Below are 40,972 nucleotides of genomic sequence, written 5' to 3'. Positions count from 1 at the left end.
CGCCCCGGCAGAAAATGATTTGACTTTATTTGCCGACTATCGTCGGCAAACTCTGCGAGGCTTTTTTGACAGACTGAGCGTCCCCGATTTTTCGGGGACGCTGATTTTTTGCCGCTTTCCTTTTCCGGCAGGATGTGCTATTCTAAGAAAAAACACAAAGGAGCATTCTTTATGGAATACCGCGTAGAACACGACTCTATGGGTGAGGTCCGGGTGCCTGCGGACAAGTACTGGGGGGCGCAGACCGAGCGGAGCCGGAACAACTTTCCCATCGGCGTGGGGCTGGAGACCATGCCCCGAGAGATTATCCATGCCTTCGGCATTCTGAAGAAAGCGGCGGCCATGGCGAACCATGCCCTGAAGCCGGAAAAAATGACGGAGGAAAAGCTGACCGTCATTTCTCAGGCGGCGGACGAGGTGATTTCCGGGGCGCTGGCGGACAATTTCCCTCTGGTCGTCTGGCAGACCGGCTCCGGCACCCAATCCAATATGAACGCCAACGAGGTCATTGCAGGCCGGGGCAACGCCCTGGCGGGGAAACGCCTGCTGCATCCCAATGACGACATCAATATGTCCCAGTCCTCCAACGATACCTTCCCCACGGCCATGCACATCGCGGCGGTGCTGGCTCTGGAAGATAAGCTGCTGCCCGCTCTGGATACGCTGATCGGCACCTTCCGGGGGCTGGAAGCGAAAAACGAGGGCATTGTCAAGTCCGGCCGGACCCATTTGCAGGACGCCACGCCCATTACCTTCTCTCAGGAGATCTCCGGCTGGCGGACCAGTCTGGAGCGGGACCGGCAGCTGATTTGCGCTTCCCTGCCCTATCTGAAGGAGCTGGCTCTGGGGGGCACCGCCGTGGGCACGGGACTGAACGCCCCCAGAGGCTTTGATACCGCCGTGGCGGCAGCCGTCTCGGAGCTGACCGGGAAGGATTTTGTTACCGCACCTAACAAGTTCCATGCCCTGACCTCCAGGGATGAGCTGGTATTTGCCCACGGGGCGCTGAAAGCCCTGGCCGCGGACATGATGAAGATCGCCAACGACGTGCGCTGGCTGGCCTCCGGCCCCCGGGACGGCCTGGGGGAGATCCGCATACCCGAAAACGAGCCCGGTTCCTCCATCATGCCCGGCAAGGTGAACCCCACCCAGTGCGAGCAGGTGACCATGGTGGCGGTGCAGGTCATGGGCAATGACACGGCGGTGGGACTGGCCGCCAGTCAGGGCAATTTTGAGCTGAATGTGTTCATGCCCGTGCTGGCCTATAACTTCCTCCAGTCCGCCCGGCTGCTGGCCGACTCCATCCGCTCCTTCAACGACCACTGCGCCGTGGGCATCACCGCCGACCGGGAGAAGATGCGCCACAACTTACACAACTCCCTCATGCTGGTAACGGCCCTGAATCCCTACATCGGCTATGAAAACGCGGCAAAAACCGCCAAGACCGCCTTTGTCGAGAACATCTCCCTGAGGGAGGCCTGCGTAAAGCTGGGCTTTCTGACGGCGGAACGCTTCGATGAGGTGTTCCATCCGGAAGAAATGGTATAAACCCATTGCAATTTTCCACCGATTGTATTATGATTGGGAACAGTTCGAGAATTCGGAGGAAAAATATCTTGAAGCGCAGGAAAAGTAACAAATTGATCACGGTTCTGGTGATCCTTGCCGTGCTGTCCGTGGCGGCGGCCGGGGGCATGCTGGCCTATATCTATTACCAGAACACCCATATTTTTGTGGAGGGCCAGGCCTATCCGCTGGACGCCACTTATCTGGATCTGCGGGAGGAGGATATCTCCTTCGCCCACTTTGATGCCGTCCAGTCACAGCTGCCGGACTGCACCGTAGTCTGGAATGTGCCCTTCCAGGGCAAGAAGGTCTCCAGCGATTCTGCGGAGATCACCATTTCCAACCCCAGCAGCGAGGATATCCGCATTTTGGGACAGTATTTCCCCAAGCTGCGGACGATCAACGCCGGGGGCTGCGACAATTATGAGACTCTGGAGCAGCTGCAGGCCGCACTGCCTCAGGTGAAAGTCGCCTATCAGGTAGCGCTGGGCGGGTCCTTTGTGGATCCCACCGTCACGGAACTGGATCTGGAGCCGGGAGACTATGATCTGGACACTCTGAAAGAGGCGCTGCTGTACCTCCATCAGGTGACGGATGTGACCATCCACAAGCTGGACCTGACACTGGAGCAGTTCCAGACTTTGCGGGAGGCATTCCCGGAAATTACCTTCCACTATACGGTCTACCTGCTGGATCAGGAGCAGAGCAGCGATGTGACCGCGCTGGATCTTTCCCGGATGCAGGAAACCGATCTGGACCAGGTGGCCCGGAAGCTGTCCCTGCTGCCGGACCTGGAGACCGTGGAGCTCTGCGGCAGCGACGGTACTTCCAAGCTCACCGAACAGGAGGCCAAGACCCTGATCGCCGCGGCGCCGGATGCCGTCTTCCACTATGCCTTTGATTTCTACGGCCAGACCCTGTCTACGGACATGGAGGAGGTCAAGCTCAAGGGCCTGAAGATCAGCGACGATGAGGAGCAGACCGTCCGGGACGCGCTGGATCTGCTGTCCAACTGCAAGCGCTTTGTTCTGGAGGACTGCGGGCTTTCCAATGAGACACTGGCAAAGCTCCGGGACGACTACCGCGACCGGACGAAGATCGTCTGGCGGGTCTATTTCGGCAAGGGCAGCAGCCTGACGGACGCTCAGGTCATCCGCTGCGTCTATGATCTGAAAGACAGCAACTGCTCCGCCCTGCGCTACTGCGAGGACGCGGTCTACGCCGACTTCGGCCACGATGAATACCTGAACGATTCCAGCTTCCTGGAGGGTATGACCAGTCTGGAGGTCGTGATCCTCTCCGGCTCCCCCATCAAGGATCTGACGCCTCTGGCCAACTGCAAGAATCTGCGGATTCTGGAAATCGCCAACTGCGGCTATGTAACGGACCTGAGCCCCCTGGCCGCCTGCGAGAAGCTGGAGATGCTGAACATCAGCTACACCAAGGCGGAGGATCTGGCGCCTCTGGAAAACCTGCCGCTGACCCATCTGGTAGCCGTCGGCGGCACCGGCACCCGTCTGGGCCAGGAGCAGCAGGAGGCATTTGAGACGGCCCACCCCGACTGCCAGAACCTCTGGCGGGGCACCCAGGAGTACGGCGTAGGCTGGCGCTATGTGGACAAGGAGACCGAAATGGACTGGTACGCCCAGGCTGCCGTCGCCTTTAAGTACCCCCACGCGCCCAACAATGTCGGCTGGTATCTGACAAACGATTGAGCAAATAACCGAAAAACCACAGCCCGCCTTGACGTTAAGACGGGCTGTGGTATAATAAGCACAGAAAGAGGGCGCTGCCGATAGACGGTTTGCTCCCCCTGCTAACTGGAAAAAGTAACCGTTAAGTTTGGGGAAACTATGCGGCGGTTACTTTTTCTTGTTTATTTCAATGATTTGGATCACCAAATTGACAAGACCAATAAGTACAAGACAAAACTCGTAGAGTTCTGAAATTGTTATGCCGGCCACCCCCTTTCCATAGAAGGACAGGGGGTGTAAAAGTATGTGCGTACCCCTTGGCTCTCCCTGTGGGAGAGCTGTCACGGCGGAAACGCCGTGACTGAGAGGGCTGCGATAGCTGTGACTTTCATGCGGCCCCCGCCGCTGGTACCCTCTCAGTCGTGCTGCGCACGCCAGCTCCCCCAGAGGGGGAGCCAGGGGACATTCCGACAAACCCCGATTTGCCTGCGACAATCCTTAAAGCTTTCTTTAATATTTCACCGGAATTCTTGACATTTTCCGGAAACAATGGTATGCTGAAACTACTTCTGAGGAAAGGATGCGAGTTTATGAAGAAAATTGCCGCGCTTTTGTGCGCGCTTACACTTGCGCTCTCTCTGGCGGCCTGCTCCAAGACGGAGGAGCCTGTGGCCACAACGGAGAGCCAGCCTGTGGAAACGACCCAGGAGACCACCGTCCCGGAGACCACAGAGGCCCCGGTGGTCACGGCAAAGCCGCTGTACAGCGAAATCCTGGACAGCTACTTTGACGCCCTGCTTCAGGGCCTGGAGCCCAACGACTATATGGATCGGGGGCTGAACTACCTGCCCGGCATTGCCAAGGACATCAATGAGGTTGGCTATTGTCTGGAGGATCTGGACGGAGACGGCACCTCTGAGCTGCTGATCGGCTCCGTCAGCGAAAACCTGATCTATGCCATGTACACCGTAAAGAACGACGAGGAGATCCGGCTCATCGATGCCGGCGAGCGGAACACCTTCCAGCTGACCTCCGACGGCCTGTTCCTGAACCGGGGCAGCAACGGCGCGGCCAGCTTCGGCTATAATCTGTACGCGTTCCAGGACGGGGAACTGAAATTCCAGGATGCTCTGGTCTTTGACGCGGGCCGTGACGAGCAGAACCCCTGGTTCTACGCCACCACCGAGACCTGGGACACCGACTCCATGACCCCGCTGGAAACCGCCAACGCGGAGGCACTGGAGGAGGACCTGAATTCCAGCGTGGTCCCCATCGCCTTCGTCCCCTTCGCGGAGTATACGACCTGAAGCGGCTCCCACATATAAAAAGAAATATCCCGGCGATTGCCTCCCATTGTGTTACAATACATTCAGTAACACAATGGGAGGTTTTTCTATGGCAGCGGAACAGCCGAATAGAATAAAAACCCCTGCACGGTGCAAGCCTATTTGTCTGCACAAACGATACTGCGATGATTTTACAGGATTAGTTTTTCAGCGCTGTGATTGGCACAACAAATACGCCATCCGGCCGCTGATATGCCGCACTTGCCATACCGCACAGGACGCATAGGACGGCAGGCGGTTTTCCCTTTGGGTCTTCCGACATTTGTTTTTTCATTTTAAGAAGATTTGCGGCTGCGGCATCAATTTGGTTTGCCCCCAGCTTGATTTCAAAGGCACACCATTGTCCATCCGCCAATTCAATGACCGCATCAATTTCATGCCCGCTATAGTCCTGATAATGGTAGAGGTTTGCGCCAAAGGACTCTGCGTAAATGCGCAGGTCCCGTTCGCACAGCGCTTCAAACAGAAATCCCAGCGTTTCCAAATCTCCCAGCAGCCCGGAGGGCGTTGCTTTCATCTCAGCCTGTTTTTTCAATCGCATTCAGTCAGATTTTGCAATTTCATTCAGTCATTTTCAAGTCTGCACATTACCATCATAAAACCTATCGACTACAGCCCCCTTTCGTGCTATAATCAGGGAAATAGCAGGAAAGGGGGATCTTTATGCCCGAAAACCATCCAAACATCAAAAATCCCCTGAGCATTGGGCTTTTGGCCCATGTGTGAGCCAATAGAGGAGTACCACATTTAAGCAGCCCTGAGAAGTTGGATTTTCTCAGAGCTTTCTTGCTTTTTTGGGATATATTGACTTCAATTTATACTTTGCGGCACAATCGACATTTCAATCATTCTCCGATACAATGGCAGTACCAAAGTAAAGGAGGACTGAGCATGAACATCAACTATATCCGTGTGGGTGATTATTTTATCCCAGACCTGACGCTGCCGGAGGAAACCCGCCCCATCGGCAGGTGGGGGCGGATGCACCGGGAGTATCTGAAAGAGCACAGGCCGATTCAATACAACTGCCTGCTCCTGTCCGGCAAGCTGTGGACTTATCTGGCAGACCTGAATGAGCAGGCACAGGATAGACTGGAGCGGATAATCGAGCAGATGAAAGCCGCCGAAGGAGCGACAGAAAAATTGAAAGCTGCTGATCCAATGGCTTGGGTTGGTACCATGAACAATATCCGGAACAGAGCAGAGGAAATCATACTCCAGGAGCTAATCTACGGGGAGGATGCAAAATGAGAATTCTTGAAGAATTTTGGTACGGCAATATCGAACCAACGGAATATGACACATTACCCTGTGCAGAATACAAGGAAGCCCTTCAGTTGATTAGCCGAAACGAAGAAAAGCTCCAGGCCACCATGACGGATACCCAGAAGGAGTTGTTCTCCCGGTATGCGGACAGTGTACGGGAGTTCCAAGATATGGCAGAGTGTCTGCTGTTTCAGAACAGCTTCCGCCTGGGTGCCAGGATGATGCTGGAGGTGATGGAGGAAAGATAATCGGATATGGCGTTTTACGTATATTTTGAAAATCCACATTTTTCAACTTGGTGCGCGCCTAAAAACAGGGATCTCCGATAATGAAAATCCTACTACCACATTTTTATGTAATTCTCTGTGAAAGATACGGAGATAATCCGAATACGCTGGAACACTGACTGATGGATTAACAGAATAAACACAGCACAGCCCACCGATCATTCGATCGGTGGGCTGTGTATACCTGGAATGATACCATCAAACTATTTTGTCTTGCTATCTTCGATGATTTTTTCTGCAAAGTCCTTTGCACCCGAGAGGAGTTTTCTGCGCAATGCTTTTCCGTTATCAGGCGCCTTCTCAGAGGTGAACATGCTCTTATTCCTCCTAAATACTCCGTTTACCATGTCCGCATTCGCTGGCACTTCAAAAACATTGATCAGCAAATGAATGATCTCATCTACAGTAAGCCATTCACCTTTTCCTTCGTTAGTAACTATATACATTGCCATGATTACCTGCTCTTTTAGAGCCAGAAAGGGATTTTACTGATGGATAATTCATAGGGCAACACCGTATAAACACCAAAAATCGCATTATACAATAGGTGCCCAATAAAAACTGTGGATAACCTCCGAATTTTTGTCCGCAAAGGCGCACTGACTCAAGCCGCCAGACAGGGTCTGTCAGCCAGAATCAGATTTGCCAGCGCAAACATGATATTGAATTTGGCTTGCTGCTTTTCAAGCCCTCGGTATCGTGTTTTTCGGAAACGCAGCTGCTTTTTAACAACACCGAATACATGCTCTACTTTTGCTCGGACTGAGGATTTCGTGCGTTCTGCTTTCTTGGCGGCGTACTGTCCGCTTTTGCTCAGCTTCTTCATCTGAGAAGGACGACGATTGATCTTATACTTGATTTTCCTGCCTGATTTATTACGGACTACGGCATCTTCACGTTTACCTGCGCCGAGATAACCGCTGTCGCCGTAGACAGTCTCTTCTTCTCCCGTCAGCAATTTCGGCACTTCCGTAACGTCGTGGACATTTGCCGCTGTGGCTTCCACTGTATGAACCAGTCCACTGTCCTTGTCTACGCCGATATGTGCCTTATATCCAAAGTGCCAAGTGTTCCCCTTTTTGACCTGATGGGCATCCGGATCTCGCTTTTTCTCCTTGTTCTTAGTGGAAGATGGGGCAGAAATGATGGTGGAATCCACAATGGTACCCTTCTTCAGAATGAGGCCACGCCCCATGAGCGCTGCTACCACCTGAGCGAACAGCTTTTCCTGCAGTCCGTCCTTGATCAGCAAGTTCCGGAATCGGCCGAGAGTATCCCCGTCCGGAACCTGATTGCTGGAATCCACGCCGCAGAACTCCGAAAATGCGCGGCTGTCGATTGCCTCTGCCACTGTTGCCTCGTCACTCAGGTCATAGAGGTTTTGCAGCAGATACAGTCGGAGCATGATCTCCAGCGGATAGGGTTTGTTGCCGCGCTCTCCTTTATAGTAGCACGGCCGAATCATGGCAAGCCATTCTCCCCACGGGACGATCCGTTCGATCTGTGCGAGAAATTCTTTTTTCTTCGTCCGCACCTGTGCCAGTTCGTCACTGAATGCGGAAATCGTCATTTGTTTATCCATGGCTTTATTACACTTGGCGGTATCTGGCACTTTTTTCTGTGCGGTATTGCCTTAGAAGTGATTCCTGTGTCAATTCCCATAAAATACGTCTGTGGCATTTTCCACGTCTCATAATATAAAACGTTCGATGATTTCCGCAGCCGCGTCGTGGTCGGAGTCCCGTTCAGTCACATAGTCCGCCGCGGCCTTTACCTCCGGCAGGGCGTTGGCAACTGCTACACCGATGCCCGCCCCCTGAATCATGGGCAGATCATTGGTGTAATCCCCCGCCGCGACGACCTGATCCGCAGAAATGCCCAGCAGCGCCATCAGCCGCTGCAAACCGTTCCACTTGCTGATATTCTGGGCCATAATATCGGTACACATGTCCTCGGAGGGTGTGAAACTCAGCGGAAGTGCCTGCTGCGTAATCCATTTGCAAATCGGCGTCCGATCCGCCGTGGCCATGAAGCCCTCCACGGACTGCCAAGGCGTCTGCGTCAGCCGGTGATAGCACACCGGCCTAGTACCTAAATAATCGATGTAATCCTGTAGGCCGTCATTCCACTTATTGACGCCCCAGTAGTCGCCGCTGATAACGTGCAGCTGCCAGTTCTCTTCCAGACAGCGCTGAATCAGCGCCCTGGCAGTTTCCGGGAGAATGGTCTGGTTGAACAGTACGGCGTTGTCTGCTGTGCAAATCAGCTTTCCGCCGTTGTTCAGCAGCAGATAATCCGCATACCTGCTCTCAGGCCAGAAGGAGAACATATCGATGTCCCGCCGTCCGGTGGCAAATACCACCCGGTGTCCTTGGCTCCTGGCCTTTGCAAGAGCCATTTTGGTTTTTTCGCCCAGATGTCCCTGCCGGTTCACGGTGGTACCATCCAGATCCATGGCCAGCAGCTTCATTTCTCGTATTCCTCCAGCTTTGCCTGCTTCACGCTGGCGATCAGAACATCATCCATGTTCTGGCCGACGGCGTTGACACTGATGAACAGATCATCCAGATGAGCCTTGAAGGTGGTGGAATGGGCAATCTCGGACAGAGGCCTTGCGTCCAGAGTTCTGCCTGACTTTGAGTTGATGAAGTGGAGTGTTTTCAAGGCATCCAGATGCAACATGGTATTAATGGGCTTTTTGACATGATATAGTTTTTCGGTCCGAATCATACACATTCTCCTTTGCAAAAAAGCTCCCAGACACAGCCGGGAGCTGACAGCTCCTCACGCCTCCCGCGTTGGGGGCGAAGCCCCCAACGCAGGGAGTAAGGAGAGGAGGATATCAATAATCGAACTGCCGGTAGTAACGGCGGATGGACAGGGGATGGCGCAGGAACAGCTCCATGTAAGCATCCACACGGTTGTTTACGGCGTGCATCATCAGATGGGACAGGGAGCCACGGAATTCGGGGCTGATACCCTCCATGGGCAGCTCCTTCGTATCGATGATGGTATAGTTGCCGCAGACCTTGGGCAGGAACCGGGCTACCCGCTCTGCCAGAGGACGCTGCTCATCCTCACCCATGAACAGGGTGACGGGGGTGTCTGCCACCAGGATTTCCTGCATACCGTGGAAGAACTCGGGGCAGCTAATGGACTTGGTGCGAATCCACATCTGCTCTTCCCAGTAGCACATGGCATAGGAGTAGGTAGCGCCCCACTGGTTGCCGGCGCCCACAAAGTAGTGGGGAAGATCGGGATGCTCCTTCAGGAAGGCAACCTTCTTTTCCGCGTAGTCGTAGGCCCATGCGTCGGAAATTTTTTCAATATTCACCAGATCCAGCGCCAGGTGGGCTTCCATCTCCTGATTGTAGCGGTCATAGTCGGGGAACTCACCGTTCTTGTACATCAGGTAGTTGGCGACCATGAAGAATTTCAGCTGCTCGTTCTTGGGGTAGAGCACCAGATAATCCCACTTGCCTTCCTGAGTCAGCAGGGAGCCGGGGGTGTCAATGAAGGCGAATACCCGAACGCCCTTTGCCTTCACGGTGTCGATAAGCTGCACCATTTCCTTGGTGTTGCCGGAGACGGTGGAGTAGATGACCACAGAGCGGTCAGTCAGCCGCTTGTTGCCGGTGGTCAGGTATTCTGCGGCATTTTCTACATAGACCGGCAGAGAAGACTTACCCCGCATATAGACCTCAACCTGCATCGCGGAAGCGTAGGTGCCGCCGATGCCGATGAAATAGATGTTGTCAAAGCCTTCCTCCCAGATCTGATCCACAATCTTCTCAATCTGGGGACGCAGAGCCAGCGCACCATTGACGCTGTCGATGTCGCCCTGCTCGTTGAAGTTGCGCAGGCAGGCACCCTTGGCCTCAGCCCAAGCTTTCGGTTCGTAATTCATACTATTCTCGATCCTTTCTTAACAAAAAACAACTAGTTAATAGATTGGTGTGGTTTTCATATCCATATTCCGGAAAAATTGGAATGCGTACTGAATCGCTTTGTCCCAGTAAGGCCATTCGTGATCCCCCGGTGCTTCCAGATACATATGTCCATAGCCGGCTTTTTCCGCCGCACGGCGGAAGGTCTGATTATCCTCATAGAGAAAATCAGAGGTACCGCACAGCTGGATAAGCCTTGGACGCTGGGGATTGCCCGCCTGACGGCAGACCAGAGAAATCACATCATCTTCTTCGGAAGGCAGACCCGTGGCCCCGTGCAGAGCCCGCAGCTCCTGAGGCAGCAGATCGGGCCACTGCCCATTCATCACCCGCCGCGCAATCCCGGGATAGTTCAGAACCCCAGACAGGGAGGCGATTCCGGAAAACCGTTCCGGATGGCGCAGGCCAACCTTCACAGCGCCGTAGCCACCCATGCTCTCACCGGCAATGAAGGTGTTTTCCCGGCTGCTGCCAAAGCAGAACCATTGTTCGCAGATCCTCGGAAGCTCCTCCGCAACATAGGTAAAATATCGTGGCCCGGAGACACTGTCACAATAGAAGCTGCGCTGAACCTCCGGCATGACGATGATAAAATTGTACTTCTTGGCATAGTATTCAATCTTGGAAAACCGGGTCCACTCTCCGCTGTTGGCGGACAGTCCGTGCAGCAGATACAGCACCATGGGTTCTCCGTCGAATACCGGTGTCACATCACACGACAGTTCCGGAAAGATCACCCGCAGTTGGGTGGTCATTGCCAGACTCTGGGAGTAAAAATCCCCCGTAAACAGTCCCATTGTTTTCCTCCTTGCGCGTTATCGCCGGAAGCGTACGGTAAACCGGCCCTTGTCTCCCCGGGTATAGTTGCGGCTCTGCTCGATGATGTGCCCCTGCTCATCATAGCTGGTACATTCAAACAAAAGCACCGGTGTCTGGGTGGTAATACCCAGCAGATTGGCGTCATTGGGCTCCAGATGCACCATATCCAACGTCTGTCTTGCCCGTTCCAGCTTGATTCCGTACAGCTCGTAAATTTCATACAGGGAGAACACAGAAAGATCAATTCCCTGAATCTTGGGCACCAGATTCCGGGGAACAAAAATCTCCTCCAGAGAAACCGGCTCGCCATTGCCATAGCACATCCGCTTGATATAGAAGATTTCATCTTCCGGACGGATCCCAAACATCATGGCGTATTTCGCCCCGGCGGGACGGATCATTTTCTTGAGAACCTTGATGGAGGGTGTCACATTTCGCTCCAGCATGGTCTGGGTAAAGCCTTTCAGCACTTCCAGATCCCGTTCGATATGGGTTCTCAGGACAAAGACCCCTTTTCCCGCCACACGCCGCAGCAGGCCCTCATTCACCAGCGTTTCAATGGCATTGCGAACAGTCTGCCGGGTTACGGCATACTCATCCGCCAACTCATTTTCGGAGGGCAGCGCCGTACAGGGCGCGAATTCCCCGGTCTCGATTTTATAGCGAATGATCTCGCGAAGCTGCATATACAGGGGCGTCAATCCGCTTGCTTTATCCATAGGGATCCCTCCGAAATTGCTTTTTCTTACCAGGCGCCGAAATACTTCAGCGTCTCGGTGGCGTTGGCTGCCCCCTTCTGCATGGCCTCATCGATGGTCATACCCTCCACAATGCCGTACAGGAAGCCGGCGATATAGCTGTCGCCCGCGCCCATGCTGTCCACAACGTTTTCACAGGGTACAATGCCGAATTTGTGGAACTCGGTTCCATCATAGCACAGACTGCCATGCTCGCCCAGCATGGCAATGACCAGCTTGGGACCCCGGGAGTGGTAGCCCTTCATCTGATCCCGCAGGACAGGTGTGTCGCCGTCATCACTGGAGAAGAAGAGGTAGTCTGCATAGGGCATGGCAATCTGGCTGGCCTCGTCCTCGGGACGGGTGGCGCAGTCAAAGGCAGTGGGGATGCCCCGGGCCTTCAGCGCCTGGAACTGTCCCTCAACCTTGCCCCACAGGTCGCAAACCACCATGTCATGGGTCTGGATGAAGTCCATATCCTCCTCGGAGAGGGTATAGTCCTCCAGAACGCCCTCTTCATAATCGCCGAATACCCGTTCTCCCTCCAGCAATTCCACCTGAGAGACGGCGGTCTTGCCGGGCTTGACGTGCAGATGGGAGGTATCCACACCCTTGGCCGCAATGGCCTCCTGCATGATTTTTCCGTAGGCGTCATCGCCCACCGGACCGGTGTAGGAAGCCTCGCCCCCCAGGCGAACCGTATAGACCGCCATGTTGACGGGGCCACCGCCGGGATAGGCTTTTCCGTTTTCGATATTGCTGTAGAAGTCAACGCAGTTACTTCCAACTGCTGCCAGTTTCATAGAGTTTGTCTCCTTTCAGGCTCCGTCCGATGCTTGCGCAGAATGCTTGAAAAGCGAACCATATCCGGCCGCATCACCGACTTGAAGAATTCCACCGGAACGTTATTGTAATCACGGACAATGCCGGCCAGAAAGAACAGGCTGCCACCTTCCTCTATGCGAAGCTGCCTTGCTTCTAATTCTGTGGCATAGGTAATTCCGATGCTTTCCTCCCCGCTGGCGGGGAAAATCTTATAGTAACTCAGCACCTGATACAATGACTCGTTGGTAAAATCGTGGTCGATCAGGCGCGGACAAAGGGATAGGTTTACGTAATTCGTCTCAATCATGTAGGGAACACCGTCCATAATCCGCAGTCGGCGCATAAACAAAACCCTTGTTTCTTCCGGAACCTGTAGTTTTTCTGAAATATAGTGGTCTGCAAGAATCACCTCAGACTCCAGTACCGTGGTTTTCAGCTGACGCCCATCCCCTCTGACGGATTCCGTGGTGGACTTTGCATCCTGAAGATTGCGCTCCAGCTTGGGCGGCGCAACATATGTCCCTGATCCCTTCAGGCTGTACAGGCTGCCCATTTCCGCCAGACGGCGGATGGCAGCGCGGAGCGTTGTGCGGTTCAGCCCCCACATTTCACACATTTCCCGTTCCGCGGGAAGCTTCCCGTGGGGCGGAATATCGTTTGTCTGGAGATAGCACTCAATCAGTTCAACAGCCTCCTCACGATGGCGGACACGCTGCTTTTGTTCCATAAATCCTATCTCCTTTCTGCTTTTGTGGACCGTACAGCCCTCAGGGAAATTTTACACCGGGACTCGCATCGCTGTCAAGCCAGAATTAGGCTGCCTTCCGGTTCTGCTTCTCCCACATATAGTACACGGGCAGACCGGTGGCAACGGCGAGAACGGCGCAGACCAGGCCAGCCACAGGCGCCCACACGAAGGTGGAAATAATCAGGGTGCCGGTCATCAACATGGCGATCAGGGGCAACACAGGGCCCAGGGGGAGACGGTAAGAGGGGTTGTAGTCCTTCTTCTTACGCAGAACAAAGATGGTGCCGAAAGTCAGGAAGTTCTTCAGCAGCGCCACCAGGGTGAAATAGCCCAGCAGATCGGACAGGCTGGTGGCGAAAATCAGCACGATGGCCACGGCGCACTGCACGATGATGGAGAAGTAGGGAGTCTCATACTTGGGGTGAACCTTGGCGAAGGATTTGAAGAACAGACCGTCCTTTGCCATGGCGTACTCAATCCGGGGCTGGAACATGATGCAGCTGGACAGAGAGCCGATGACCACGATGATGGCCATGATCGCCACAACCGTACCGGCGTAATTGCCGATGAAGGGGATCTTGGATGCCAGCAGGGCGATGGGCGCATCGGAGGCAGCCAGCTCATCCACGGTCAGCAGACCGGAAGCCACGGAGGTCAGACCGGCGTACAGAGCCAGAACGATGAAGGCGGTCAGGATCAGGCCCCGGGGCAGATTCTTCTCGGGATCCTTGATTTCACCGGACATATAGCAGGCGGCGCCCATGCCGTCAAAGGACCAGGTAGTAGCGGAAACGCCAGCCAGCAGGGCCATGATGCCACCGGCACCGGCAAAACCAGCCAGAGGCGCGGAGGAGAGGAAATTGTCACCTTTAATGAAGAACGCGCCGATGCCGATGATCAGGGCGAAGGGCAGAATCTTCAGCGCGGTGATGACGGTCTGGAACTTGCCACCGCCTTCAACGGAACGCAGGTGGATGATCATGAACACCAGAACGAAAGCCACAGCGATGAGTTTCAGAACCAGGCCGTGGATGGGAATGAAGAACGCAAGATAGTTCACGATGGCCAGAGCCATGATGGAGATGGAGGGGGGATCGGTAGCCCAGAAGCTGATCCAGCCGCACAGGAAGGCCAACGGACGGGAACCGGCTTCCCGGAAATAGACATACTGACCGCCGTCCTCAGGGTAGGCGGAAGCCAGTTCTGCGTAGCAGAAGTTGGCGGGGATCTGAAGCAGACCGCCGATGACAAAGGCCAGCACCAGGAACAGGCTGCTGCCGGCAGCACCTGCCACCTCAGACAGGGAAGAGAAGATGCCGGAACCGACAGTGGTGCCGACGCCCAGAGCCAGAACGGCACCCAGGCCCAGTTTACGACCGAGATCGGTCTTTTCCGCGGGATTTTTTGACATAGGTTATGTCTCTCCTTTCACTTTTTCCTCGACTGCGGCTGTGCAATCCGCAGCGAATCTTTTGGGGAAATGCTCTGTTCGGTATTTTCTGCCCTTCCCGGCAGGGTTATCACAACAAGACCTGCATTACGGAGGTCATTGTCATAATCGGTTATTGGCCCTCTACAATCACCAGAACATTTCTGGAAGCTGGGCCGTCAAATTCGCAAAAATAAACGTCCTGAGCGCCGCCCCGTTGAAGCATGCCGTCCTGAATCAGGAAATGGCAGTGATTTCCTGTGAGCATCGCTTTCAGGTGACCGGTAGGATTTCCGGCGGTTGAGCCGTAGTCTCTGAGCATCCGGGCGTGGCTGTAAGGCCGATCTTCCGGGGCAAAGAGCGCCAACGCGTTCTGCATATCGCTCTCAAGGCACTCCAGTGCTTCGTTCACCGTCACACCGGTGGTGGTATGCTTGGTCAGCACGGTGACCATGCCCTCCCGAATACCACTTTCCGCCACGATTTTCTCAACCTCCGGGGTGATCACCTCAAACTGAATATACTGATGCGTCAGCAGATGGATGGTCTTTACGAACATCGTCATACCTCCTCAGTCCAGACCGCCAAGAAAATCGATGGCGTTGCGTCCCATGATCAGCTCCAGCGTACTGTCCCGGAATCCCAATTCACGGATTGCCTGAGCCATGCGGATCTGCTCAAACCGGGGATTGTTGGAGCCGAACATCACCTGATGCCGCAGGCTCCGATCGATCCAGGTAATGGGAATGTCCCGGGTCAGCATCTGGGTATAGAACTCTTTCGCATTGTCAAAATAAAGGGCACCGGTATCCGTATAGACGTTGGGATACTTCACCATCAGCATAGCGGTCTCCCGCACCCAGGGCCAGCCGAAGTGGGCAAGGCAGATGCGCAGCCTGGGATGCTTTGCGGCCACGGTCTCAAAGGCCAGTGGCTGGCAATAGCTGGTCAGGGTATCCGGCTCCCAGCTCAAACCCGCGTGGAAGAGGATGGGTCGATTGTACTGTTCGCAGATGGCGTATATCGGCTCCATCACGGGGTCGGAGGGCATCACATGGTGCCGTCCGGGGTGAAGCTTCAGCCCCTTGAGCTTCAGGCGGGTGAAGGCGTCCTCCAGCTTTTCGCAGGCGGCAGGATCCCGGGGATCCACGCCGGCAAAACCGATGAACTTGTCCGGCGCCATATCCACAAGCTTTCTGATCTCCTCATTTTCCACAAGACAGCCCGCGCTGGCGGAATAATCCTCCGGCAGCAGGCACAGCCTGTCCAGTCCTGCACAGCGCATCTGATTGAAGATGTGTTCCAGCGGAGCAGTGCCGTTCTTGTGGATATCCAGCTGCCGGTGGCGCAGCTCCTCCCGTGCCGGATCCTCGTTAATCGGAGCGTAAAACGCCGGATGCACATGAATGTCAATGGTCATAAACGTGCACCTTATTCCATACCAGCCTGCGCCATCATGGCGCGGACGTTATTTACCGCCCGTCTTGCGTACATTCTCGGCTCATTGATGTATCCGGTGACCAGCTCCAGCGTAGCGGTCCCGTTATAGCCGATTCGCTTCAGCTCCTGCATCATCTCCTGCAGGGGCATGGAACCTTCGCCGGGCATGATGTGGCTGTCGGTGCCGTTGTCGCCGTCGATGATGTGCATATGATCCATCTTGGCACCCAGCTTGTCAAAGTAGGCCATGATGGACTCGTGCTGAACAAAGGGCGGCACCACATCGCACATTCCAACCACATAGGGGTTGTCGATGCGGTGGAACAGTTCCACCAGATCGTTGGCTCTGGTGAAGAAGTTTGACTCATAGGGCGTCAAAGCCTCCACCGTCAGCTTAATCTCCAGCTTGGCCGCGTAATCACCCAACTCCCGGATGGTCTTCTCCAGCCGACCCCAGAGCTGATCATAGGTGGCCAGATATCCGCCGTTGGCAGGGCTGGTCAGCACAAACTCCGCACCCATCTCCTTGGCCATGTCCAGACACAGCTTCAGATAATTCACAGCATCCTCCCGCTGTGCTTCGGAACCAATCATGTAGTTGTAAGGATAGGCGTTGTGCTCCGGGGTATAGCCACGGACAGGCATCTCGTACTGATCGATGAGCCGCCGAACCTCACAGATATCTCCAGCCTTCAGATCCGGGGCGTAAGCATGGGGCCGCCCGCCCCACAGCTCGATAAAATCATAGCCGTATTCCTTTGCGTCCTGAAAGCAGTGCTCCAGGGGATTGCGCTGATAACCGGATGTAAACATACCAATCTGCATACTCATTTGAATCTCCTCCTCATTATGTGTTAAATTATGTGTTAACCCATGGCTCAAAAACCTGCACTACCTGGGCGGCAACCTCCGCGCCCTTGCGCAGACAGTCTTCCACCTGCCATCCCTGCAAAACACCATACAGGAACCCGGCAATAAAGCTGTCTCCCGCGCCCACCGTATTGACCACGGTCGGCGCCGGGAAGATACCGAAGGAAGTGAACGCTCTTCCGTCATAAGCAAGGCTTCCCTTGTCACCGAAGGTAGCCACTGCGATCTTCATGCCGCGATCCACCTTGTCTTTCAGGAAGCCCTCAATGAAGGCATCCCGCTCCTTGTGGTAGGAATAGAAACCGTAATCCACAAAGGGAAGGGTGCTCTCCACCAGCGGATGATCCAGTCGGTCGGCGTAGTCAAAGCTGATAGCCTTACACCCTGCGGCCTTGATAGCGGGCAGCACCTTCTCTGCCATACCCCACAGTGCGGTATGCACCAGATCATGCCCGGCAGCGAAGGCCACGTCCTCATCGTCGAATACGATGTTTTCCAGCACACCCTCAATGTACTCTCCATGCACCCGGTCATTTCCGTTCATATCCATGTAGGTAATGGCAGTTTGACCGTCGCCGATTTTCAGGTGGCTCACATCCAGCCCCTCCGCGGTCAGGGTATCCACCATCCATTTCCCATCGGCATCGGAACCGGTGGTGCTGATGATTGCCGTAGGAATCCCCAGCTTTCGCAGGTTCACACCGGTGTCCACACAGTTCCCGGTGGGATAGCGGCGGTTGACCTCCTGCCCATTGATGCGCACATAGACATCAATGCAGTTGTCTCCGATCATTGCGGCGTTCATGTTTTGCATCCCTCCACATCTGTTTTCGCTGGAGCTACGTCTCATTCGCATCTCAGCTTTGAGACAAGTATAGGGGATTTTAATACCAATTTCAATTTGCATTTGCGACAAAATGATTATGAAATATTTAGTAAAAAAAAGAATCCTGTGATGCTGGATGACAAATTATATACAGGAAAAAATCAGTCGAATAACCTTGTAACTTCAGATATTAAGAATTTATGTAGTATAATATAAAAGAGTGAACTTTCCTTGGAATAAGCGGTATATTTCTATAACTGAAAATATACCAATTTTCAAAAGGTGCCATTTTCGATCAATACCCGTTCTGGATTATTTCGCCTCTTGCGAATGGACCAATTTCGCATTCTGTCCAAAGCCCATCCTACTGCATTGGCGCAGTATACGAATTTGTCCGAAGGCCCTTGCACGGGGATTCCCAACGTGTTATAGTGTATTTGATCCCCGGTGCCGGTGTGCAACGGCATCCCGGATTTCGGTATTCTTCTGCCACTTCCGACAGAACAAGGCACTGTGCAGCTGTCAGCAACTGCACAGTGCCCTGCTATCCCGCCGCCAAACGGCGCATACTGTTAGGAGTGAATTGAATTATGTCTAAATACGCAGATCTAGTGTTGCAGTCCAACTGCGTTTTTACCGCCGCCGGAGAAGAACCCTTCGCTGGCTTTGTGGCTGTGGCGGGCAGCAAAATTCTTTGTGTCGGCCACGGCGCGCTGGATGGGGCGATCCTGGGGCCGAATACCAAGGTCCTGTATCTGGGGGACAGAACCATTTCCCCCGGCTTTTCGGATGTACACTGCTTCTTCACCGGCTACAGCGTAGGCTTCCTCGGAGCGGATCTGAGTGCCTGCAAAACCGAAGGGGAGCTGATTGCGGCCGCGAAAGCCTACGCCGATACGATCCCCGCCGAAAAGAGCGTGCTGTGCCACGGCTGGAACGCCCAAGAGGTGCCTGTCAACGGCACTGCCGCTCTGGACGAGGCCTTTGGCAGCCGTCCGGCAATTCTGTTCGCCCAGGGCTGCGAAACCTGCTGGATGAACAGTGCCGCTTTGGAGCGCTACCGCTTTACCCCGGAAACCTGCTACCCCGAAGCCTACGTCCGCTTGCTGCCGGATATTCTGGGTGATCGGGACTTCATTATTCCGGAATTCAAAAAATATATGAAAATGATGAACAGCCGGGGCGTCACCTCCGTTAAGGAGATGGGCTTTGATCGGTTCTATGGCTTCACGGACATTCTGGCAGAGCTGGAACAGTCCGGGGATCTGACCCTGCGGGTGAACTTTATGAGCCAGCCTGTGGCTGAGGAAGTAGACCTGGCGTACGGACGCGCCATGCGGGAGAAGTTTACCGGCGAATTTGTCCGATTCTCCGGTTATAACCAGATGACCGATGGTTCCATCAGCCAGCTGTGCGGCGATCTGAAGCAGCCCTATTGCTGCGCCGACACCTGCTGTGCCCAGAACATCGACTGGGACAGTCTGGCCCGGCAGACCCGTGCCGCAGACGCGGAGGGCTTCCGATTCTCCCTGCACGCCCAGGGCGATGCCGCCATCGCCAGAGTTCTGGATATTTACGAAACCTGCCGCCGGGATAAACAAGGCCATGTGATCAACCGCCACGCCATTACCGACCTGGAATTCTCCGATCCTTCCGATCTGGAGCGTATGGGCGCCATGGGCGTTATCGCGGAAATCTATCCCCAGATCCAGTCGATTGCCGATCGGGAAGGAAAGCTTGCCATGATTTCGGAGAAAATCGGTATGGATCGGGGTCGCTACTATTGGAACCGCCGGAAAATGGCGGATTCCGGCGTACCCCTCAGCTGCGGTACCGATCTGCCTCTGCTGATTGACAACATCCCCGAGTCCGTCTATCACGCTGTAGGCGGTTACTTCCCCGAGGGCGGCGAACCCTTTAACAAGCAGAATATGCTGACTGTCAAGGAACTTCTCACCGCATGGACCCGGGGCGGCGCCTACAATCTGTCCTGTGAAGATAGCCTGGGCACGCTGGAGCCCGGAAAAAAGGCGGATATTGCCGTTCTGTCTGGGAATCTGTTCACCACCCCGGTGGAGAACAGCCGGAATTTGAAGGTGGATCTGACGTTGCTGAACGGAAGCGTTGTACATAACGCACTGTAACTGAGAAGGAGGAATTACAATGTCTCGTATCACTATGCAGGACGTGGCTGTCATGAGCGTTCAGTATGTCCAGTACAGCTTTGCCTACTATCTGGACTCCATGAAACGATGCGGTCTGTCAAAAATTGATATGTGGGGCGGTGCGCCTCACTACTGCCGCCTGGACTATAATAGTTCCCGGGAGGCAGGACAAAAAATCGCTCAGCTTCGCCGGGCGATGGACGACCTGGGAATGCAGGTGGTGATCTACACTCCGGAAACGCTGGGTTACCCGTTCAGCTACAGCACGCCGGATTTTCCCCTGCGAAGCCGGACACTGGATTATATGAAAGCAGCCATGGAGGATGCGCTGCAGTTCGGTACAAACCGGGTGTTTCTGAACACTGGCTGCCACAGCCGGGATTTGAACCGGGAGGAAGGCTTTCTGCGGACTGCCGACAGCTACCGCGCACTGTGCGATGTAGCCGAACGTATGGGCGTTGACCTGATTCTGGAACAGCTTCAGCCATATGAGAGTAATCTCTGTACAACCCTGCCGGATATTTCCAGAATGCTGTCCCTTGTAGGCTCTCCCAACCTTAAAGTCTGCGTAGATCTGGTAGCTATGGAAGTGGCGGGGGAAAACCTGGAAGCCTACTGTGAAACCTTCGGCGAGAAGCTGGCGTGGGTTCACTACTCCGACAGCCATCATCTGATCGTCGGTGACGGAGATTTCGGACGGGAGCGGCTGGAAGGGTATGTCCGAACGCTGGAACGGCACGATTATCAGGGGTGTTTGGATCTGGAAATCAACGATTCCATTTACTGGGAAGACCCTCATAACTCCATTGCCCGTTCTTGCGAGTGCCTAAAAACCATTCTCCCGGAGAACTAAGTGTATTGGGATCCAATACTATAAACTGATTAATTCTTAACTTTTCCGCTCTAAATTCCACCAAGATGTTTCACTTTTTCTTACTATGTATCAGTATTACCGGCATCTTTCTTTTATGGTGTTATTTGTTCTAGGAAAACAGTAAAAGGTTTGAAACATTTTTCGCATCATACTGAACTCCAATTAAAATCTTTAAAAAAGATTTTAATTGCCTGAAGGGCATGGAGTTCATATGAGACTTGTTTTGTGATTTCTTTCCTTATAAATCACAAAACAGGCAGCGCCTTCAGGCGATGCCTTCCTGATTAAAATTAAGATTTTAATCAGGAAATAGTATCAGTCATCAAAATAGCTGTCATTGCAATCTGTAGATCAGTTTGCAATGACAGCTTTTTGTATTACCTGCACAGAGCTGCGATGGCGGCTGCGTAGATTTCAGAAGTTTTCAGGAGCTGGCTGATTCGAGCCCGTTCATTTGGACCATGGAGGTGGGAATCGAAGCCATGTTCCCCAGCTCCGAAGGCCACTCCTCCGGGAACGTTGTGGACATATGTACTGCCACCCATGGATTCACAATAGCCGACATTCCCGCTAAAGGTTTCATAGCAGGAAATCAGTGTTCTGATAAAGTCTGAATCTCCATCTACCACATGAGCTGGATGGAACGTTCCGTGGCAGTCCCATCCCAAAGTAGAGAATTGCGTGTAAACTGCCTGTGCGGTATTCTCTTCCGTGGCAGCCAGACTGAGTCTGGCATCAAATTGTGCTTCAAATCCTTGATTGTCCATGTGGAGTAAGGATAGGGTTACTGTAGTTTTCCCCGCGACATCGTCCTCCATGGCAATCCCCAAGGCCTGCCCATGGTGATCACCATGGGGGAATAACTGATGCAGACTAACAATGGTCTCCTTTTCCGAACCCTCTGGCAAGGGTAGCATGGATAGCAGCTCCAGCATAGCGGTGATGGCGTTATTTCCCTCGTTAGGAGTGGAAGCATGGGCTGCCTTACCCATTGCAGATATTTTCCAAGAATCGTCCATTTGGATGCATTCAAAGCTGACACCTGTCTTTTCACGCACTGTCTGTATCGCCTTAGTAAGGGTCTCCCGATCACACGGAATGCCCTCTGCAGAGCAATTGGACGGAGCAACATTTTTCCGAATGCCTCCGTTAATGGAGATGCTGTTGGCTGTGGCCACCCACTTTTTGGAGAATTTGGGGGCATAGCACGCTTTTTCCACATTGGTCACAGGAAAAACTGAATCCGGGGAGAGGGCATAGGGCGCATAGGGATGTGAGGCATAATAGTAGGCCAAGTCCCGGGAACCGGTTTCCTCATCCGTACCCATAATCAGCTTTACATTTTTGGAGAGTGGCACCCCCAGCTCCCGGATGCATCGCATGGCAAGCAGAACTGCTACCAGAGGCCCTTTGTCATCATCCACGCCTCTGCCAAAGATCAGATCCCCCTGGCGAATCAGCCTGTAGGGAGGAGTATCCCATCCTGTGCCTGCTCCAACAACATCCAAGTGAGCCAAAACATGGAGTCCATCCGGGCAATTGCTCAGATCTGCCGTGCCCACATAACCATCTATGTTTTCAGCACGAAAGCCCCAGGCTTTTGCCAAGGCCAGAGCTTCTTCCAGTGCCTTCGCAAGGCCTTCCCCGAAGGGCATACCCGGCTTTGCTTCGCCCAGGGTAGACTCTGCGGCAATCAGGGGTGCCAGAGCGGTTACCAGTTCCTCTTCCTTGCCTTGCATCCAGTTACGAATTTGATTTTCTAGGCTCATATTTTCTCCTGCTTCTGCACCCAGGAGGCAAATTCCTCATCCGTTGCCAGTACGGAATGTGTGGCAGTCAGATTGTGGTAGCGGCCTTTGGAATAATCGTTTCCAGTGCCGACATAGCTGATGGACACACGGTTTTTCTCCACATCCGGGTCAGGTTGAGGGATTGCGGAGAGTAAACTGATGGTATAGGGATGAATAGGATTATCAAAAATTTCATCAGTTGTTCCAGTTTCCACGAGATGTCCCAGATGCAGTACCCCAATCCGATCAGAAATGTATTTTACCATAGAAAGGTCGTGGGCAATGAAGAGATAGGCAGTACCTAACTCCTCCTGTAATCCCTTCATAAGATTAACCACCTGCGCCTGAATGGACACATCCAGCGCAGAAATTGGCTCGTCCGCAATGACCAGCTTAGGTTCCATGATCAGAGCTCGGGCAATACCGATACGCTGACGCTGTCCACCGGAAAACTGATGTGGATATCGGTTCGCATGTTCACGGGATAGACCAATTTTTTCCATGATTCGATAAATCTTATCCTGTCTCTCCTGAGGTGTGCTATAAAGATGATGCACATCCAGTCCCTGAGCAATGATGTCTGATACCTTCTTCCGGGGATTTAGGCAGGCCATGGGATCCTGGAAAATCATCTGCATCTTGGTTCGGAGTAGTTTCCGTTCACTCTCTGACATGGAGCCGGAAATCACCTGCCCGTCGAAGGTTACTATTCCATCGGTGGGATCGTAAAGCCGGATGATAGCTCTGCCGATGGTAGACTTTCCGGAGCCGGATTCTCCCACTAGGCCGTAGGTTTCGCCAGCGTCAATGTAAAAGGACACACCATCTACAGCCTTTACAGTGTAGCTTTTACTCACCGGAAAATATTGCTTTAGGTTATTCACTTCCAAAAGATGTTCAGCCATGGCTAATCTCCTTTCTGCCAATTCTGGCTTTGATTGCCTGAGGCGGTTCCACATGGGGTGCTCTGGAATCCAATAGCCAGGTTGCAGCCGAGTGGGTTTCACTGATTTGGAAGATAGGCGGTTCTTCTACGAAATCCGCTTCCAGGGCGTAGGCATTACGCGGAGCGAAGGGGTCACCTTGAGGAAGATTCAGCATATTGGGAGGAGTTCCGGGGATGGTATACAGACGCTGTGAAGAATCTGCATGGATATCCGGCATGCTGGCCATCAGACCCCAGGTGTAGGGGTGCCTAGGATCGTAGAATATGTCCTGCACCGTTCCCTTTTCCACAATCCGTCCGGCGTACATGACGGCCACATAATCCGCCACCTTGGCAACAACACCCAAATCATGGGTAATGAACACCACGGAAATACCTGTTTTCTTCTGGATATCCTGAATCAACTCCAGGATTTTAGCCTGGATAGTCACATCCAATGCAGTAGTGGGCTCGTCGCAGATCAGGATATCCGGGTTGCAGGATATGGCAATGGCAATCACAACGCGTTGACGCATACCGCCGGAAAGCTGATGGGGATAGTTTTTCATCCGTTTTTGGGCATCGGTGATGCCGACCATTTCCAAAAGCGCAATGGCACGCTGACGTGCCTGGGCTTTTGTCAGCTTCAGGTGGTAAATCATTCCCTCCATAAGCTGCATTCCGATGGTCATGGTGGGATCCAGAGATGTCATGGGGTCCTGGAATACCATGGCGATATGGGTTCCGTTGATCTTCCGGCGCATTTCCCGGCGGGAAAGCTTGCTTAAATCAATGGTATCCGTCTCGTCTTCGACACTGTGATAGAGAATGGAACCGGAGTCAATTCTCTGATTATTGCTCAAAATGCCCATAATGGTTTTTACAGTGACGGATTTGCCTGAGCCGGATTCTCCCACGATGGCAAGGGTCTCCCCCCGATACAAATCCAAATCCACATGACGTACTGCCCGGAGCGGGCCTGCGCTGGTTTGGAAGCTGACACACAAATCCCGAATGGTCAATGCTTTCTGTTTCATGGCTCACATCTCCTTCATCTTGGGATCAAAGGCATCCCGCAGGCCATCGGCCATCAGATTAAAGCTCAGCATCAACATGGCCAGCACCACCACAGGGAACAGCACCAAGAAGGGGTACATGGTCAGGGACTTGTAGCCGTCGCTGATCAACGAACCCAGACTGGCCAGAGGGGCCGGAATACCCAAACCAATAAAGGCAAGGAATGCCTCCGTAAAGATGGCATTGGGGATGGTCATCATGCACATAACGATGATCTGACCAAACACATTGGGCAGAATCTCTTTGAAGATGATGGAAAAGGTGCTCTCACCGAGTGTTTTGGAGGCCAGCACAAATTCTTGCTCCTTCAGGCGAAGCATCTGGGCACGGCTCACACGGCACATACCAATCCACTCCGTAATCATCAGGGCAATGGTAATGCTGGCCAGACCTGGCTTCATCACAACAATTAGAAGAGTAACGATCACCGTAGTGGGAATGGTAGAGAGTATTTCCGAAATTCGTTGAATAAGAAAGTCTATTTTTCCACCGAAATAGCCCGAAATCAGGCCTAGAGACATACCTACAATGGTGTCAATCAAAATAGCAAGCAGAGCGACATATAAAGAGATCCGGGTACCTGTCCAGGTTCTGGCAAACAAATCTCTGCCTAGGGTGTCTGTGCCAAAGATGTGTGTCACATTCTCTATGCCTTTTTCTTGATACACATTGTATCCTTGGTATTTTCCATTAAAAATGGGCGCATTGTCCCATCCGGCAATATGGGGTGGAAGGTTCCGTTGGGACATTTCCTGAGTGCGGTAGTCATAGCCACTCATGCTTGGACCTAGGAAAGCCAGAGCAATAATCACGACAATCATCACCAAGCCGAATACAGCACCCTTGTTTTTACAGAATCGCGCTGCTGCATCCTTCCAAAAGCTTCGGGCTTCATATACCTGATCTGTTCCTAGGTTGTGTTCTTTGGCCCATACAAAATGGGCATCAGTCAGTACCGTTTTTTCCTGACTCATACCTTCACTTCCTCCTTTGCCAGCCGAATTCTGGGGTCAATAACACCATACAGGATATCTACTACTAGCATTATCAGAATAAAGGCAATGCTGTAAAAGAAAATTACTGCCAATACCACATTGTAATCGTTATACTGGATGGCAGTAACCAACAGGCTGCCCAAACCAGGAATCGCAAAAATTTGTTCAACCACCAGTGAACCGGTCATTAACTCCATGGTCAGAGGTGCCAACACCGTGATAATGGGAATCAGGGTGTTGCGCAGAGCATGAACTCCAATGAGCCGACGAGTGGGGATGCCCTTGGCATCGGCTAATGTCATGTAATCACTTCCCAACACTTCTACCATTTCCGTTCTCGCAAATCGAGCTACCGTGGCCATGGAGAACATACACATGGAGATGGTGGGCATGATAGTGGACAGGAAGGGATGCGAGGTGGTATACAACAGTGGCAGCCATTCCATTTTGAAACCGATGAAATAGCTCATGGCTAGAGCGAACACATAGGAGGGAAAGGAAACACCGATGACGGCGATGAAGGTGGCGAAACTATCCGCGAAGCTATTGCGCTTAATGGCAGCCACGATTCCCAGAAAAATTCCAATGATTGTTCCTAGTATCACGGCCTGCCCGCCAATTTGCAGAGAAACCGGCACACGAACCTTCAGGAGGTCCAAGATAGGCATGTTCTTCTGAATAACATAGGATACGCCGAAGTCACCACAGAGCATAGCCTTTACATAGTTGAAATACTGGATATACAAGGGTTTGTCCAGACCGTATTTTGCCTCTAGGGCAGCACGCTGAACCTGAGTGATTTTTTCGTCGTTAAAGGGGCTGCCAGGCATAGCCTGGAGCATGATGAATAGCAGAGTCAATATAAGAAAAATGGTGACAACTGCCAAAAGAATACGCTTCGCGGTATATTTCAGCACGTTAACATCCTCCCTATTGGAATAATGATACTGCCGGGAAGCCGCCTCCCACACAGAATTGGCTGCCCAGCAGTTTCTTTGATATTTACTTTACGATATCAACTACTTTACGATATCAACGGATTTGTAGATGGTACCAACACCAACGGGGAAGAAGGAAATGCCGGTAATACCGGGACGAACCATGGCAGCTGTACCCTTCTGATAGACAGGCAGGATAACGGCATTGTCCATCACCAGCTTTTCGGCCTGCTTCAGAGCCTCCCAACGTGCGGGCGGATCATTGGCCAGCTTTCCATTGGCATCAGCGATAAGCTGATCGTACTCCGCATTGCTCCATTCGCCATAATTATAGGTGGAACCAGTAGTCCACATATCCAGATAGGTCATTGGATCAGCGTAGTCAGGGCCCCAACGGGTCAGACCCATCTCATAATTGCGCTTCTGCATCAGGTCAGTACGGCTCTTCTTGGGTTGTGCCTTCAGATTCAAATGGACACCTGATAGATTGTTTTCGATCTCACTTTGCAGGAACTGCGCAATAGTGGGAGTAGAATCAGAATCATCGTAAATCAATTCAATGGTGACTTCGTCAACACCCAGTTCAGCTTTAGCCTTTTCCCAGTATTCCTGAGCCTTTGCTTTGTCAGTGTTCAGGTAGGTACCGGTGGTCTCACGGAAATCCTTACCATCAGGCCCAATTGCTAGTTTGTTGGGGATGGCAAAGTTTGCGGGGATGGAGCCATCCTTTAGCAGCTCATTGCAGATGATTTCCTTATCATAGCTCAGAGCGATGGCCATACGCAGGTTCAGATTTTCTAAGCCTGAAGAAAACTCACTACTGCTGGGATTCAGATTGGGGGACAAATACCACAGGTAGCCTTCCTCGATCTTAGTGAATCCTTCGTCATTCTGATAACGGGATACCTGATCACCGGTCAAACGTACATAGTCCAAATCACCGTTCTCATAAGCCAGCATGGTCTGCTGAGAGTCCTTAATGATCTGGAAATTGATTTCATCCAGATACACATGTTCAGCATCGTAATAGGAATCATTCTTCTTCAACTGGTAGGTATTGCCGCCAACTTCCCAAGCGGACATATAGAATGGACCGCAGCACAGCAGATTGTCTGCGCCCAATGCGTACTGGCTGCCTTTTTCAGTAGCATAGGCCTCGTTGATGGGGCAGAAGCTGGGGAAGGTCATCAGGTTGAGGAAATAGGTCACGGGATGGTCAATTTCCACCTTCAGGGTTTTGCTGTCTACAGCGTAAACGCCCAACTCCTCGGGAGCCATTTCACCGCTGATAATGGCGGTGGCATTCTTCACGGCTGCCACTTCCATCATGAAGCTGTACTCGGAAGCGTTCGCAGGATCAACCAGACGTCTCCAGGCAAACACGAAGTCATCTGCTGTGACTGGAGTGCCGTTCATCCAGTTCGCATTCTGTCGGATATGGAAAATGTATTCGGTGCCAGATTCGTTTACCTCGTAGCTTTCAGCCAGAGCATTGACAGGAGTGCCGTCAGGACCGGTATAGAACAGCGGCTCAATAATGGCTGAAATAACTTCTAGACAATCAGCCTCAGTGGCAATGGTGGAGTCCATATCAAATAACTCACTGGAGCGACCAACATTCAGAATCTTCCGACCGTCATCTACTACGGTCGGATTCGCAACCGGGTCCGGACTGCTAGTTCCACAGGCGGACAGAACAGTCACAACTATTGCCAAGGTAAGCAGGATAGATATCAATTTTTTCATCTTGTTTCTCCTTTCAGTCAGCCCACTGCTATGTATAAACGCATTTGTCTTTACTCGGTGGACTTGAAAGCATTATACCGTGGGCATTTTGGAATGTCAACAAATGGAAAGGAATGACCATTTTTTGATATAAAAGCCCCCAAAAATTTCAAATAGTCTTTTCTTATCTTAAAATATAACAGATTTCTTTCTGAAATCTGCGATGATTTTCTCTTTCCTATTTCGGTGTTTTTACACTCCCCCCAGAATAATCAGCAAGATCACAATAGATGTATAGAGCAAATTATAATAATAGACCAATTATTTCTGTATACTTCCTCCTCCAAAATAGTCCATTATTCAGCATTGAATTAAGTGCTTTAGAAATGAAATCCTTCAATTCGAGCGGATTATGCTAAAAAGCAGAAGATTTGTAGAGTTTTTAGCCTACTTTGATATAGCGGGATATACCAATATCAAATTATCCACAGCATGAGGATGAAAAAATGGTGCATTCATTATAATCCTAAAGTTTTACATTGGATATTTCCTGGCTATTTCCAAAATTTTCCGGCAATACGCACGTTTCCTCTTGGGTTCCGCTCCAGCTACTATTTTGGAGCAATTTGACAGTGGCATGCGATATGCTATAATCAGATAAAATACGCGAAGTGAAGGGGGCTTCCTCATGCTTTGGATAAAGGAACTGTTTGGCGTTAAAAAATCAATTATTGCCATGTTTCAACTGGACGCGCCGCCCTGCGATATACTGTATCGTAGGGATAATGATATGATCCTTAGAGAATTGCATATGTGTCACCCGCATCAACGTATTCTCGGAAGATGTGAAGGAAATCTGGTAGATGTGGTAAAGCAAGGCGAGGTGATTTCCCATGGCTAAACATCCACATAAAGGGATGCTGAAGGAGCTGTGGATTTTGGGTTCCCCTACCATTGTGGAGCAGCTTCTGCAAACAATGGTAGTCTACGTGGATACTGCTATGGTTGGACAACTTGGTGCCCAAGCTAGTGCAGCTGTGGGTGTTACTACTACCGTAAACTGGCTGTTAAATGGTATAATCTTTGCCGCCAGTCTGGGGCTTTTGTCCTATATTGCCAGATTCACAGGGGCCGGAGATCAGGACAGTGCCCGGGAGGTTTCTGCCCAGGGCATCTGGGTGCTACTGCTTCTGGGAATCCCGGAAAGTATTCTTGCTTTGGCCATCAGTCCGGTTCTGCCTGTTTGGCTGGGAGCTGCACCGGAGATACGTAAAGATGCGTCTACCTACTTCTTTATCGTCTCCCTGGCCATGTTCTTCCGGTGTTCCATGATCGTTTTTGGCAATGTGCTCCGAGCAAACAAAGATAGCCGAACCCCCTTGAAGGTGAATATCGGAATCAATTTTCTGAATATTGTACTCAATCAGCTTTTGATAGGCAGACCGGTGATGGTGCATCTGCACACGCTCCAACTGACGATCCCTGGAATGGGGTTGGGGGTCGCCGGTGCGGCTATTGCCACGGCAGTGAGCACCGGAATGGGGGGAATTCTGCTTTTTGCGGCCGCCATGCTTAATTCAGAGACTACTTTGGTAGGACAGAAAATATGTCCTAATGGTAAAATTCTTCGCAATGTATTCTCTGTGTCCTTACCACTGATGGGAGAACGCCTGGTCATTGGTAGTGGTTATGTTACGTTTACCTCCATTGTGGCAAGTCTGGGCACAGTAGCTACTGCAGCCCATACCATTGCACTCCAGATAGAAGAGGCTTTCTATATCCCTGGCTATGGTATCCAAACTGCCGTTTCAACCCTTTCAGGTAATGCTTTGGGAGAACGGAATTTATCCAAGCTTTCCCAGGTAGTCAGAGCCGGCATGGACTTTGCAGTGTCCATCATGTCGCTTATGTCCCTCGGGTTATTGTGGAAGGCACCCTGGATAATGGCGATTTTTACGAAGGATTCACAAGTGATTGCCTTGGGAAGTAGTGTCCTAAGGATTGTGGCCGTTAGCGAACCAATTTTTGCTGCCTTAATCATCCTGGAGGGTACCTTTCACGGCATCGGTGTAACTAAGCAGCCCTTCCTAATTAGCCTGTTTACCATGTGGGGAATCCGAAACGGTTTGAGCTGGTGCCTGGTGTACTGGCTCCATATGGGACTTGAAGCCGTTTGGATTTGCATGGTTATGGATAATGTTACCCGCTGTCTTCTCCTAACGCTCTGGTATTACAGTGGGAGATGGAAAACATGCTGGTAATCTGGTATTCAGCTATTCCCTAACGCGATGATTTTTTAGGGAAGCCGTCCGAAAAAATAAAAGATGGGTATATGATGCTGTGACTACACCCTTTATGCTTGGCATCATCCGATCCGAAACTACTTCCTTTCCGATCTATTGGAACAAAACTCATGGAATATGCGATTGCACATGAGCAGGGCCATCTGCGCTGCAGGGAACATTAGCGGAAGCCGATGGCTTTTGTTTTTCTTTCTGCTTTCTGGTTCAATCCGATTATATGTATTACATACCCGCCGGATATTAAGGTATACTCAAACCGGCCTGCGCTCTGAAAGCAGCTCTCAGCCCAGCAATATTATGCATATATTGCTGGTCAGCAAACGCTGTTTCCTGAAGAAGTTGACCAATATGATCCAAGTCTGATTAAAGAAATTCTAAATAACTGTATTGCTCATTCTGATTATCGGCTTCGTGGAAAAATCAATGTTGAGGAATTTGAAGATCGATTGGTTTTTATTAATGAAGGGGCGTTTATTCCAGAAACAATTGAGCAAGCATTGGAGCCGGGCTACAAGCCGCCATATTATAGAAATGCATTTCTATGCAGAGCCATGGTTAATCTATATATGATTGACACAAACTCTATGGGCATTCCGATGATTTATCAGATCCAGCGTGAAAAATGTTTCCCCTTGCCCACATATGATTTAGAAACAATCAATAGAGTTTCTGTTACTGTATTTGGCAAAATTTTGGATAAAAACTATACCCAATTACTTCATGCAAATGGGAACCTGGATTTGCAGACAGTATTCTTGTTGGATCGGATACAGAAAAGGGAACCAATATCTCACGAAAACTATGTAACTCTTCGAAAGAATGGATTGGTTGAAGGGCGGTATCCTAATATTTTTGTCTCATTTAAGGTTGCAACTGCAGTTGGTCAGAAAACTGCTTATATTCGAAATCGCGGCTTAGATGAAAGTGTTTGTAGGCATCTGATTATGCAGGCACTTGATATTCAGCCCTCTACAATGCCGGAACTCCTGGAGGTTTTGGACCGCGGTGCATTATCTGCAGTCCTATCACCGGACCAGAAAGCCAGAAAAGTGTCAAATCTTTTGCAAAAAATGAAAAATGAAGGAATTGTCTATCCCGTTGGGCCCAGAAATAAGGCCAAATGGCATGCCGCCAAGTCAAAAACTAAATAATGTGCTTTAGTTTTATTTAGCTTTACATTTAGTTTTGACCATATTACGCCAGACAGAACAACTAAGCCCCTTATGTAACAGGTAGCCCTATATTTTTCAAAATAATATCGTATTTCTATCGACTTACCACCCCCTTCCATGGTATACTACCTGTAGTTATCTATGGAAGGGGGCGCTTTATATGCCTGAACAGGTGAAAAAGACGCCATGTTGTACGGCTCTACTTGCCCATGTGTGAGCCGATAGAGGAGCACCACATAAAATCCCTATAAAATAGTTCGTCCCCAACCATAATGGTTGGGGACGTTTGTATTTGTAAAGTATTATTTTTTCGCCTCATATACAGACAGGCGTAACATTTCGAATTTCAACTTGTTTATACACAAAGCAGTTTTTGTGCATTCTCCCAAGCAACTGCATCGGCGTACCCACGATCCACATTTTCATATAGCCAATTTAACCCATATTCGGCACTGGGAGGACGATAATATGTCTTGTGGGCATCTGTACCTAGGAAATCCACCTTACGCTCCAACGCAAGCCGTCTAGCCCAGTTTTTGATAGGCTCATCCATCTCATCGAACAGACTATATGTATTCAGTTGGATCATCGCACCTAGTTCACGGAAGCGGTTGACCAGTTCCATATTATCCCTGAGAAATTTATACCGCTCCATGTGAGCGATAATAGGTTTATACCCCGCACTTAACAGTGCTTCCACGCATGGAATCGCATTCTCGCGATATGCCCATTGTGAGAACTCCATCAATACATATTTTGTTCCGTTCATCGTTGGGTAGAATAAACACACCTCAAATCATACGGAACGGCAATTAAAAAACCCGTTTGCTGGAGTGCTGTATTGTGAAAAGTGCGGGGGAATTATGAAGCGGTATGTTCCCCGCCCCAAGGAAAGCCCAACAGCCTGGTTCCGCTGTATGACCCGTAACTGCGACTGCAAAATGATTAAATGCGAGGTAGCGGAGAAAAACATTCTGAATGCTATGGAGGAATGGCTTGAAGAATATCAAATCCAGCTTGAGCAGACACAAACGCAGGCTGTTGACCCGATTGATACGGCTTTGGAAACAGTTCACAGCCAGCTTGCCGGCTTGCAGCTGCAACAGGAGAAAATTTGTGAGTATTTGGAAAAGGGTATCTACTCGGTCGAGATGTTCAGCAAGCGCAATACGGCTCTGTCAAAGGAGATTGAACAGCTTCGGGAATCCGAAACGGATCTTTTTCGACAGAAAAGTGACGGCAATCAGCGAAAACGAGCAGCAGCTGAGCTGATCCCAACCACTCAGCACATTCTGGACAGCTATGATGCGCTTACTGTGGAGGAGAAGAATGGCCTGTGGAAACTGGTTATGAGAAGGGCAACGATTTATCGGGAGCCCGAAGGGGAAGTGCGTATTCAAATTTTCCCAAACCTCCCAAGATAACGAACCGCCATAGGCGGGCAATACCACAAATGTAAGAAAAATCCGCGCCGATCTATCGACGATAGCCCCCTTTCATGGTATAATACAGAAAATTAACGATGAAAGGGGGCTGACATCATGTCTGAGCAGCCGAAAAAGACACCCTGTGGTATTGGTGTGTTGGCCCATGTGGATGCCGGGAAGACCACCCTTTCGGAGGGACTGCTGTATGTGTCCGGCGCCCGGCGGGTGCTGGGGCGGGTGGACCATGGGGACGCGCTGCTGGACAGCTTCACGTTGGAACGGCAGCGGGGAATTACCATTTTCTCCAAGCAGGCCCGGCTGGAAACGGCCCGCCGGGCGGTGACGCTGATCGACACCCCGGGGCACGTGGATTTTGCCGCCGAGACGGAGCGTGTACTGCCGGTGCTGGACTGCGCCGTGCTGGTCGTCAGCGGTACGGACGGCGTTCAGGCCCATACAAGGACCCTTTGGAGGCTGCTGGAAAAGCACCGTGTGCCTGTGTTCCTTTTTATCAACAAAATGGACCTGCCCGGCGCCGACCGGGAGACGCTTCTGAAACAGCTGCAAAAGGAGTTCGGCGAGGGCTGTGTGGATTTCGGCGGCAGCGTGGATTCCATCCGGGAAGCTGCCGCCATGTGCGATGAGGCTTTGCTGGAAAGCTATCTGGCGGGGGGCCCGGTGACGGATGGGAATCTGCGGCAGCTCATCGAAAAACGGCAGCTGTTCCCCGTATTCTTCGGCGCGGCCCTGAAAAATCAGGGAATCGCGGAGCTTCTGGATGGACTGGACGTCTATGCCCCGGAAAAGACCTATGGAGCGGACTTCGCCGCCCGGGTCTATAAAATCACCCGGGATCCTCAGGGCAGCCGGCTGACCTGGCTGAAAATCACCGGGGGCAGTCTTGCCGTCCGGGAACCGGTCCGCTATCAGAACCGACAGGGAGAAAACCTGACGGAGAAGCCTGCACAGCTGCGGTTCTATTCCGGTGAGAAATTCGAGACGCCGGAGAGGGCAGAGGCAGGAGCCGTTCTGGCCGTCACCGGCCTGACGGCGACCTGGGCGGGGCAGGGCCTTGGCGCGGAATCGGACCGGTTCCGCCCGGAACTGGAACCGGTCATGACCTACCGGGTGGCGCTGCCGCCCAGAGCGGACCCTGCCGTGGTGCTGCCCAGACTGCGGCAGCTGGAAGAGGAAGACCCCCAGCTGCGCATCGCCTGGGACGGCAAGCAGATCGGGGTGCGGATCATGGGCCAGGTCCAGCTGGAGATTTTCCAGAGCCTGGTCAAACAGCGCTTTGATCTGGACATCACGCTGGAGGACCCTCGGATCTTTTATAAGGAGACCATTGAAAATACAGTGGAGGGCGTAGGCCATTTTGAACCCCTGCGGCACTATGCGGAGGTCCACCTGCTGCTGGAGCCGGGGGAGCCGGGCAGCGGGCTTACCTTCTCCACTGTCTGTCCACAGGATGTGCTGGACCCGGCCTATCAGAGTCTGGTGCTGACCCATCTGGCGGAGAAGCAGCACCGGGGCGTGCTTACCGGCGCGCCCATTACGGATATGAAGATCACCTTGCTCATCGGCAAGGCCCACCTGAAGCACACCGAGGGCGGCGACTTCCGGCAGGCGACCTACCGGGCGGTGCGGCAGGGCCTTATGCAGGCGAAAAATGTGCTGCTGGAGCCCTGGTACGATTTCCAAATAGAGCTGCCGCAGGCCCAGATCGGCCGGGCCATTACGGATATCCGGGCCATGGGCGGCGCGCCCGGGTCCCCGGAGAGCCGGGGCGGAATGGCCATTCTGGAAGGACGGGTCCCCGCCGGGGAAATCCGGGACTATGCCGCCGTGCTGGCAGCCTACACCCAGGGCCATGGACGGCTGAGCCTGTCCATGCGGGGCTACGAACCCTGCCACAATGCCAGACAGGTCATCGAGGAGACGGCCTACGATCCCGAAGCGGATTTGGAAAACACCCCGGACTCCGTTTTTTGCAGCCACGGTGCGGGGCATACGGTGAAATGGGATCAGGTGAAGGATTACATGCACCTGGAAAGCGGCCTGAAGACGGAAAAACCCCAGATGCGCCTCCTGCCCGCCATGGACGATCAGGAGCTGGAGCGTATTATGGAGCGGGAATTCGGCCCCATCCGACGCAGGCAGTACACCGCCCCCAAAACCTCCGCCGCCGCGGAGGTGACCATCCGTACACCCAGAGAAAAATGCCTGATCGTGGACGGCTATAATATGATCTTCGCCTGGGAGAGCCTGGCGGAGACGGCGAAAACCGACCTTTCCACCGCCCGGCGGCATCTGACGGATGCCCTGACCAGCTACGCGGGCTTTACAAAGGCCCGGGTCATTCTGGTCTTCGACAGCTATCGGCAGCCCGGCAGCGAAAAGTACCGGGATGCCGGTATCCAGGTGGTCTTCACCCGGGAGGGAGAGACGGCGGACGCCTATATCCAGGCATTGGCAAGAGACATGGGCGGCAACTACCGGGTCAGCGTGGCATCGTCCGATGGCCTGATCCAGCTCTCCGCTCTGGGCTCCGGCGTCCTCCGGGTTTCCGCGAGAGAGCTGGAAGAGGAAGTCAGAAGGGCGAGGGAGGAAATGCGGAAGTTTTATGAAATTGACAATTGACAATGTACAATTGACAATTATAGGGGCCCTTCGGGACATGTTTGAATTGTTTCCGAAGGAAACACCAGACTGTCGAAAAACCATGTCATTGCGAGGCAGTGCGCACACTGCCGTGGTCCCCCAAGGGGATTTCCTTTGGGCACAATCCCCCAGATTTTCAAACATTTTAGTCCCTAAACCGGTGACTTCTACGCCTATCCGGGAGATTCCCACACCAGTCTGAGGACTGGTTCGGAATGACATGCTATCTTTGGGGCTTTTTTGACACGCTGTTGTTTCCGAAGGAAACACCTCAATTGTCAACTGTCAATTGTCCATTGTCAATTCGTATTCTGAGCGCTCTAAAACTTCTACAAACTTACAGGAGGATCACACATGGCAACACAACAGGAAATTGAAAAGAAGGTCAACGAACATATGGAGAAAACCGAGGAGCGGATCCGGCAATCCGAGGCACGGGAGGCGAAAATTCAGCATTATTTCCGCCATGTGCTGCATATTATGGAAAAGCTCATTGCGATTTTTACGCTGATCGTGCTGCTGGGCGCTTTTGCCAAGCTGATTTTGGAGTTGGTGCACCATCCCGGCTCCTCTGCCGATGTGCTGAGCTTTCTTCATGAGGTGCTGACCATTGTGGTGGGTCTGGAATTTGTGCGTATGCTGATCGACACCACCCCCGCCAACATTCTGGAAGTTCTGGCCGTGGCCATTACCCGGCACGTGATTTTGAGCCACGACGATCCCGTCAGCAACCTCCTGTCTGTGGCCTGCATCGCGGGACTCTTCGCCATCCGCCGGTTCCTGTTCCGCAGAAACGAACTGAAAGAGGAAATGGTGGACCGGGAGTAAAAATTTCTTCAGGCAACACCGCACAATTGCGTCTGTGCGCTTCGACGGATCTGCCTGCCGGATTGTACGGTGCTGCTGTATTTTTCCCAAAGGGCAAAAAAAAGCAGTCTATTTTGCCATTCCCGCAATTGACGGCGGGGGCGGAAGCTGATATCATAGACCTGTAAGCAAGAGAGGAAAATCCCAAAAGGATTTCCGGGAAGGAGGTTATTTCCGTGCATATTTCTGCTTATATCTGGCTGGTGCTTCTCATTCTTTTCATAGTGACAGAGGGGGCCTCGGTGTCGCTGGTGTCCATCTGGTTTGCCGCCGGCGCGCTGGCGGCGGTGATTGCCGCACTGCTGGGAGCATCCATCGTTGTGCAGACGGTGCTGTTTCTGGTGGTCAGCGTGGCGCTGCTTGCCCTGCTGCGGCCCATTCTGAAAAGATATGTGAACCCCAGGATCCAGAAAACCAATGCCGATTCCCTGATCGGAAAGGAATGCGTGGTCACGGAACCCATTGACAACCTGAAGGCCTGCGGCCGGGTAAAGGTGGGCGGCATGACCTGGAGCGCCAGAAGCGTTTCGGGAGAGGACATTCCTGTAGGAACCATTGTGAAAATTTCCCGCATTGAGGGTGTAAAGCTCTTTGTAAAGCCTGTCCCGGTGCCGGAAGCCGCCAAGTAAAAAAGGAGGAACATCTATGCCTATTGTATTGCTTATCATCGTCATTCTCGCCCTTGTCATCATCATTTCCAACATCTCCGTGGTCCAGCAGTCCCGGGCCTATGTTGTGGAGCGGTTGGGCGCTTTCCACAGCGTGTGGGGCGTGGGTATGCACTTTAAGGTGCCCTTTATTGACCGGGTTGCCCGGAAGGTGAGCCTGAAAGAGCAGGTCCTGGACTATCCCCCCCAGCCTGTCATCACCAAGGACAACGTGACCATGCAGATCGATACCGTCGTCTACTTCCAGATCACAGACCCCAAGCTCTACTGCTACGGCGTGGAGCAGCCCATGATGGCTATGGAGACCCTGACCGCCACCACTCTGCGTAACATCATCGGCGATTTGGAGCTGGACCAGACCCTGACCTCCCGCGATGTGGTCAACACCAAGATGCGCTCCATTCTGGACGATGCCACCGACCCCTGGGGCATCAAGGTCAACCGGGTAGAGCTGAAGAACATCCTGCCTCCTGCCGACATCCAGAACTCCATGGAGAAGCAGATGAAGGCCGAGCGTGACCGCCGTCAATCCATCCTTCAGGCCGAGGGCCAGAAGAAGTCCGCCATCCTCATTGCCGAGGGCGAAAAGGAATCCGCCATTTTGAAGGCCGATGCTGAGAAGCAGGCCGCCATTCTCCGGGCTGAGGCCGAGAAGCAGGCTGCCATTCTGAAGGCCGACGGCGAAGCCCAGGCCATTCTGGCAGTGCAGCAGGCCCTGGCCGACTCCATCGCCATGCTGAACGAAAAGGCCCCCAACGACAGCGTTCTGCGGCTGAAAGCCATTGAGGCCATGCAGAAGGTCGCCGACGGCCAGGCCACCAAGATCATCATCCCCAGCGAGATGCAGGGTCTGGTGGGTCTTGCCAACGGCATTGTGGAAGGCACCAAACAGTAATCACGCAAAGGGGCGCAGCAAAATCGCTGCGCCCCCATTTTGAAAGGAAAAGTATGATGGAAAAGAATAAAAAGCGTTTTGTCCGCACCTACAGTCAGGGTGCTATCAGCACCACGGAGATCTGGGTTGACACCCAGACCGGTGTCAACTATCTCTTCCAGACCAGCAGCTACGCCGGCGGCCTGACGGTCCTCCTGGACCGGGACGGCAAGCCCATCATCTCCCCGCTGCCGGTGGTGGAAGAGAAATAAAGACGCAAAAATGGAAAGAAGATGCCATTGCGAGGCCGTGTTTGCCCGCAATGGCATCTTTTTTATGGGAAGATCCGGACCGGAGGCTATGGCTCCCTCGGCCCGGTCCCGCGTGAAGACCGAGGTCTGCCTACATCGGTCGGGGGAAGCGTGTATGCTTATGCGCGGCTCCGCGCCATACGGCACAGAACGTTCAGAGCGTTTTCAAAGGCGGTGGCAGAGGCACGGCCCTGACCGGCGCGGCCAAAAGCGGTGCCGTGGGCGGCGGTGGTAATGGGATAGGGCTGTCCGCCGCTGATGGTCACGCCCTGGTCGAATCCAACTGTCTTCAGGGCGATTTGCCCCTGATCGTGGTACATGGTGACGACGGCGTCAAAATCCCCCCGGAAGGCCCGCATGAATACAACGTCCGCGGGATATGGACCGGTAACATTCCAGCCGAGGCTCTGGGCTGCCGCAACGGCTGGGGCAATGACGTCCAGCTCCTCCCGGCCGCATTTCCCGTTTTCGCCGTTGTGGGGATTCAGGCCGGAAACCGCGATCCGGGGCTCCTCCACACCGAAAGCGCGGCTTGTGTCGTGGGCAAGCCGGATCGACGCCAGAATTTCGGGAACGTTCAGATGGGCACTGACGGCGCTGATGGGAATGTGGCTTGTGACCCGCACGGTCATCAGATTTCCCAGCATATTGATCTCTCCGCAGGTGTTGGGATTGCCCAAAAGATCCGCGATGAGCTCGGTTTCACTCTCCTGGACCATTCCGGCCTCCTTCATGGCCCCCTTGTGCATGGGACCGTACAGAAAGCCTGTGATTTTTCCCTCAAGACAGAGCCGACAGGCGGCGTGAAACTGAGAAAGATCCCCTTTTCCGCAATAGGCGCTCATTTTGCCCATGGTGACCCGCGCGGGATCCTGATCTCCGGTGTCCCAGACGGGAACGCCCCTTTCCCAATCGGCCTGGCATAAATCTGTGACGGCATAGTGGGGGTATTTGGCATCGATAATGGCCAGTCCCTGCTCCAGAATTCGGATATCCCCGATGATCAGCGGGCGGCACGCTTCCGTCAGAACGCCGCTGACGAGAACCTTCGCCACGATTTCCGGCCCGACGCCCGCGGCGTCTCCCAGGAGAATGCCCAGCACTTTCTTTCCCATGGCGCTGTTCCTCAACCGGAAAGCTCGGTCCGGCGCTGCCGGATGAAGTCCAGCGCGCTGGCCCAGGCCTTTTCAAAGGAACTGCGGAACCGGACCACGGGGCCGAAATCCTCATAGTCCTTGGGCTCGATGGCGTGAAGCTCGTAGGCCTGACGGAATTCCGGCAGACAGCGGCACAGGGTATCCGTGACCTCCAGCGGCACAGGGGCCAGGAAGCGCTGAACAACGGGGGGATCCTGCTCCAGCAGTTTGTCGGCGGTGCTCGCCCAGTTGATGGTGACCACCGCGTCCGCGCCGACCATTTCCGTGAAGTGGTGCAGTCCCCGGGCGCCGCCGCTGATCATCCCCACCGCGGGGGCGTGGGTTTTGGTGTACTGGTATATTTTCTTTGCCGCGGCAATACCAGCCTGCCAGACATAGTCCTTTGGAATGTCCATGTCCCGGGCCGCCGCCGTCATATGCTCGTCAAAAATGCCCGCGATGTGGGAGAAGTAGGCCACCGGGGGCCGCTCCATTCCGGCGGTGGCCCGGGTATAGACGTCGCAGACGTCCGCGGCCTGCCGCAGGGCCATTACCTCCGTGGCATTGATGGCGTAGCCCTCCCGCAGGAGAATGTCAATGGCCTTCAGCCCCTCTTCCGTAGCCGGAACCTTCAGCATGATGTTGGGCAGATTTTCCGCGTTGAACCGCCCCCAGCGGACAATGCTCTCGCAGTCCTCGTGGAAGGGATCCCCCTGAATGCTTACATAGCCGTGTTTCCCGCCGGATTCCCGGTACAGGGGGAGAAAGGCCAGCGCGATTTCCTCCACAAGCGCCCGCTGAAGCCGGATCAGGGCGACGGAATCCTCCGGCTCCTGACGCAGGATCTCGTCCAGCACCTCTATGGCATGGGCCTTGTCCGGACCCTGGAGCATTTTCCAGGTGTAGGCGGGATTCTGGGTACAGCCAACCGCTCCGGCATCCAGAGCAAGCCGGGCCTGTTCCCGGGTCACGTTGTTGATCCAGAAGCGGGTGGGCGTCTGCCGGGCTACGCGATGAAAGTAGGTGTTCATAAAATTCTCCTTTCCGGGGATTGCGAAAACTTATCAGCTCAAAAAGTTCTCCGTTTCTGTTTTTTCAATCTTGGAAGCGGTGGGATTCTCACAGCTGAATTTCGGCTGCAAGGCCATTATAACCCGGACAGAAAAAATGTCAAATCCACGTTATGCGGCGATTTCAAGATATATGTATATTATATATGCTTATATACGATAATATAATATTTTTGTACTGTAATATAAAACTA

At 52.8% G+C, this 40,972-nt stretch carries 40 protein-coding genes; 16 read left to right on the top strand and 24 right to left on the bottom strand.

What is annotated here, in order from left to right; genetic code table 11:
- From KQI10_RS01305 to KQI10_RS01290, 4 genes are all read left to right on the top strand, one after another.
- The coding region (locus tag KQI10_RS01305; protein ID WP_216565595.1) for a hypothetical protein at positions 1-187 on the top strand (187 nt) is incomplete at its 5' end.
- Positions 172-1,548 (top strand): class II fumarate hydratase, encoded by a 1,377-nt coding sequence (gene fumC, locus KQI10_RS01300; protein ID WP_216565594.1) that lies wholly within the window; start codon positions 172-174, stop codon positions 1,546-1,548. The genes KQI10_RS01305 and fumC, both read left to right, overlap by 16 nt.
- A gap of 92 nt (positions 1,549-1,640) precedes the next feature.
- The gene (locus KQI10_RS01295) at positions 1,641-3,281 is read left to right on the top strand and encodes a leucine-rich repeat domain-containing protein (protein WP_216565593.1); all 1,641 of its coding nucleotides are present in this window, start codon (positions 1,641-1,643) and stop codon (positions 3,279-3,281) included.
- A 569-nt stretch (positions 3,282-3,850) separates the two neighbouring features.
- A complete protein-coding gene (locus KQI10_RS01290; RefSeq protein ID WP_216565592.1) occupies positions 3,851-4,567 on the top strand; it encodes a hypothetical protein in 717 nt (238 codons plus the stop codon).
- 178 nt (positions 4,568-4,745) lie between these two features.
- Here KQI10_RS01290 and KQI10_RS01285 read toward each other — a convergent pair whose 3' ends face one another.
- Positions 4,746-5,123 (bottom strand): DUF4143 domain-containing protein, encoded by a 378-nt coding sequence (locus tag KQI10_RS01285; RefSeq protein ID WP_256445285.1) that lies wholly within the window; start codon positions 5,121-5,123, stop codon positions 4,746-4,748.
- A gap of 374 nt (positions 5,124-5,497) precedes the next feature.
- Between KQI10_RS01285 and KQI10_RS01280 the strand changes: the two genes are divergently transcribed.
- Both KQI10_RS01280 and KQI10_RS01275 read left to right on the top strand, forming a co-directional pair.
- Complete coding sequence (locus KQI10_RS01280) at positions 5,498-5,857, top strand: TnpV protein (protein ID WP_216565590.1); 360 nt, start codon at positions 5,498-5,500, stop codon at positions 5,855-5,857.
- Positions 5,854-6,120: a DUF6809 family protein gene (locus KQI10_RS01275; protein ID WP_216565589.1), complete on the top strand. Its 267-nt coding sequence runs from the start codon at positions 5,854-5,856 to the stop codon at positions 6,118-6,120. Before KQI10_RS01280 ends, KQI10_RS01275 begins: the two co-directional genes overlap by 4 nt.
- Before the next feature lie 242 nt (positions 6,121-6,362).
- Here the strand turns inward: KQI10_RS01275 and KQI10_RS01270 are convergent, their stop codons facing one another.
- The 14 genes from KQI10_RS01270 to frlD (KQI10_RS01205) form a co-directional block, all read right to left on the bottom strand.
- Positions 6,363-6,611: a hypothetical protein gene (locus tag KQI10_RS01270; RefSeq protein ID WP_216565588.1), complete on the bottom strand. Its 249-nt coding sequence runs from the start codon at positions 6,609-6,611 to the stop codon at positions 6,363-6,365.
- A 152-nt stretch (positions 6,612-6,763) separates the two neighbouring features.
- Positions 6,764-7,729, bottom strand: coding sequence for an IS5 family transposase (locus KQI10_RS01265; protein WP_216565599.1), 966 nt, complete (start codon positions 7,727-7,729; stop codon positions 6,764-6,766).
- 120 nt (positions 7,730-7,849) lie between these two features.
- The gene (locus KQI10_RS01260) at positions 7,850-8,629 is read right to left on the bottom strand and encodes a Cof-type HAD-IIB family hydrolase (RefSeq protein WP_216565587.1); all 780 of its coding nucleotides are present in this window, start codon (positions 8,627-8,629) and stop codon (positions 7,850-7,852) included.
- Positions 8,626-8,889: a hypothetical protein gene (locus tag KQI10_RS01255; protein ID WP_216565586.1), complete on the bottom strand. Its 264-nt coding sequence runs from the start codon at positions 8,887-8,889 to the stop codon at positions 8,626-8,628. Before KQI10_RS01255 ends, KQI10_RS01260 begins: the two co-directional genes overlap by 4 nt.
- A gap of 112 nt (positions 8,890-9,001) precedes the next feature.
- Positions 9,002-10,066: an SIS domain-containing protein gene (locus tag KQI10_RS01250; protein WP_253285044.1), complete on the bottom strand. Its 1,065-nt coding sequence runs from the start codon at positions 10,064-10,066 to the stop codon at positions 9,002-9,004.
- Between the two features lie 36 nt (positions 10,067-10,102).
- Entirely contained in the window at positions 10,103-10,903 is an 801-nt protein-coding gene (locus KQI10_RS01245) for an alpha/beta hydrolase family protein (RefSeq protein ID WP_216565585.1), read from the bottom strand.
- A gap of 18 nt (positions 10,904-10,921) precedes the next feature.
- Positions 10,922-11,644 (bottom strand): GntR family transcriptional regulator, encoded by a 723-nt coding sequence (locus KQI10_RS01240; RefSeq protein ID WP_216565584.1) that lies wholly within the window; start codon positions 11,642-11,644, stop codon positions 10,922-10,924.
- Between the two features lie 26 nt (positions 11,645-11,670).
- Complete coding sequence (gene frlD / locus KQI10_RS01235) at positions 11,671-12,465, bottom strand: fructoselysine 6-kinase (protein WP_216565583.1); 795 nt, start codon at positions 12,463-12,465, stop codon at positions 11,671-11,673.
- Positions 12,462-13,214 (bottom strand): GntR family transcriptional regulator, encoded by a 753-nt coding sequence (locus KQI10_RS01230; RefSeq protein ID WP_216565582.1) that lies wholly within the window; start codon positions 13,212-13,214, stop codon positions 12,462-12,464. Before KQI10_RS01230 ends, frlD (KQI10_RS01235) begins: the two co-directional genes overlap by 4 nt.
- Before the next feature lie 85 nt (positions 13,215-13,299).
- On the bottom strand, positions 13,300-14,646 hold the full coding sequence (locus tag KQI10_RS01225) for an amino acid permease (RefSeq protein WP_216565581.1): 1,347 nt from the start codon (positions 14,644-14,646) through the stop codon (positions 13,300-13,302).
- 151 nt (positions 14,647-14,797) lie between these two features.
- Entirely contained in the window at positions 14,798-15,223 is a 426-nt protein-coding gene (locus KQI10_RS01220) for a secondary thiamine-phosphate synthase enzyme YjbQ (protein ID WP_216565580.1), read from the bottom strand.
- Positions 15,224-15,235: 12 nt separating this feature from the next.
- On the bottom strand, positions 15,236-16,084 hold the full coding sequence (locus tag KQI10_RS01215; protein WP_216565579.1) for an amidohydrolase family protein: 849 nt from the start codon (positions 16,082-16,084) through the stop codon (positions 15,236-15,238).
- Positions 16,085-16,095: 11 nt separating this feature from the next.
- A complete protein-coding gene (gene frlC, locus KQI10_RS01210) occupies positions 16,096-16,935 on the bottom strand; it encodes a fructoselysine 3-epimerase (RefSeq protein ID WP_253285042.1) in 840 nt (279 codons plus the stop codon).
- A 28-nt stretch (positions 16,936-16,963) separates the two neighbouring features.
- On the bottom strand, positions 16,964-17,779 hold the full coding sequence (gene frlD / locus KQI10_RS01205) for a fructoselysine 6-kinase (protein ID WP_216565578.1): 816 nt from the start codon (positions 17,777-17,779) through the stop codon (positions 16,964-16,966).
- 611 nt (positions 17,780-18,390) lie between these two features.
- On the opposite strand from frlD (KQI10_RS01205), the gene KQI10_RS01200 reads away from it, so the two are divergent.
- Together KQI10_RS01200 and KQI10_RS01195 are read left to right on the top strand one after the other, a co-directional pair.
- Entirely contained in the window at positions 18,391-19,944 is a 1,554-nt protein-coding gene (locus tag KQI10_RS01200) for an amidohydrolase (protein ID WP_216565576.1), read from the top strand.
- Between the two features lie 19 nt (positions 19,945-19,963).
- A complete protein-coding gene (locus KQI10_RS01195; protein ID WP_216565575.1) occupies positions 19,964-20,818 on the top strand; it encodes a sugar phosphate isomerase/epimerase in 855 nt (284 codons plus the stop codon).
- Between the two features lie 398 nt (positions 20,819-21,216).
- Here KQI10_RS01195 and KQI10_RS01190 read toward each other — a convergent pair whose 3' ends face one another.
- The 6 genes from KQI10_RS01190 to KQI10_RS01165 form a co-directional block, all read right to left on the bottom strand.
- Positions 21,217-22,608, bottom strand: a complete 1,392-nt coding sequence (locus KQI10_RS01190) for a Sapep family Mn(2+)-dependent dipeptidase (RefSeq protein ID WP_216565573.1) — start codon at positions 22,606-22,608, stop codon at positions 21,217-21,219.
- Positions 22,605-23,534 (bottom strand): ABC transporter ATP-binding protein, encoded by a 930-nt coding sequence (locus tag KQI10_RS01185; RefSeq protein WP_216565572.1) that lies wholly within the window; start codon positions 23,532-23,534, stop codon positions 22,605-22,607. Before KQI10_RS01185 ends, KQI10_RS01190 begins: the two co-directional genes overlap by 4 nt.
- Entirely contained in the window at positions 23,527-24,591 is a 1,065-nt protein-coding gene (locus tag KQI10_RS01180; RefSeq protein WP_216565571.1) for an ABC transporter ATP-binding protein, read from the bottom strand. The genes KQI10_RS01185 and KQI10_RS01180 overlap by 8 nt, the downstream gene beginning before the upstream one ends.
- A 3-nt stretch (positions 24,592-24,594) precedes the next feature.
- Complete coding sequence (locus tag KQI10_RS01175; RefSeq protein WP_216565570.1) at positions 24,595-25,605, bottom strand: ABC transporter permease; 1,011 nt, start codon at positions 25,603-25,605, stop codon at positions 24,595-24,597.
- On the bottom strand, positions 25,602-26,543 hold the full coding sequence (locus KQI10_RS01170; RefSeq protein ID WP_216565568.1) for an ABC transporter permease: 942 nt from the start codon (positions 26,541-26,543) through the stop codon (positions 25,602-25,604). The genes KQI10_RS01175 and KQI10_RS01170 overlap by 4 nt, the downstream gene beginning before the upstream one ends.
- Before the next feature lie 102 nt (positions 26,544-26,645).
- Positions 26,646-28,310, bottom strand: a complete 1,665-nt coding sequence (locus KQI10_RS01165) for a peptide ABC transporter substrate-binding protein (RefSeq protein WP_216565567.1) — start codon at positions 28,308-28,310, stop codon at positions 26,646-26,648.
- An 872-nt stretch (positions 28,311-29,182) separates the two neighbouring features.
- Between KQI10_RS01165 and KQI10_RS01160 the strand changes: the two genes are divergently transcribed.
- A complete protein-coding gene (locus KQI10_RS01160) occupies positions 29,183-30,550 on the top strand; it encodes an MATE family efflux transporter (RefSeq protein WP_216565566.1) in 1,368 nt (455 codons plus the stop codon).
- Positions 30,551-30,897: 347 nt separating this feature from the next.
- On the top strand, positions 30,898-31,743 hold the full coding sequence (locus KQI10_RS01155) for an ATP-binding protein (protein WP_216565596.1): 846 nt from the start codon (positions 30,898-30,900) through the stop codon (positions 31,741-31,743).
- A gap of 376 nt (positions 31,744-32,119) precedes the next feature.
- On the opposite strand, the gene KQI10_RS01150 is transcribed toward KQI10_RS01155, so the two are convergent.
- Positions 32,120-32,533: a CpsB/CapC family capsule biosynthesis tyrosine phosphatase gene (locus KQI10_RS01150; protein WP_256445283.1), complete on the bottom strand. Its 414-nt coding sequence runs from the start codon at positions 32,531-32,533 to the stop codon at positions 32,120-32,122.
- Positions 32,534-32,597: 64 nt separating this feature from the next.
- Here KQI10_RS01150 and KQI10_RS01145 point away from each other — a divergent pair, with 64 nt between their 5' ends.
- The 6 genes from KQI10_RS01145 to KQI10_RS01120 all read left to right on the top strand — a co-directional run bounded on the left by KQI10_RS01145 (position 32,598) and on the right by KQI10_RS01120 (position 38,533).
- Positions 32,598-33,188 carry a zinc ribbon domain-containing protein gene (locus tag KQI10_RS01145; RefSeq protein ID WP_216565564.1) on the top strand — a complete coding sequence of 197 codons (591 nt, stop codon included), beginning with the start codon at positions 32,598-32,600 and terminating at the stop codon, positions 33,186-33,188.
- Between the two features lie 117 nt (positions 33,189-33,305).
- The gene (locus KQI10_RS01140) at positions 33,306-35,831 is read left to right on the top strand and encodes a translation factor GTPase family protein (RefSeq protein WP_216565563.1); all 2,526 of its coding nucleotides are present in this window, start codon (positions 33,306-33,308) and stop codon (positions 35,829-35,831) included.
- 375 nt (positions 35,832-36,206) lie between these two features.
- Positions 36,207-36,680 (top strand): phosphate-starvation-inducible PsiE family protein, encoded by a 474-nt coding sequence (locus tag KQI10_RS01135; protein ID WP_216565562.1) that lies wholly within the window; start codon positions 36,207-36,209, stop codon positions 36,678-36,680.
- A gap of 215 nt (positions 36,681-36,895) precedes the next feature.
- Entirely contained in the window at positions 36,896-37,348 is a 453-nt protein-coding gene (locus tag KQI10_RS01130) for an NfeD family protein (protein WP_216565560.1), read from the top strand.
- Positions 37,349-37,364: 16 nt separating this feature from the next.
- Positions 37,365-38,282: an SPFH domain-containing protein gene (locus KQI10_RS01125; protein ID WP_216565558.1), complete on the top strand. Its 918-nt coding sequence runs from the start codon at positions 37,365-37,367 to the stop codon at positions 38,280-38,282.
- A 56-nt stretch (positions 38,283-38,338) separates the two neighbouring features.
- Positions 38,339-38,533, top strand: coding sequence for a DUF6440 family protein (locus KQI10_RS01120; RefSeq protein WP_216565557.1), 195 nt, complete (start codon positions 38,339-38,341; stop codon positions 38,531-38,533).
- 158 nt (positions 38,534-38,691) lie between these two features.
- On the opposite strand, the gene KQI10_RS01115 is transcribed toward KQI10_RS01120, so the two are convergent.
- Together KQI10_RS01115 and KQI10_RS01110 are read right to left on the bottom strand one after the other, a co-directional pair.
- Complete coding sequence (locus KQI10_RS01115; protein WP_216565556.1) at positions 38,692-39,687, bottom strand: PdxA family protein; 996 nt, start codon at positions 39,685-39,687, stop codon at positions 38,692-38,694.
- 11 nt (positions 39,688-39,698) lie between these two features.
- Positions 39,699-40,739, bottom strand: a complete 1,041-nt coding sequence (locus KQI10_RS01110) for a transaldolase family protein (RefSeq protein WP_216565555.1) — start codon at positions 40,737-40,739, stop codon at positions 39,699-39,701.
- Positions 40,740-40,972: the final 233 nt, after the last annotated feature.

The organism is Pseudoflavonifractor sp. MSJ-30 (assembly GCF_018918045.1).
Classification (GTDB): Bacteria; Bacillota; Clostridia; order Oscillospirales; family Oscillospiraceae; genus Faecousia.
The sequence above is the reverse complement of the archived record's forward strand: the minus strand, read 5'-3'. Positions and strand labels throughout refer to the sequence as shown.

What these genes read in the sequence shown, in the direction of transcription:
- KQI10_RS01280 (WP_216565590.1), top strand. Translation starts at nt 5,498, where the DNA reads ATGAACATCAACTATATCCGTGTGGGTGATTATTTTATCCCAGACCTG.
- KQI10_RS01240 (WP_216565584.1), bottom strand. Translation starts at nt 11,644, where the DNA reads ATGGATAAAGCAAGCGGATTGACGCCCCTGTATATGCAGCTTCGCGAG.
- KQI10_RS01115 (WP_216565556.1), bottom strand. Translation starts at nt 39,687, where the DNA reads ATGGGAAAGAAAGTGCTGGGCATTCTCCTGGGAGACGCCGCGGGCGTC.
- KQI10_RS01290 (WP_216565592.1), top strand. Translation starts at nt 3,851, where the DNA reads ATGAAGAAAATTGCCGCGCTTTTGTGCGCGCTTACACTTGCGCTCTCT.
- KQI10_RS01220 (WP_216565580.1), bottom strand. Translation starts at nt 15,223, where the DNA reads ATGTTCGTAAAGACCATCCATCTGCTGACGCATCAGTATATTCAGTTT.
- KQI10_RS01230 (WP_216565582.1), bottom strand. Translation starts at nt 13,214, where the DNA reads ATGGAACAAAAGCAGCGTGTCCGCCATCGTGAGGAGGCTGTTGAACTG.
- KQI10_RS01200 (WP_216565576.1), top strand. Translation starts at nt 18,391, where the DNA reads ATGTCTAAATACGCAGATCTAGTGTTGCAGTCCAACTGCGTTTTTACC.
- KQI10_RS01120 (WP_216565557.1), top strand. Translation starts at nt 38,339, where the DNA reads ATGGAAAAGAATAAAAAGCGTTTTGTCCGCACCTACAGTCAGGGTGCT.
- KQI10_RS01190 (WP_216565573.1), bottom strand. Translation starts at nt 22,608, where the DNA reads ATGAGCCTAGAAAATCAAATTCGTAACTGGATGCAAGGCAAGGAAGAG.
- KQI10_RS01245 (WP_216565585.1), bottom strand. Translation starts at nt 10,903, where the DNA reads ATGGGACTGTTTACGGGGGATTTTTACTCCCAGAGTCTGGCAATGACC.
- KQI10_RS01260 (WP_216565587.1), bottom strand. Translation starts at nt 8,629, where the DNA reads ATGAAGCTGCTGGCCATGGATCTGGATGGTACCACCGTGAACCGGCAG.
- frlD (WP_216565578.1), bottom strand. Translation starts at nt 17,779, where the DNA reads ATGAACGCCGCAATGATCGGAGACAACTGCATTGATGTCTATGTGCGC.
- frlC (WP_253285042.1), bottom strand. Translation starts at nt 16,935, where the DNA reads ATGAGTATGCAGATTGGTATGTTTACATCCGGTTATCAGCGCAATCCC.
- KQI10_RS01250 (WP_253285044.1), bottom strand. Translation starts at nt 10,066, where the DNA reads ATGAATTACGAACCGAAAGCTTGGGCTGAGGCCAAGGGTGCCTGCCTG.
- frlD (WP_216565583.1), bottom strand. Translation starts at nt 12,465, where the DNA reads ATGAAACTGGCAGCAGTTGGAAGTAACTGCGTTGACTTCTACAGCAAT.
- KQI10_RS01270 (WP_216565588.1), bottom strand. Translation starts at nt 6,611, where the DNA reads ATGGCAATGTATATAGTTACTAACGAAGGAAAAGGTGAATGGCTTACT.
- KQI10_RS01255 (WP_216565586.1), bottom strand. Translation starts at nt 8,889, where the DNA reads ATGATTCGGACCGAAAAACTATATCATGTCAAAAAGCCCATTAATACC.
- KQI10_RS01160 (WP_216565566.1), top strand. Translation starts at nt 29,183, where the DNA reads ATGGCTAAACATCCACATAAAGGGATGCTGAAGGAGCTGTGGATTTTG.
- KQI10_RS01150 (WP_256445283.1), bottom strand. Translation starts at nt 32,533, where the DNA reads ATGAACGGAACAAAATATGTATTGATGGAGTTCTCACAATGGGCATAT.
- KQI10_RS01195 (WP_216565575.1), top strand. Translation starts at nt 19,964, where the DNA reads ATGTCTCGTATCACTATGCAGGACGTGGCTGTCATGAGCGTTCAGTAT.
- KQI10_RS01265 (WP_216565599.1), bottom strand. Translation starts at nt 7,729, where the DNA reads ATGACGATTTCCGCATTCAGTGACGAACTGGCACAGGTGCGGACGAAG.
- KQI10_RS01135 (WP_216565562.1), top strand. Translation starts at nt 36,207, where the DNA reads ATGGCAACACAACAGGAAATTGAAAAGAAGGTCAACGAACATATGGAG.
- KQI10_RS01140 (WP_216565563.1), top strand. Translation starts at nt 33,306, where the DNA reads ATGTCTGAGCAGCCGAAAAAGACACCCTGTGGTATTGGTGTGTTGGCC.
- fumC (WP_216565594.1), top strand. Translation starts at nt 172, where the DNA reads ATGGAATACCGCGTAGAACACGACTCTATGGGTGAGGTCCGGGTGCCT.
- KQI10_RS01165 (WP_216565567.1), bottom strand. Translation starts at nt 28,310, where the DNA reads ATGAAAAAATTGATATCTATCCTGCTTACCTTGGCAATAGTTGTGACT.
- KQI10_RS01125 (WP_216565558.1), top strand. Translation starts at nt 37,365, where the DNA reads ATGCCTATTGTATTGCTTATCATCGTCATTCTCGCCCTTGTCATCATC.
- KQI10_RS01285 (WP_256445285.1), bottom strand. Translation starts at nt 5,123, where the DNA reads ATGAAAGCAACGCCCTCCGGGCTGCTGGGAGATTTGGAAACGCTGGGA.
- KQI10_RS01180 (WP_216565571.1), bottom strand. Translation starts at nt 24,591, where the DNA reads ATGAAACAGAAAGCATTGACCATTCGGGATTTGTGTGTCAGCTTCCAA.
- KQI10_RS01215 (WP_216565579.1), bottom strand. Translation starts at nt 16,084, where the DNA reads ATGACCATTGACATTCATGTGCATCCGGCGTTTTACGCTCCGATTAAC.
- KQI10_RS01175 (WP_216565570.1), bottom strand. Translation starts at nt 25,605, where the DNA reads ATGAGTCAGGAAAAAACGGTACTGACTGATGCCCATTTTGTATGGGCC.
- KQI10_RS01275 (WP_216565589.1), top strand. Translation starts at nt 5,854, where the DNA reads ATGAGAATTCTTGAAGAATTTTGGTACGGCAATATCGAACCAACGGAA.
- KQI10_RS01225 (WP_216565581.1), bottom strand. Translation starts at nt 14,646, where the DNA reads ATGTCAAAAAATCCCGCGGAAAAGACCGATCTCGGTCGTAAACTGGGC.
- KQI10_RS01110 (WP_216565555.1), bottom strand. Translation starts at nt 40,739, where the DNA reads ATGAACACCTACTTTCATCGCGTAGCCCGGCAGACGCCCACCCGCTTC.
- KQI10_RS01185 (WP_216565572.1), bottom strand. Translation starts at nt 23,534, where the DNA reads ATGGCTGAACATCTTTTGGAAGTGAATAACCTAAAGCAATATTTTCCG.